Origin of the sequence: Haloarcula sp. CBA1129 (genome assembly GCF_008729015.1) — an archaeon.
Classification (GTDB): domain Archaea; phylum Halobacteriota; class Halobacteria; order Halobacteriales; family Haloarculaceae; genus Haloarcula.
In genome coordinates this window covers 57,672-115,342 of the sequence record NZ_RKSM01000003.1, presented here as the reverse complement: position 1 = coordinate 115,342, position 57,671 = coordinate 57,672, and the positions used below count along the sequence as shown (strand labels likewise).

The 57,671-nt window shown below is 59.1% G+C and carries 49 protein-coding genes and 1 rRNA gene (2 of these 50 cut by a window edge); 21 read left to right on the top strand and 29 right to left on the bottom strand.

Annotated features, from left to right (window positions below; genetic code table 11):
* Positions 1-163 carry the end of a chitin-binding protein gene (locus Har1129_RS18355; protein ID WP_151102279.1) on the top strand. The gene continues 1,373 nt to the left of window position 1, outside the view, so the window shows 163 of its 1,536 coding nt (coding positions 1,374-1,536); its start codon lies beyond the left edge, outside the window; it ends in the stop codon at positions 161-163.
* A gap of 191 nt (positions 164-354) precedes the next feature.
* On the opposite strand, the gene Har1129_RS18350 is transcribed toward Har1129_RS18355, so the two are convergent.
* From Har1129_RS18350 to Har1129_RS18340, 4 genes are all read right to left on the bottom strand, one after another.
* Positions 355-2,160, bottom strand: coding sequence for a hypothetical protein (locus Har1129_RS18350; RefSeq protein WP_151102278.1), 1,806 nt, complete (start codon positions 2,158-2,160; stop codon positions 355-357).
* Positions 2,161-2,430: 270 nt separating this feature from the next.
* A complete protein-coding gene (locus Har1129_RS18345; protein ID WP_151102277.1) occupies positions 2,431-5,298 on the bottom strand; it encodes an Ig-like domain-containing protein in 2,868 nt (955 codons plus the stop codon).
* The gene (locus tag Har1129_RS20775) at positions 5,295-5,432 is read right to left on the bottom strand and encodes a hypothetical protein (RefSeq protein WP_191906206.1); all 138 of its coding nucleotides are present in this window, start codon (positions 5,430-5,432) and stop codon (positions 5,295-5,297) included. Before Har1129_RS20775 ends, Har1129_RS18345 begins: the two co-directional genes overlap by 4 nt.
* 305 nt (positions 5,433-5,737) lie before the next feature.
* Positions 5,738-6,730: a hypothetical protein gene (locus Har1129_RS18340; RefSeq protein ID WP_151102276.1), complete on the bottom strand. Its 993-nt coding sequence runs from the start codon at positions 6,728-6,730 to the stop codon at positions 5,738-5,740.
* Between the two features lie 220 nt (positions 6,731-6,950).
* Here Har1129_RS18340 and Har1129_RS18335 point away from each other — a divergent pair, with 220 nt between their 5' ends.
* On the top strand, positions 6,951-8,168 hold the full coding sequence (locus tag Har1129_RS18335; protein ID WP_151102275.1) for a glycosyltransferase family 4 protein: 1,218 nt from the start codon (positions 6,951-6,953) through the stop codon (positions 8,166-8,168).
* Here Har1129_RS18335 and Har1129_RS18330 read toward each other — a convergent pair.
* Entirely contained in the window at positions 8,165-9,391 is a 1,227-nt protein-coding gene (locus Har1129_RS18330; RefSeq protein ID WP_151102274.1) for a glycosyltransferase, read from the bottom strand. The genes Har1129_RS18335 and Har1129_RS18330 overlap by 4 nt on opposite strands.
* A 301-nt stretch (positions 9,392-9,692) precedes the next feature.
* The gene (locus Har1129_RS18325; RefSeq protein ID WP_151102273.1) at positions 9,693-10,658 is read right to left on the bottom strand and encodes a glycosyltransferase family A protein; all 966 of its coding nucleotides are present in this window, start codon (positions 10,656-10,658) and stop codon (positions 9,693-9,695) included.
* A 268-nt stretch (positions 10,659-10,926) separates the two neighbouring features.
* Between Har1129_RS18325 and Har1129_RS18320 the strand changes: the two genes are divergently transcribed.
* Complete coding sequence (locus Har1129_RS18320; protein ID WP_151102272.1) at positions 10,927-11,229, top strand: hypothetical protein; 303 nt, start codon at positions 10,927-10,929, stop codon at positions 11,227-11,229.
* Between the two features lie 632 nt (positions 11,230-11,861).
* On the opposite strand, the gene Har1129_RS18315 is transcribed toward Har1129_RS18320, so the two are convergent.
* From Har1129_RS18315 to Har1129_RS18300, 4 genes are all read right to left on the bottom strand, one after another.
* Positions 11,862-12,836, bottom strand: coding sequence for a DUF1616 domain-containing protein (locus Har1129_RS18315; RefSeq protein ID WP_151102271.1), 975 nt, complete (start codon positions 12,834-12,836; stop codon positions 11,862-11,864).
* Between the two features lie 236 nt (positions 12,837-13,072).
* On the bottom strand, positions 13,073-14,188 hold the full coding sequence (wecB, locus tag Har1129_RS18310) for a non-hydrolyzing UDP-N-acetylglucosamine 2-epimerase (RefSeq protein ID WP_151102270.1): 1,116 nt from the start codon (positions 14,186-14,188) through the stop codon (positions 13,073-13,075).
* 159 nt (positions 14,189-14,347) lie between these two features.
* On the bottom strand, positions 14,348-15,628 hold the full coding sequence (locus Har1129_RS18305; protein WP_151102269.1) for a nucleotide sugar dehydrogenase: 1,281 nt from the start codon (positions 15,626-15,628) through the stop codon (positions 14,348-14,350).
* A 219-nt stretch (positions 15,629-15,847) separates the two neighbouring features.
* A complete protein-coding gene (locus tag Har1129_RS18300; protein WP_225307856.1) occupies positions 15,848-17,089 on the bottom strand; it encodes a glycosyltransferase family 2 protein in 1,242 nt (413 codons plus the stop codon).
* Positions 17,090-17,518: 429 nt separating this feature from the next.
* Between Har1129_RS18300 and Har1129_RS18295 the strand changes: the two genes are divergently transcribed.
* From Har1129_RS18295 to Har1129_RS18285, 3 genes are all read left to right on the top strand, one after another.
* Positions 17,519-18,448 carry an NAD-dependent epimerase/dehydratase family protein gene (locus Har1129_RS18295; protein ID WP_151102267.1) on the top strand — a complete coding sequence of 310 codons (930 nt, stop codon included), beginning with the start codon at positions 17,519-17,521 and terminating at the stop codon, positions 18,446-18,448.
* A 164-nt stretch (positions 18,449-18,612) separates the two neighbouring features.
* A complete protein-coding gene (locus tag Har1129_RS18290) occupies positions 18,613-19,947 on the top strand; it encodes a glycerate kinase (RefSeq protein ID WP_151102266.1) in 1,335 nt (444 codons plus the stop codon).
* Between the two features lie 118 nt (positions 19,948-20,065).
* Positions 20,066-21,415, top strand: coding sequence for a DUF362 domain-containing protein (locus Har1129_RS18285; protein ID WP_151102265.1), 1,350 nt, complete (start codon positions 20,066-20,068; stop codon positions 21,413-21,415).
* A 208-nt stretch (positions 21,416-21,623) separates the two neighbouring features.
* On the opposite strand, the gene Har1129_RS18280 is transcribed toward Har1129_RS18285, so the two are convergent.
* Positions 21,624-23,804 carry an LUD domain-containing protein gene (locus tag Har1129_RS18280; protein WP_151102264.1) on the bottom strand — a complete coding sequence of 727 codons (2,181 nt, stop codon included), beginning with the start codon at positions 23,802-23,804 and terminating at the stop codon, positions 21,624-21,626.
* Positions 23,805-23,806: 2 nt separating this feature from the next.
* The gene (locus Har1129_RS18275; protein ID WP_151102263.1) at positions 23,807-24,328 is read right to left on the bottom strand and encodes an LUD domain-containing protein; all 522 of its coding nucleotides are present in this window, start codon (positions 24,326-24,328) and stop codon (positions 23,807-23,809) included.
* Positions 24,329-24,781: 453 nt separating this feature from the next.
* Between Har1129_RS18275 and Har1129_RS18270 the strand changes: the two genes are divergently transcribed.
* The 3 genes from Har1129_RS18270 (at position 24,782) to Har1129_RS18260 (ending at position 28,257) form a co-directional block, all read left to right on the top strand.
* Positions 24,782-25,786: a HEAT repeat domain-containing protein gene (locus Har1129_RS18270; RefSeq protein ID WP_151102262.1), complete on the top strand. Its 1,005-nt coding sequence runs from the start codon at positions 24,782-24,784 to the stop codon at positions 25,784-25,786.
* 128 nt (positions 25,787-25,914) lie between these two features.
* Positions 25,915-26,943 (top strand): LLM class flavin-dependent oxidoreductase, encoded by a 1,029-nt coding sequence (locus Har1129_RS18265; protein WP_151102261.1) that lies wholly within the window; start codon positions 25,915-25,917, stop codon positions 26,941-26,943.
* A gap of 423 nt (positions 26,944-27,366) precedes the next feature.
* Positions 27,367-28,257, top strand: a complete 891-nt coding sequence (locus Har1129_RS18260; protein WP_151102260.1) for a universal stress protein — start codon at positions 27,367-27,369, stop codon at positions 28,255-28,257.
* 33 nt (positions 28,258-28,290) lie between these two features.
* On the opposite strand, the gene Har1129_RS18255 is transcribed toward Har1129_RS18260, so the two are convergent.
* The 3 genes from Har1129_RS18255 to Har1129_RS18245 form a co-directional block, all read right to left on the bottom strand.
* Complete coding sequence (locus Har1129_RS18255; RefSeq protein WP_151102259.1) at positions 28,291-30,696, bottom strand: DUF2309 domain-containing protein; 2,406 nt, start codon at positions 30,694-30,696, stop codon at positions 28,291-28,293.
* Entirely contained in the window at positions 30,686-32,173 is a 1,488-nt protein-coding gene (locus tag Har1129_RS18250) for a proton-conducting transporter membrane subunit (RefSeq protein ID WP_151102258.1), read from the bottom strand. The genes Har1129_RS18255 and Har1129_RS18250 overlap by 11 nt, the downstream gene beginning before the upstream one ends.
* Positions 32,174-32,609: 436 nt before the next feature.
* A complete protein-coding gene (locus Har1129_RS18245) occupies positions 32,610-33,083 on the bottom strand; it encodes an Lrp/AsnC family transcriptional regulator (RefSeq protein ID WP_151102257.1) in 474 nt (157 codons plus the stop codon).
* A gap of 375 nt (positions 33,084-33,458) precedes the next feature.
* On the opposite strand from Har1129_RS18245, the gene Har1129_RS18240 reads away from it, so the two are divergent.
* The 4 genes from Har1129_RS18240 (at position 33,459) to Har1129_RS18225 (ending at position 38,621) form a co-directional block, all read left to right on the top strand.
* Positions 33,459-34,703, top strand: a complete 1,245-nt coding sequence (locus tag Har1129_RS18240) for an ABC transporter substrate-binding protein (RefSeq protein WP_370455452.1) — start codon at positions 33,459-33,461, stop codon at positions 34,701-34,703.
* Positions 34,700-35,890, top strand: a complete 1,191-nt coding sequence (locus Har1129_RS18235) for an ABC transporter substrate-binding protein (protein WP_151102256.1) — start codon at positions 34,700-34,702, stop codon at positions 35,888-35,890. Before Har1129_RS18240 ends, Har1129_RS18235 begins: the two co-directional genes overlap by 4 nt.
* Positions 35,887-37,095 (top strand): ABC transporter substrate-binding protein, encoded by a 1,209-nt coding sequence (locus tag Har1129_RS18230; protein WP_151102255.1) that lies wholly within the window; start codon positions 35,887-35,889, stop codon positions 37,093-37,095. The genes Har1129_RS18235 and Har1129_RS18230 overlap by 4 nt, the downstream gene beginning before the upstream one ends.
* A 146-nt stretch (positions 37,096-37,241) precedes the next feature.
* The gene (locus tag Har1129_RS18225; RefSeq protein ID WP_151102254.1) at positions 37,242-38,621 is read left to right on the top strand and encodes a sugar porter family MFS transporter; all 1,380 of its coding nucleotides are present in this window, start codon (positions 37,242-37,244) and stop codon (positions 38,619-38,621) included.
* Between the two features lie 41 nt (positions 38,622-38,662).
* On the opposite strand, the gene Har1129_RS18220 is transcribed toward Har1129_RS18225, so the two are convergent.
* Both Har1129_RS18220 and Har1129_RS18215 read right to left on the bottom strand, forming a co-directional pair.
* On the bottom strand, positions 38,663-39,538 hold the full coding sequence (locus Har1129_RS18220; protein ID WP_151102253.1) for a fructosamine kinase family protein: 876 nt from the start codon (positions 39,536-39,538) through the stop codon (positions 38,663-38,665).
* Between the two features lie 97 nt (positions 39,539-39,635).
* Complete coding sequence (locus tag Har1129_RS18215; RefSeq protein ID WP_151102252.1) at positions 39,636-39,989, bottom strand: transcriptional regulator; 354 nt, start codon at positions 39,987-39,989, stop codon at positions 39,636-39,638.
* Between the two features lie 143 nt (positions 39,990-40,132).
* Between Har1129_RS18215 and Har1129_RS18210 the strand changes: the two genes are divergently transcribed.
* Complete coding sequence (locus Har1129_RS18210) at positions 40,133-40,636, top strand: GbsR/MarR family transcriptional regulator (RefSeq protein ID WP_151102251.1); 504 nt, start codon at positions 40,133-40,135, stop codon at positions 40,634-40,636.
* Positions 40,637-40,644: 8 nt separating this feature from the next.
* Here the strand turns inward: Har1129_RS18210 and Har1129_RS18205 are convergent, their stop codons facing one another.
* The 5 genes from Har1129_RS18205 to Har1129_RS18185 all read right to left on the bottom strand — a co-directional run bounded on the left by Har1129_RS18205 (position 40,645) and on the right by Har1129_RS18185 (position 44,812).
* Positions 40,645-41,196 (bottom strand): hypothetical protein, encoded by a 552-nt coding sequence (locus Har1129_RS18205; RefSeq protein ID WP_151102250.1) that lies wholly within the window; start codon positions 41,194-41,196, stop codon positions 40,645-40,647.
* Positions 41,197-41,363: 167 nt separating this feature from the next.
* Positions 41,364-42,173, bottom strand: coding sequence for a hypothetical protein (locus Har1129_RS18200; RefSeq protein ID WP_151102249.1), 810 nt, complete (start codon positions 42,171-42,173; stop codon positions 41,364-41,366).
* A gap of 61 nt (positions 42,174-42,234) precedes the next feature.
* The gene (locus Har1129_RS18195; RefSeq protein WP_151102248.1) at positions 42,235-42,468 is read right to left on the bottom strand and encodes a DUF2249 domain-containing protein; all 234 of its coding nucleotides are present in this window, start codon (positions 42,466-42,468) and stop codon (positions 42,235-42,237) included.
* 168 nt (positions 42,469-42,636) lie between these two features.
* Positions 42,637-44,070 carry a hypothetical protein gene (locus Har1129_RS18190; protein WP_151102247.1) on the bottom strand — a complete coding sequence of 478 codons (1,434 nt, stop codon included), beginning with the start codon at positions 44,068-44,070 and terminating at the stop codon, positions 42,637-42,639.
* Complete coding sequence (locus Har1129_RS18185) at positions 44,063-44,812, bottom strand: ABC transporter ATP-binding protein (RefSeq protein WP_151102246.1); 750 nt, start codon at positions 44,810-44,812, stop codon at positions 44,063-44,065. Before Har1129_RS18185 ends, Har1129_RS18190 begins: the two co-directional genes overlap by 8 nt.
* 165 nt (positions 44,813-44,977) lie before the next feature.
* On the opposite strand from Har1129_RS18185, the gene Har1129_RS18180 reads away from it, so the two are divergent.
* The 5 genes from Har1129_RS18180 to Har1129_RS18155 all read left to right on the top strand — a co-directional run bounded on the left by Har1129_RS18180 (position 44,978) and on the right by Har1129_RS18155 (position 48,953).
* Positions 44,978-45,847, top strand: coding sequence for a winged helix-turn-helix domain-containing protein (locus Har1129_RS18180; protein ID WP_151102245.1), 870 nt, complete (start codon positions 44,978-44,980; stop codon positions 45,845-45,847).
* A gap of 145 nt (positions 45,848-45,992) precedes the next feature.
* On the top strand, positions 45,993-47,312 hold the full coding sequence (locus tag Har1129_RS18175) for a hypothetical protein (RefSeq protein WP_151102244.1): 1,320 nt from the start codon (positions 45,993-45,995) through the stop codon (positions 47,310-47,312).
* A gap of 15 nt (positions 47,313-47,327) precedes the next feature.
* The gene (locus tag Har1129_RS18170) at positions 47,328-47,492 is read left to right on the top strand and encodes a hypothetical protein (RefSeq protein WP_225307854.1); all 165 of its coding nucleotides are present in this window, start codon (positions 47,328-47,330) and stop codon (positions 47,490-47,492) included.
* 213 nt (positions 47,493-47,705) lie between these two features.
* Positions 47,706-47,828, top strand: a 5S ribosomal RNA gene (rrf, locus tag Har1129_RS18165).
* A 297-nt stretch (positions 47,829-48,125) separates the two neighbouring features.
* On the top strand, positions 48,126-48,953 hold the full coding sequence (locus tag Har1129_RS18155; protein WP_151102243.1) for a hypothetical protein: 828 nt from the start codon (positions 48,126-48,128) through the stop codon (positions 48,951-48,953).
* Between the two features lie 72 nt (positions 48,954-49,025).
* On the opposite strand, the gene Har1129_RS18150 is transcribed toward Har1129_RS18155, so the two are convergent.
* The 5 genes from Har1129_RS18150 to Har1129_RS18130 all read right to left on the bottom strand — a co-directional run bounded on the left by Har1129_RS18150 (position 49,026) and on the right by Har1129_RS18130 (position 52,864).
* Positions 49,026-50,036 carry a hypothetical protein gene (locus tag Har1129_RS18150; protein WP_151102242.1) on the bottom strand — a complete coding sequence of 337 codons (1,011 nt, stop codon included), beginning with the start codon at positions 50,034-50,036 and terminating at the stop codon, positions 49,026-49,028.
* A gap of 234 nt (positions 50,037-50,270) precedes the next feature.
* Positions 50,271-50,930, bottom strand: coding sequence for a cytochrome c biogenesis protein CcdA (locus tag Har1129_RS18145; RefSeq protein WP_151102241.1), 660 nt, complete (start codon positions 50,928-50,930; stop codon positions 50,271-50,273).
* Between the two features lies 1 nt (position 50,931).
* The gene (locus Har1129_RS18140) at positions 50,932-51,459 is read right to left on the bottom strand and encodes a TlpA disulfide reductase family protein (protein ID WP_151102240.1); all 528 of its coding nucleotides are present in this window, start codon (positions 51,457-51,459) and stop codon (positions 50,932-50,934) included.
* Entirely contained in the window at positions 51,456-52,133 is a 678-nt protein-coding gene (locus Har1129_RS18135) for an SCO family protein (protein ID WP_151102239.1), read from the bottom strand. Before Har1129_RS18135 ends, Har1129_RS18140 begins: the two co-directional genes overlap by 4 nt.
* Before the next feature lie 296 nt (positions 52,134-52,429).
* Positions 52,430-52,864 carry a hypothetical protein gene (locus Har1129_RS18130; RefSeq protein WP_151102238.1) on the bottom strand — a complete coding sequence of 145 codons (435 nt, stop codon included), beginning with the start codon at positions 52,862-52,864 and terminating at the stop codon, positions 52,430-52,432.
* 413 nt (positions 52,865-53,277) lie between these two features.
* Here Har1129_RS18130 and fmdA point away from each other — a divergent pair, with 413 nt between their 5' ends.
* Together fmdA and Har1129_RS18120 are read left to right on the top strand one after the other, a co-directional pair.
* Positions 53,278-54,552: a formamidase gene (gene fmdA, locus Har1129_RS18125; RefSeq protein WP_151102237.1), complete on the top strand. Its 1,275-nt coding sequence runs from the start codon at positions 53,278-53,280 to the stop codon at positions 54,550-54,552.
* 31 nt (positions 54,553-54,583) lie between these two features.
* Entirely contained in the window at positions 54,584-56,191 is a 1,608-nt protein-coding gene (locus tag Har1129_RS18120) for a TCP-1/cpn60 chaperonin family protein (RefSeq protein ID WP_151102236.1), read from the top strand.
* Between the two features lie 63 nt (positions 56,192-56,254).
* On the opposite strand, the gene Har1129_RS18115 is transcribed toward Har1129_RS18120, so the two are convergent.
* Both Har1129_RS18115 and Har1129_RS18110 read right to left on the bottom strand, forming a co-directional pair.
* On the bottom strand, positions 56,255-56,980 hold the full coding sequence (locus Har1129_RS18115; protein ID WP_151102235.1) for a universal stress protein: 726 nt from the start codon (positions 56,978-56,980) through the stop codon (positions 56,255-56,257).
* 2 nt (positions 56,981-56,982) lie between these two features.
* Positions 56,983-57,671, bottom strand: partial view of an APC family permease gene (locus Har1129_RS18110; protein ID WP_151102234.1) — the end only. Its footprint extends 742 nt past the window's final position; 689 of the gene's 1,431 nt are visible here — the last part of the coding sequence; its start codon lies off the right edge, out of view; it ends in the stop codon at positions 56,983-56,985.

The following is a 57,671-nucleotide window of genomic DNA, read 5'->3' as shown; positions in this document are numbered from 1 at the left end:
TTACACCAACACCGGCGGACTCGGGAACGCAGGAGGGGTCTCGATCAATGTGAGCAAACCGGGGCAAGACCGGATCCATCCAACGGTACCCACCATCGAAGAGGTCGGTGTGGGCTCGCTCGTCCCGAATGAGAACACAACTGTGGGCCTCGACAGCAAATAACAGTGGCCCTTCGTCAATTGGCTGATTACGAGTCCACTGCTCTACAGTTGATTACCAACTAGGTTATGCACGCGGGCCGACCGCCGACGCACAGCCCGGGTCAAACGCTCTACAGTAACGAGTGAGCGTGGACTCACTGACTGTACGACGTGATATGATCCGTTTGCGGCGGCTTTCGCTTACTACTACAGTTACGCTCCTTGCGCTCTGGTTCCGTTGGCCAAGTAAATCCTGATATCGCCGTTGTCGTAGGAGCGGTCAACGGTTCTGTCCCGGTTAAACCGTTGGAAGTCCTGCGAGGTGTACTTCCATCTTTCCGGGTAATCCGGGTACGTCTTCTGGTAGAAGATGCGCCCTTTTCTATTGATCATTACGTACTTCTCGGTGTCGTAGTTCTGACCGAAGTATCGGTTGGTAGTGTAATTGAAATGTGGCGGGAGGAACTGTTCCCAGAACGGCAACTCCCCGCTGACGCCGTGCTCTGCGTGGTGGAATCGCCGGTACTCTATATCAAAGTGATAGAGTTCCCTATCCCCGGTCTCGCGTTCGGTCAGCCACTGGCTCCCCTCGACCTCCATCGCCGTGACTTGGTCGTTGGTCATCCCCGACAGAGGTGACGGGTACAGGGTGAGCGTAGACAGCACGACGAGTACCAGTATTGTGACGGTGACGGCCGACTTCGCACCGCGGGCAATCGATTGACTACGCTGCTTGTGCCGACTCCAGAAGATGCGAAATAAGGGGCCAAGCAGGAGCACCGCACCGATCTTGGCCACTTGCCAAGGTCGTTCCTGTGTGACGATCAAGTCGAGAAGGAGGAACAAAAGCCCAACAATTCCGAACACACCCATGACCGCACCCATCACGGTCGTCCGCGTATTCAGTCCGTACCGTTTCCTGACGCTAAGAAGGAGCGCGACCCCGAACAGTCCCCCTCCGAGGAAAAACAGTACCAACTCGGTCCCGAACCGGAACGTAATGAACCAAACAATGTCGATCAGGGCAGGCGTCGCTTCAGTTGCGGTCTGGGCGTACGCTTGGACGGGTGCATCGCTGTTTCCGGTTCCGAACAGGACCCGATAGATGGTGTCGAACCGCAATATGACCCCGGGGAAGTTGGAGTACCAACTCACGATTATTGCAAGCGATAGCCCGAAACTGCTCGTTGGACTCCGATATATTGTCTTTATTTGTGGTACGTACTGCACGACGTAGTACAGCAGGAATATTCCCGTGACGAACACGGCGGTCAGCGGGTGATACAGGAGGAGGCTCAAGAGCGTGAGTACAAGCATCGCTCTGATTGCAGGAGTTGGATGTCGCTGGCTCTTGAAAAACAGATACAGGACGACCGGTATGAGCAGGATGCTGAAGTCGAATGGGCGAAACAGCAGATGGCTGTATCCGAGTATCGGGAGCAAAACGAAGGGGAGGCCCAAGAGGAACCCCTGTCGGGAATCCGTCACCTGAAACAGAAGGTAAATCATCCCACCGAAATACACTGCGGAAAAAAACACCGGTGTCAGCATCGCCAGTGTCATAGCCTCCAGTCCGGTCGCGTCGGCGGTGGCGAACACGAGCAGATGGGCGAGCGGATAGATGTTCGCCCCGGTGGTTCCGGTGTTGACGATGTCCTGTACGTACCCTAGGTGTGTCAGGGGGTCGGCGTCACCGTACATGACGTAGCCCCGTATGAGAGGCATCAGTAGCAACAACGCATCGGTCGCCAACATCAGCAAGGTGCCGAAGACCCACGACCGTTCGTCCGGGTTCCCGATGCTCCCGAATATCAGCAGCGAACCGGCGAACAGCGACCCGATGACACAGCCCCAGAACGGAGCAGGGTACGATTCATAGAGGGATATCTCGTACTCGGTGGCCGGTGGTGTCGTCAGCACGATTGCCGTCGATACCACGAGTAGCAAGACGCCGATGACTGCGATGGCTCCGGAGGATCGCGAGTGAACGAACCCAGCGTGTTCGGAGTTTTCGTTCATAAATTCTCACCCAAAGACACCGCTCAACCACCTATTATTTGTACAGACCGGTCTGGTAACCGTAGAGAGCGCCCCCATCATTCGTACTATATCCGTAGAATAGTCCATATCATTGTTAGGACGCTCCTAACCCGATCACCGTCTGCGTCACCGTCGCTATCGATCCGTCTGGTCGCTCTATTCCACCTCGCAAATACAAGACCGAAAAGCGAGGTCCGCTCGAACCGTGGTCACTTGCTGATGCCGAAATCGACAGACAGGAAGTCGCTTTCAGACGGTCACGGACTTGGTTGCGGAAACTGATTCTCCGTTACTATTGACCACGGTAAGCGCGATGTCGTAGTTGGTCACGCTCACTTGGTCGATGTTGAACATATCGATGTCCGAGGCCGTATTCCCGCTGACGTTCCACTGAACACCCTCGACTGTGGCATTCGAGTCGGCGACATCGATCGTAACCGACTGAAGGTCGCTATCGTTGCTATACACGTCCCACACGACGGTGATGTCAGCTCTGCCGTCGCCTTGTTGTGACTCCGAAACGCTGAACCGACCGATCTGTGGTTTCGAGTTGTCTCCCGACGCGGACGCCTCCTCGGTAGCGGACGTACCGTTCCCCTTGGTGTCCGTCGCAGTCAGTACGATGGTGTACTCGTTTCCGGAGCCACTGTCTCCGCTCGCCGTCAGTTCGGTTGTACCGGTTGCCGAATTACCGGAGATATCGACACTGTTGACGTCTTCCTGCTCGTTGTCGGTTTCGTCATACAGGCCGACGTCGACGGTCGAGAGGTCTCCGTCCGGGTCGCTGACACCCCAGTCGATTGCGAATCCTGCATCCGCGGTGTCGGTCTCGACCTCCGAAACCGAGAGACTGTCGACAGCAGGGCCGGCCCCACCGTTATCAGTGGTGACTGTAATGCTGCTCGAATCAGTATTCCCGACTGAGTCGGTCACTCTGGCGTCAAGCGTATGAGTACCATCCGACAGCGCAGCGGTGTCCCAAGAGTCCTCGTAGTGCCCCGTGTTAGAGTTGTACGACGCAGTCGACCAAGCGTTCCCGTCAACGCGGTACTCCACATCGAGGGAGCCGGCAGCGTCTTCGGCGTCGGTCGCAGCGATTTTCAGGGTGACTGTGCCGTCGACTGTCTCCTCAGAGAGCGGTTGTCGCCACGTTATCTCCGGTCTGGCGTTATCGAGCCTCGCCGGTTCACCGTTTGTACCGACGCTGAAGAAGTCAAACAGTTGTACATCGCCCGACCAAGACCCGATCCCGGTCCATCCAGGGTCAGTGACATCCCTATCGGTTACCTCGATATCCCACGAGTCCGGCTCTGTGGTTCCATAGCTCCAGTTCTTGGCTTTCACGGACGAGCCCTCGATGCGAAGCCGGAGATAGCTCCATTCGTCAAGGGGGTTGGCAGTGGCCGCGGTTTCGGCGAGTGTGGTCTGTGACCCGCCGACATCCTTCTCGACTCGGAGCTTGATGTCGCCATCGTGTCGAACGAACCACGCCGAATAGCCGAGCATGTTTCCGTTGGTGTCGACGCCTCCACGTCCGATTAGGCGGCCCCAACCATCATTGCCGCTGTTTTCCGACCCGACGCGAACCAGCCCGAGAACCTCAGTGTCAGTGTGCTCGCTGACGGCGTCCCAAGACAGTGCGTGTGAGTCAGCCGAACTGGCACTGAATTCGACGTACGCGTTGCCGGTGTTCGAATCGCCAGAAACGACCGACCACTCTGATGGGTCGCCATCCCACCGGGCTGTCCAGTCTGGAAGACTGCTCTGTGACTCTTCCTCGGTTTCGGTCTGGGTCGTCTCTTCTTCGGTGCTGCGCTGACCCTGTGCTCCTACCTCGTCCTCGGCTGGAACGTCTACGTTCAATGGACTTCCGCCCGACAGATGGCTGCCGATATCGATACCTCCCGTGTTTCCGAGGTCATCGACATTGCCCGTCGAAAGCGTGGCAATAGACCCATCCGAGTCCTCAGTTTCGAACACCTTCGCATCGCTGTCGTGAACCGACATTTCGCCCACGTCAACGTTCCGGAACGCCACACCCTGTCGATCGCGGATGACCTCGTCGTCGGTGTACATATTCGAGCCGGCGAATGCGATCCTGTCGCCGACCCAGGTGAGATCCGATGGACCACCCACCGTATCACGAACTTGGAACGCGTAGGACGTGTGGTTCTTCGTCGATATCTGCTCCATATCCAGAGTCACGTTGGCGTCTCCGCGATCACCCAGACTCTGGATGAAGTGGCGTCCGAGGAACCCGTCGTTCGGTTCATCCGGGAGCAGTGATTCCAGTTCCGACGTGTACGCTGTGTGGTTGATGCGGCGCAGCTCAACCGTCTCCCCTGCAGAGAGTTTGAGGAACTGACTACCCGTGCCAGCGGCGTACACATTTCTGATCCGATACGTTCCGTCGTTGTAGCGGATATTTATTGCGCTTCCCGGACAGTTCTTTATTTTACAGTTTTCGATGACGGTGGTGTTGCCTTTCGGCGTCTGTAGCGAGTCAAACGGATGAGTGTTCGAACCGCTGTCCTTGTGATATTCGATCCCGATTTGCTCGAGGGTACAGTATCTCGCCGATGAGAGGAACTGCCGACATCTAATACCTCGTGTATAAGTGTCCGTAATCCGAACATTGTACAGCGAGAACGACAGGGGATCACCGGCAAGCGAGAACCCGTCTGCTCCGCCACTGTGCTGATTCAAATTGCCCAGATTCGGGGCATTTACATCCAGTGTAAACCCGCGGACTTCGACGTCCCCGTGGTCTGCGTCCCCATCGTAGATGAACGCCGTCTGGTTCGAGATGACCGCAGGGTCCATGTGTTCGGTCACTGCAAGTGTGGACGTATCGGGCCCCTCACCGTACACTGAGATACCACGCGGTTGGCTGCCACCCAGTTCGATGAGGCTGTAGACGTCCTCACTGCCGAAGTAGTAGGTTCCTGCCGGAACGAATATCGACCCGTTGGGCCCAGCAGCCTCCATTGCGCTGTGAATCGCGTTTAAAACCTCCCGTGCAGACGAGAGGTCCGGATCGCTGGGATTGTGGTCGCTACCAATTCCGTGACTGGTAATGTCCTCAGCACTGTCGGGCACGTAGTCTGGTCTGGTCATTGGAAACCTCCCTGACGCGACTCGTCGAACGTGTCCATCCCAGTCTTCCGAGCGGCCCACGTTCCGGCGACGGTGGGTGCGTTCTCTTCGAGGATAGCAGCCGAAACCGTGTCTGCCGTTATTTGTTTACACACGGTAAACTGCTTCCTAATTACCGTTATAGTCCCAGTTTCCCCGCCTTTCCGTGACTCTGTCTCGTGCGTTGCAACCTTTCTTCTCGCCCCAGTAGCAGCTTCCTTCGAAAAGTAATTCGGTCTTAACATACTCTACCGAATTCGACCCGAGTACGGTATTATAAATTGTTACTTTATATAGGTATTTGATTGTTCGATGTAGCTTCTTGAAAGCAATATACGTACCAGTTCATCTTCTCTACTGCCGACTAGCCACTGAGAGTGGCTTGCAGTAGGTGCCACTACAGTCGGAGGCGATGAGAACACTATATGTAACCGAGATGCTCCAGTCGGTCCTCTACATCCGCCTTCGAAGGCTTCTCCTGTTCTGTGACGGCTACACGTGGCGTACTCGTTTCTCGATCTGTGGCAGACGTAACGGCCCACGGGACTTTCTTGAGATTGGGATGTGGTATTCCCTCGGGATGTCCGTACTGTTTCATCTCTCCGAATAGCTCGCCGTGATCGGCAGTGATGGCGACCCGCTCCGCGTCGATGTTCTCGAGCAGCCGACGGATCGAACCGAGAACCAGTCGCAGATTATCCAAATAGTTCTCCCAAGCGTCCTGTTTAGATATCTCCCCGCGCTGGATAGCTTCCCACGGATGATCTTCAGCGTCGGATATATCCCGCTGGTCCCTATACGCAGACGCTACATGCGGACGATGGGGCTGATAGTAATGGAGTATCATTCGCTCGTATTCGAGGTCCCGTCCCGCTGAAATCGCCTGATCGGTCACGACGTTCGGCGGAATTGTATCGAAGTGATCCTCATACCGATGGTGCCGAGAGAGCTGTTTCAGGAGCTTGAACTGGCTTTCGTCCACCACACTCCAGTCTGCCCACGTAACCGGCGTGATATACTTTCGGGGCGGCCGTTTGCCTTCTTCGAACGTCGGCTGTGTATGTGGGTTCGTGGAGATGTATGCCGTCTCGGATATCTCGTTGGCATACTCCTCAGTAAAAGTCTTACACAGCCACTCGTGTGAAGAGCTCCCCAAGGACCAGATGCTATCGACCCCGTTGATGAACTCGAACTCGGGCGCGACTTCCCGCAAAGCGTCTACCCGGCAGGCGTCCAACACAATAAGCAAGTCCCACTCCTTTTCGTAGATGTTCGTGCCGAGCGGGTGCTGCGTAGTCAGCGAAAAATAAATGCCGTTGTAACCTCCGCCTAAAAAATACCGGAGCCCTTCCTCGCTCCCGTCGACTTGGCCCCCCGTCAGAGTTCGCAGCCAATCGCGTATATTAGTCTTCACGGCACGGACATTTGGAGTCAATAGTATAGTTATATATCTTCTACTTGGAACCCCCCTGAACGGACCATCCGAACATCAGCTATGCAGTGTCTCGTCTCTCTTCTCTCTCAGAGACGCGTACAAAGGTATCCTCGGCTGGCTAGTTTCGGCGATGTCGGCAGCAAGCAGGACGGTGAGTATCAGATGCATACTTAATGAGCAACCCTGCCAGCTATCGTTCATGTACCGTGCGGTCGTAAGCGCGATGAACCATCCTGACCCGTTCAATCCCTACATGGGGCTGTTCAATTTCCGTTCCATCAGGGCACTGAGTAGGACAGAAACCGAGGTAGACGTCGTCACACCGCGCCCGAGAGCCCCCCCAGCCGGCCCGTACTCAGAGTTCGGCGAGATTCCGAGTCGACACAACTACGACTCCCACGAAGTCCACTATCCCAGATTTCTCTACCTATTGCCGCAACAACTGTTTAAATACACGCTCTCGTCGCGGTCGTTCGCGGACATGCTCCCGGAGTACATCTCGACGCACTTCGAGACCCCGGATATCTGCCACGCCGGCCACATTCATTACGACGGATACGGGTTAGCGTCGTACTGCCGGAGCAACGACGTACCGCTGACGGTAATGGGACGCGGGAAGATTCTGAACAATTTCTACGACCTCTCGCAGATCAGTCGGAGAAAGATCAGGCGAACGCTCGATTACGCGGACGGGGTTTTCTGTGTCAGCGAGTCACTCGCCCGCATCGCAAACGAAATCACTGACACGCCGAAAGCGACTGTACTTCCAAACGGGGCGGATCCATCGCGGTATCCGACGGACAACGAACGGGCGATTCGGCAAGAACTGGGTATCGACCGGGATACCACTGTCGTCATGTTCTGCGGTGGGTACACGGAGCGGAAGGGAATCAACGAGATATGCGAGGCTCTAGACGATATCCGTAGCGACGACGTAGCGTTCGTTTTCGTTGGCCATTACGGTGACCTACGTACGGAGCTTATCGGCGCGCTCAAAGCTAGCAACCACGATAACTATCGGGTCCTCTGGGAAGTCCCTCCCCTAGGACTCCGACGTTGGTTCGCCGCCGCCGACATCTTCATGCTGCCGAGCCACGCTGAGGGTCGACCGAACACGATTTACGAGTCAATGGCCAGCGAGACCGCAGTCGTCGCCTCTGCCGTGTCCGGTATTCCAGAACAGGTTGAGGATGGAGAGACGGGCCTCCTGATTCCGGAGAAAGACCCTGATGCGCTTGTTACCGCCCTGAACAGTCTCATCGATGACCCTGTAAAACGAGAGCAAATGGGCGCAAACGGCAAGACACGGCTGGTGTCGAAAGGATGGACGTGGGAAGCACACGGTCGACGACTCAGAACCCTCCACGAAGCAATCATTGACGGCGGTGAACTTCCGTCGAGTGAAGTCCTGAACTAGTGCACGGTCGCGGCTGACTCGGTTGCAAAGACGTATTCGGTGAGGAACCGCTCGTACTCATCAAACACGGGTTGTGGCGAGAAATCGCCGGCGCGGGACCGTAACCGCTCCGGGTCGGGTGGGGAAGCAAGCGTGTCACAGACTGCATTGGCCAATCCGTCCACGTCACCAACTGGCACCAGTGTTCCGTACTCCCCGTCGGAGAGGATTTCGCGGGGACCGCTCGGACAGTCCGTCGACACGACCGGACAGCCGACCGACAAGCACTCTATCAGCACCGTCGGCAGCCCCTCGTACCGCGAAGAGAGGAGGAAGGTATCGGCCTTGGACATATACCGGTACGGGTTATCGACGTATCCAGGGAGTGAAACCACGTCCGAGAGTCCACGTTGCTCAACTGTTGCCACTACGTCCTCCCGGCACTGCCCCTTGCCTGCGATTATCGCGCGTACGTCTGGGTTCCTGTCGACGACTTGCTCGAACGCACGGACCCATCCGTTTAGGTTCTTTTGGCCTGCATGTCGGCCGACAAACAGGACCACGTCTCGGTCGCTGTTTTCCACCCAGTCGTGGTCAACTGGCTGGCTGGCTCGCTCACGGATGCGCTCAACGTCTACGGGGTTATGGAGAACCGACACGTCACCCCTGTCGACCGGTGTCTGGTTAACGAGGCTGTCGGCGACACCTTCCGAGACACTGATTATTTGATCCGAAGCGGGATAGAGATGTGGAACGACTCGTTCGACGACCCGATCCTTCGGCGTCGATTCGACCCCGTGTCCGAACGCGGAGTGCTGGGTCGGGATCACGGTGGTATCGGTGTCGAGGAGCCTGTTGATAGTGAGACAGACGATACTCGGATGTTCGAGATGGGGGAACAACGCTGCCGGTTTCTCTCTGTGTAAGTATGAAACGAGAGACGGAAGATGTGCGGCCACCCCGACTGCCGGCGTCTTGGACGGTGGCAGTTCAACGACGGAGACCTGTTCAGATAGTTCCGACTGGAGCTCCCCACTCGCGCGTGACAGGAGTAAGTCGATATCGTATCCGCGCTCCGCCAGTCCGTTCACGATTGTGATTGCGACTTGCTCCGCGCCGCCGACGGAGAGGTCCGGTATAAAAAACGCTAGTAGCGGTCGATCGCTACCCGTCGCAACCGAGCTACGTTGTTCCGCCCTCGTCGGGGCGAGACTCTCATCGTCGGAACGCGTCGGCGCATCCATTACCGTCGCAGTGCGGTCCGATAGTCTTTGTTAGTCACTGGATTCGTTCAGTGACAACGCAGATTCTCCTGTTAACTATCATGTGACAGGACCTATCACGGTGATTCTATCCGGAAGGTGTCGGTTCGAGTCAACTGGCGGCGAGCGTTGCTTTTCGCTGTGCAGTGTCTCAATGGGCAACAGGTGATTCTTCAACTGTTTCAGCGCCGTATAAGCCACTTCATTCGGGAGATAAACTCAGAAAGTCAATGATGCCCTGTTGAGAGAGGCGTTCGACAATTGAATGCCACACCGCTTCCCGCTACAAAGGTGCTGTCTCAGCGAACCTCCGGCGCAGGGATGCAATCGATTCGTAGGTCCATTTCCCGCCAAGCGAAGGTAGCAGGTGGGGGTAGACAGGGCGGTGAAGCGGGTTAGCAAAGAAGGCCAGTAGAAAGTACTTACGGGCTTCGCCGTACTGCCCGGCACGTATCGCTGACCGTGCGAGTGAGCGTCGCATGGACGCGAGGAAGGTTCGCTTGTAGTATCGACCGTACTCCGCTGCGAGGCTGCCATGCTTCTCGACGAACAGCGGATAGGCCACATCGCGTTTCTGTTGAAATTTCGACGTGATGCTGTCATCTTGCCCAGTTTGTCGATACGTAAGCGACTCCTCGACTGGCTGGAACTCGCAGGACTGGGCGAGGCGGAAGAACCACTCACGGTCCTGCCACGCGGGAAATCGCTCGTCAGGTAGTCCGGCCTCAGCAATCACATCAGTGTCGACCAGCACCGAAGAGAACTGTCCGAAGTTCGATCCCGTCAACAGGTCGGTGACCGCGTCGCCCGCCGCGGTCGGGGTCGAAACCGTCGTTCCGGACGGGTGCTCCCGTTTGACCCACGTGTAGACGACTCCTGTCTCGGCCGGAGACCGCGAAAAAGTATCGACCTGCTTTCGGAGTTTCGTCTCGTCCCACCGGTCATCGTCGTCAAGAAACGCAATGTAATCTCCGTTTGCGGTCCGGATACCCGTATTACGGGCAACGTTCGCCCCCTTGTTCCTCTCGTGTCGGATGACCGTCATTCGTTCGTCGCTCAGCAACCGCTCCGGTAGCGTCGTCGCTACAGGCGTCGGCGAGCCGTCGTCGACGACGAGAAGTTCGACACGCTCGTACTGCTGGTCGAACACGCTCTGAATGGCGGACGGCAAGTCTTCGTCTCGCCCGTACGTAGGAATAATCACACTCACGAGCGGGGTTCCATCATCGGTGTTTCCTGCCTCCGGCATATCGATCTTAATTTACACTTTGTGGCTACTACATTTAAGTACAACATCACTACTGGATGCAGTGGGGAGCGCCTCGTGGCCGGATACGAAACCTCGATTCGGTATGTTCGGGAAGAAATGCTACAACAGATGAAACACCCGGATTACAGGACAGATAACACGCAGCCACCCGAATTGATATGCGTTAGTCGGGTATTATCGACGATAGGGACAGGTATACAGGGTCATTACTATTGACCCGCTTCCACGATACTCTGGCACGTAATCCATGTCGATGAACGAGTGGGTCTCATCTATGTCGATGCCAGTACCTACACAGAGTCGATTCCAGTGGTTTCTCGTCTCGTTCGTCACCCTTGGTATATGCTCGTCAGTGGCCCTCTGGGTCGTTGGTATCACTAGCGGTCAGATATACCTCGTTGCGATGTTTCTGGTCTTGCTCGTAACCAGCGAACTCTTCCCTCCGCTGGCGGACAAGCAGTGGTGGCGCTGGCTGCAACTGTTTAAACTCGCCGGCTGGCTCGTCACTCTTTACCTCCTCTTTGAGAGGGTCAGTAGCGTTATTCAGTAGTTGCAATGACTGGCAGTCGTTGACTCGGACAGCACTCTCGATTACATCTCCTTTGTCTGCTGTCTAACAGTCGACTGAATCAATCGATGAAACACTTGAAGTAGTAAGTGCTCAGGCCCAATGCGGTCGCGGCGACGACCTATTTTATATCCCAGACGCCATGACTTTTACCGAACAATTTGGGTGGACTGATTTAGGACCGATACGAAACACATAGTCCATGAGTTCTTTTCGGTCTTCGGGGAGAGAAATGGTACTGGTGAGGATGTCCTACGCACTTTATTTTCTCAACTACAATTTTTGGAGGGGAAAACGTATTACTTTTGGATAGAAGTATATCTTTTGCCTTCAGTACCTTCGAATTTCTGTCTAAAACAGCTCATGGGATGGTGTCCTGATCGATAATGCAACAATTGTGACTGCATCAATCGAACTATTCGCGAAAGGTAGCGATTCATAACTCATTAGAAACCTGAGTAGCAGTTCTTCTCCGCTTGGTGTGCTTTGTGCCACTGGCTTTCCGATGTTATAAGTGCTATAAATATAGCTGTGTTCGGTGTGGGACAGACCACACACGCCGCGCGGTAGCGGGCCCGGAATAACCTTGTCCTTATCCAGCGTGAACCCTCGCGTCAGCCACGAGTGACATTGATCCAGATGTGAGTGCGTCGGTACGCGCTCTCGGGACGAGGGTTCGACCCAACCGGTGCTTCACCGCGATAGAGAAGGTATGACACTCGAACATGTTCCCCGACCAACGGGGGCGTCATTTCGTGGGGGCGCGTGAGCGTCTCGCCTGCTGTGACACGGGTCCTGAACCGATCGATCCGTGCAGTGCTCAGAACAGTGCCGTTGTCGATTCGCTGAGCGATAACGACTACCGTGTAGTTCAAGCCCTGTCCCTCGTGGTTGCCGATAGTGACCTGTATCGTCGCAGAACTTCCGAGTGGAATCTGTGACGGGTACTCCGATGCGACGAGCTCTCCGTTGTCGGATTCAGCTACCAGCGCGAACTCCGTGAACTGTTCGCCTCGTTCCGCCGACATGGCCGCGTAACCGATTCCGGTTCCGGAGAGGAGAAGCCCGAGTACGAGCAGAACGTGAAGCACCGGGACGCCGTCGGGTGGCCGCAGAGACGCTTGGGACCATGCGGTCGTTACCCACCGCATGGGACTGAACCGCTCGGCTGGTGGCACGCGCAGCCGTCGGCCCGCTGCAACAACCGAGAGAAGTACGGTCGTGACTCCGATAGAGAACTGGAACAGCCCAGTTGTCGCACCGAACGACAGCAGGACCAACCCAAGTCCCAGCAGCGGAACTAAACAGATACTGACTCCAATCGCGAGAACGAGTCGCTCACCGGGAGCGATCCGTCCCCCGCAGTCATCAAACAGTCCCGTTTCGGGGGCACAACGTGGGAACAGAAGGGAAACCAGAGCGTACCCCGGCGCGATGAGTACCGCTCCCAGCCCCAGAACGGCCTGCACGGACGGCTGTCCGGCATGGCTCTGAACAGCGGAGGTCTGCCAGAGACCGAGGAATCCGACCAGTAGCAGATCGACCGGGAGCGTATCCACCTCGATACCCGTATCTGCATCAGATGCCATTACCGGCTGATGCGGGTGTAGTAATAAAATAAGACAGTTGCTACTGGTGTATGCGCTCACTTTGTAACGGGGGGCCGACATATTTCGAGCCTGTCGGACAGACTTATTTTCCGTCGATGGACTGCCACTGAGCAAAAACAGACTTCCGGTCGTACTCGACGGCCTCTAAGCCACTGAAACACTGTTCACACAGAGGTTCGGGTGAACTGCTCTCGAAAACCCGCGTCGAAATTCGGTCACTCGGTCGGTTTGATTGGTTCCTCGACGGCGAGTGCCGGAATCGCATCGAGGATATGAACGGCAGCTCTCCCATCGCCGAACGGTGTCGTCCAATCGTCGGACTTTCCCCGCATTTTCATCGCTGCTGTGATGATGTCAACTGGGTCTCGACCGGCGACACAGTTCGCACCGGCAAAGGCCGTTTCGGGCCGTTCAGTTCCGTACCTCAGTGTCACACACGGAGTCCCGAGGATGCTCGTCTCTTCCTGAACGCCGCCGGAATCGGTGAATACCACGTCCGCTGTGCTTTCCAGTCGGAGGAAATCGAAGAACCCCAGCGGCTCGATAGGGCGGATTTGATCGGGGACCGCGATACCGAACTCTTCGAGTCGGTCCTCCGCCCGGGGGTGTATCGGGTAGATGACCTCTCGGTCCGCCTGAGCGCTCGCCTGCGAAACGCCGCTGAGAATCCGTTCGAATGCGTTCTGATCATCAACTGTCTCTGCCCGGTGAGCAGTCAAGAGATCGAACTGCCCTTCAGCGACGCCGAGTTCACTCAGGATCCGGCTCTCGCTCGCGGCTTTGTCGTCGTAGGTCTCGACTGCATCCACAACCGTGTTTCCGGTGACTGTGATGCGGTCCTCAGAGATCCCTTCGTCTCGAAGTAGTGCCGCTGTCTCCTCGGTCGGTGGGAAGAGGTGATCGGAAATATGGTCGATGATCACCCGGTTCGTCTCCTCGGGCATGTCGTCATCGAAGCTCCGGAGTCCAGCCTCGACGTGAGCCACGTCGACATCCATCTTACTCCCCGCCAGTGCGCCTGCAAGCGTCGAGTTTGTATCACCCTGAACAAACACGACCGCCGGCTCGGCATCGTGGAGTTCTTCCTCGATACCAGCGAGCATCGCACCGGTCTGGGCCCCATGGTCGTCAGAGCCGACTTCGAGGTTCGTGTCCGGCGGTGATAGCCCGAGCTGTCGGAAGAAGACCGTATCCAGCGAGTCCGAGTAGTGCTGCCCAGTGTGGATTACGTGCGTGTCGAGGCCACGCCGGTGGCACTCTTGGATTACCGGTGCTAGCTTGATTATCTCAGGACGCGTTCCGAGAACGAAGCCAGCGGTACTGACAGTCATTGTCGTCCCCGATTTCGCAAGTCAAACGTCCCATACCGGTCGAACCCAGTCGATTCCATACCCGGTCCGTGTGCGACCAACGGGATTTGTTATAAACTTCCTACGCTGTTGGCGTTGGTCCCGCTCGTCGCTGCATTGATCAGCGGAGAACTATCCGACTCAGATTGTCCGGACATCGAACCCATGGTCGGCCCATTGCTCCACGTCAATAACGTCGACCGGATCAACCACGGTTCGGCCTGACATTTTCGAACCGATAGCCTCCGGGTCGAGGTCCGCGAACTCGTCGTGTGCCGCCCCGAATATCACTGCATCGGCATCGTCAACTGCGGTATCGAGCGAAACGAGCTGCAGCCTCGCATCCGTCGCTCGCGGGTCGTGGATGGTAACTGAACTCTCGCCCCAGCCGCCGTCCATGGCCGTGCGTGCCTCTGTTGTGACATCTCCGAGCAGTTTCGCGACCTCTAGGCCGGGACTGTTCCGAGTGTCGCTGACATTACCTTTGTACGTGATTCCGAGGACTGCCACGGTCTTACCGTGCAGTGACCCGACAGCGTCCTCGAGCATTCTGACGACGTGCTCCGGCATCCGGTCGTTGACTTGGCTCGCTACGTCGAGTAGCTCCGTCGCACCCGTCCCGTCGCTCAGGAAATGTGGGTCTACGGGGAGACAGTGCCCGCCGACGCCGGCGCCCGGGTTCAGAATGTCGACCCGGGGATGGTTGTTTGCGAGACTGATGGCGGACCGCACGTCGACGCCGTAGTTCTCTGCCAGTAGTGCCAGCGTGTTAGCGTATGCAATACTGACATTTCGCTCTGCGTTTTGCGCGAGTTTCACGAACTCGGCGGTCGTCGGGTCTGCGGCGACGTGGATATCCCCGGAGGTGAGTGGCTTGTAGAGGGATTTGATTGCTCTGAGCGACGCCTCGTCGACACCGCCGACGATTCGGTCGTTGGTCCGGAGTTCGGCGAGTGTATTCCCCGGCATCACCGTTTCCGGCGTATACCCCAACTCCACGTCGTCTCCGACATCGAGACCCTCGTCGGATAGAATCGGGGCTAGGATTCCGGTGGTCGTCCCCGGTGGGACTGTCGATTCCAGAATTACGGTGTCGCCCGGCCTGAGAACAGTAGCTACGTTCCGTCCGGCGTCTTTCACGTAGGTGAGGTCTGCTTCGCCGTTCACCTCGTCGTAGGGTGTTGGAACACAGATTATGTGTACATCGGCCGGTCGCGGCTGGCGGCTTAGCGTCAGATTCCCTTCTAGTGCGTTCTGGACGTACGATTCGAAGTCGGGTTCGCTGACCTTTGGCTCCCCCTCGCGAAGCCGCTCGATCACGTCTTCGTCGACATCGAAACCGATGACTTCGGTGCCATCGTTGGCAAACAACGATGCCGTCGCAAGCCCGATGTATCCGAGTCCGTGGACGCAGATAGTCATGCTTCCCACGCACCCAGCGGTTCTCCGAGTGATTCACGGCGCTGTCCACGTTCCCAAGAGTTCGATTTGGGTTCGTCTCTCATTAGCCTCCAAATGAGATACGGTACTCTTTGTTATGCAGCAGTTGTGTATAGTCAGCAACCACAGAAATAGGGTAAACCCTACCTGACCGAAAGTGATGCACACGGTAATACAACTGGTGCGCTTTTATGATCCCGGCTACTGGCGGTACAGTTCAAGCGAGTGGAGAATAATTCCGGTGAAAGACGCGAGGATACCGGTGATCGTGAAGGTAGTGCTTGCCAACGCGTGGCCTAGCGGGAAGCTCCCAGTCTGTAGATAGTTGAACATCGTGAGGTAGGTGAACACAAACCCGACGAGAACGAAGAAGACTCCGGGAACGCCGAGCAACATGATCGGATGTTCCCGCTCGACTGTTCGAATAATGTTCCCAACGAGCGTCAGTCCGTGCTCGACCGGACCGAGGTTGTTGGACGTTTCCACGTCGTAATCTATCGTGGTTGGCACCTCCGCGATCTGGTAGTCGTTCGAGTGCGCGTGGTACAGAATGTTCGTGCTTGCGTCCATCCGGTCACCGATTGAGTTGTCCGTCGCGAGCGAGCTTATCGCCGCTTGACTGTACGCCCGGAAGCCGCTCTGCGTGTCGCTGATCCGTTTGGTCGGCGTGAGGACTCCAAGGCTGAGGTTGGTCATGAGATTGACTGTAAACAGCCCGAATCGTCTGTATAGCGGCATCTCGGTCTCGGCACCGTCATCGAAGCGGTTCCCGATGACGATTTCCGCGTCTGACTCCCGTTGCTGTTCGATCAACTCCGGGATATCGCTCGGGTCGTGTTGCCCGTCCGCGTCAAGCACCACCAAGTAGTCGGTATCGCTCCGGTCGGCCTGCTCGAAGATACTGTTGAGCGCACCGCCGTACCCGACGTTGCGGTCGTGTTCGTACACTGTTGCCCCGGCCGCCTCCGCGACCTCGACAGTGTCGTCAGTGCTCCCGTCGTCGACTACCAAGACGGTGTCGGCGTACTCCATGGCCGACTCCACCACGCTCCCAATTGTCCCTGCCTCGTTGTACGCCGGGATTCCGACCATAACAGTCGGCTCTGGGTCAGTGACCGGTTCGATACGGGCGTCGATGGCGAACTTCTCGGCAGTCTTCAACGCTTCGCGGCTTGCCGGGAGATTGACCGACCCTTCCTCCCCGCCGTGGTACACAAGTCCCGGATAGCCGGACTGCTTGGCGTGCAGCCGCAACCGCTCGCGGGGGGTATCGGTTTCGATCTGACTCCCGGACGGGTCGACCACCTCTGCATCGAGCCAGCGGGCGAAAGCGAGTGCCTGCGGGTCCGCGTCGACAGCAGCGGTAACGATTGCCTGATGTGCCCGCGAGTGTATGCGGAGAATCTCGGCCGCGATCCACTCGGCGTTTGACTCGGTTGCCACGAGTCCCACTGCAGGCAAGTTCTTTGAGACCTCACGGATACCGTCATTCGCGGGCGATTGCTGTACTCTATCCGACATTTCAGTCCCACTCCGGAACCGCTCTCGATAGCGGTCGTTCGGTGTGGTCGTCCACACGCTCCAGTACGTATAGTGGTATCATTGTGGCAAGTGGTGGACTCCGTTGTGCTCTGCTGTGAACGAGTTATCATATTGTTATTCCCAGCTTTCCGAGATCGCCCCAATCCTGTATTATCCGCAAAAAGTAGGTAACAAAGTATAATCTGACGCGTGAGGATACAACGCGTCATAGCTATGATCCCTGATAGATTTAATCCGGCCAATACCCTGCGATACAAATGTTATGCGCTCCGAAAACGCGACGTATGTCTACGAATAACTTAAAAGATGAAAACCCCGTCTCCGAATGACATGTCGACGAATGATGTCCGCAATTGTCGGGTGCTAGTTACCGGCGGTGCTGGGTTCATTGGAAGCCATCTAACGTCAGCGCTAGCGGAGGAAAACCATGTGCGAGTCCTTGATGACTTCTCAACGGGACAGCAGGCAAACCTCCCAGAGAATGTAACGGTCATTGAGGGAGATATACGAGAAAGGGATACAGTCAGTGAGGCGATGGACGACGTTGACATAGTCTTTCATGAGGCTGCGATGGTTAGTGTCCCCGAGTCAATTGAGCAGCCAGTCAACTGTCACGAAGTTAATGGATCTGCGACCGTCACCGTCTTTGACTGCGCTCGACAGCAGGATGCACGGGTAGTCCTCGCCTCCAGTGCCGCCGTATACGGCAATCCCGATACAGTCCCAATTAAAGAAGCGGAACCAACCGATCCACGCACACCATATGGAATCGAGAAGCATCTCGGTGAACAGTATGCACGGTTTTATACAGAGCGATACGGCCTGCCAACAGTCCCGTTGCGTTACTTCAACGTCTATGGGCCGCGTGGGCTTGACGGGGAGTACGCCGGCGTAATCGGAACCTTCATTCGTCAGGCACAAGCCGGCAACCCCCTCACAATCGAAGGTGACGGGAAACAGACACGGGATTTCGTCTACGTCGATGATGTCGTACGTGCAAACCTGCTTGCAGCTACAACAGATACCATCGGCAGGCCGTTCAACGTCGGAACTGGACGAAGTGTCAGTATCAACGAACTCGCCAAAACCGTCCGTGATGTCGTGGGTGCGGATGTAGCGATAAAGCACGTTCCCGAGCGTACGAATGATATCAGAGAGAGCGAAGCAGATCTCAGTGACGCACGCACACTGCTTGGATATGAACCAACGGTACCCCTCCGAAGAGGGCTGGAATCAACGCTCAGTGTTGAAGGGAAATAAGCATCTCCAGTTGCTGATAGAACAGCAAAGCCACATTGAGACCGGTTATTTGCGCCTGATAGTAAAGGGACAAATACTCACCTGAGCCATCGCTTCAGTGATAGTTCCTCTGAGGTGCCACTGTTCTGAGGGAGATTTTTACCGATTCGGATGGAAGCAGTGGTATGATTCATAACCGGGCCGCACTGGCTGGCAGCGCTGCACGCGAGATAGCACTCAATTGCATCGAAGCCGCCGTGGACGCGGCTGCGCCAGAGGCCGCAACCATGTCAACCGTCAGCCGTGACGGCGAGACGCTGACGGTCGGTGAGACAACGTACGACCTCGGCACCTACACCGATGTCGTCATTGTCGGCGGCGGGAAAGCCGCTGGCGGCGTGACACGCGTACTCGAATCCGTTCTCGGTGACAGCATCAGCGGCGGCCACGTTGTCGTCAAGCAAGCTATCGACACCGAAACCGTCCGGAGTACGGTAGGCGACCACCCACTACCGTCGGAGCGAAACGTCGAAGCGACGGCCGATATTCTCGACACGGTCGATGCTGCCGACGCGGACACGCTCGTCCTGTTTGTCCTGACTGGCGGAGCCAGCGCGCTTCTGTCGGCTCCGATCGGAGACCTGACACTGGAGGACCTCCAGACGACGACCGATAGGCTCCTCAGTGGCGGCGTTCCGATTGCGGAGATCAACGCGGTCCGGAAGCACCTCTCGGAGCTGAAAGGTGGGCGGATAGCGCGGCGTGCGGCTCCCGCTACTGTCGCCGGGTTACTGATCAGCGACGTCGTCGGAAACGACCTCTCGACCATCGGTAGCGGTCCCTCAGTTCCGGACGAAACCACATACGAGGACGCCCTTCGTGTGTTTGACCAGTACGATCTCACCCCGCCGCCAGCCGTTCGTGACCACCTCAAAGTTGGACGAGACGGCCAACTAGCGGAGACACCGTTTCCCGATGATTCAGTCTTTGACCGGGTCACGAACCATCTCATCAGTGACAACGCGACCGCACTCGACGCTGCCGCTGCTGTCGCGCGAGAAGCCGGATACGAACCACTCGTGCTCACGTCTCGCCTGCGCGGGGAAGCCCGGGAGGTTGCGAAGCCGCTCGTCGCTATTGCCGAGGAATCTGCGGCGACGGGAACGCCGGTCGAGCCACCGGCTGTCCTCCTTGCCGGCGGCGAGACGACCGTGACCGTAACAGGGGACGGAGGGCGAGGCGGCCCCAATCAGGAGTTCGTCCTCTCCGGCGCACTGTCCCACGACGGCAACGCAGTCATCGCTGCTGTCGACACTGACGGCGAAGACGGGAGCTCCGACGTGGCCGGGGCTATCGCTGACGCGAGCGCCATCGACGACCGCAAACGGGCCCACGAGGCACTTCTCGCAAACGATGCCGGCTCGTACCTCTCTGAGATAGAGGCGACAGTCGAGACTGGATCGACCGGCACCAACGTCAACGATGTGGCCGTACTCGTTATCCCGGACACGAGCGAGTGATTTTACACGCGACTGTTCTCAGGCACGGCTGCCGGATTGCTGGACTGTGACGGGAGGCGGAGACAGTTCAGCCGAGCCGTGGGTCACGTTTATGAACAGATGGGTTGATATGCCGCATATGAACACAAGCGATCAACAGATCGCGGCGGACGCACTCTCCGTTCCCGAAGAGACAATCGTCGACGCCTGCGGCGACCCGCCACTCCCCGAACTCGGTGTCATCGAACAGAACTGGGAGACGGACCCGATAGCGCCGGATGATGTCGCAACACACGCGGCCCGCGCAATTGAGTCGCTTTCCTTCGCCGACGTCCCCGACGGCGGTGAGGTTGCACTCGGGGTCGGAAGCCGCGGTATCGCGAACCTTCCAACGATTGTCGCCGGCGTCGTCGACGCGGTCTCGGACGCTGGCTACGAGCCGTTCGTCTTCCCGGCGATGGGGAGCCACGGTGGCGCTACCGGCGAGGGCCAGCGAACGATGCTGAACGAACTCGGCGTCACCGAGTCAGCCATCGGCTGTGAAATCCGGTCGACTATGGACGTGGTTGAAGTCGGGCGAACGCCTGACCGTGACGTGCCCGTCGTCGCCGACGACAACGCTGTGGCGGCTGATGCAATCATCCCCATCAACCGCGTCAAGCCACACACGGACTTCGACGGACCCGTCGAGAGCGGGCTCTCGAAGATGCTCGTCATCGGCATGGGCAAGCAGCGCGGCGCACAGATCGCTCACAAGTGGGCCGTCGACTGGTCGTTCCGGCGGATGATCCCAGAGATTACCGGCCAGTTGCTCGAAGAACTGCCCATCGTCGGCGGCGTCGCAATCGTCGAGGACCAACACGACGAGACAACGCTGATAGAGGGCGTGCCGCCGAGTGGCTTCCTCGACCGTGAGGCAGAACTGTTAGAGACCGCCTACGAACGGATGCCGACGCTCCCGTTCGAAGATATCGATCTCGTGATATTCGACCGCCAAGGAAAGGAAATCAGCGGTCAGGGACTCGATACCAACGTCATCGGTCGCCGACCGTTCTCGATTAACGAGCCGGCTCCCGAGACGCCGGATATTAAGCGTATCTTCACACGCGGGCTGACAGAGAAGACCCACGGGAACGCGATGGGCGTCGGCTCGGCGGATGTCATCCACGAGGACATCGTCGCAGACCTCGACGCACAGACGTCGCTTATCAATGCGCTCACTGCGAGCACGATTCGCGGGGTGAAACTACCGCCAGTGGTCGAAACTGACCGGGCTGGCATCGTCGCCACGCTGTCGACGATAGGGGTCGTCGACACCGACACCGTTCGTGTGCTCCGTGCGGCCGACACGATGCATCTCCACCGACTCTACGCGTCGCCGGCGCTGGTCGAGGAGGCGCGCGGCCGCGAGGACCTGCGCGTCGTCGAGGAGCCATCTCCGATCGAGTTCGACAACGGACAGTTTGTTGCCCCGTCGCTGCGCGAGTAGCTGTCGGTAGGAGGCGTATTCTCATTGCAGACCGCTGACAGGACAAGGCACAATGTGCACGTGTCAGGTGGCACCCGCGACATCTCGGACCGGGGGTGTCACCGCAATGCGCGGCCGCAACACATGTGGCGGATATAAAAGCGGTATAAATAACGGACGTACACGCGTTAGATGATTCCTCATCGCGCGAACGCGTATCGCGGCTCGGTTATGTCGCTAGGAGCTCTATGGGGTGGCGTGGCTGTCGCTCCAGCAAGGCGTCGATCTGCTCCAGACAGGAGGTCCCGCTAGCGACGACGGGTCGATTTTGTACGCCGTCGTCACGCAACTGCGTCCGGAGTCGGTCGCCAACGTCCATGCTCAGCTCGTAGTAGTCGGACTTGTAGCCGAAGCTCCCGGCCATGCCACAACACTCAACGTCAGAGGTGACGACGTCGTAGCCACACTCTTCGAGCACAGCGACAGTGTGGGCTTCAAGCCCGAGTGTCCGTTGCTGGCAGTGGCTGTGGTAGGCGATTTCAGCGCCAGCGACAGTCGAGAGTGCTTCGATGGACGCTCCGTTATCGAGCAATCCGAAGACGTATTCGAACACCTCGTAACTGTTCTCCGCAATGTCAGTAAACGCCGACTCGTCAAGGAGACGCTCGTACTCCCGTGTGAACATCGCGTGGTCGCTCGGTTCGATAACGACCACGTCGCGACCGTCTGCCGTGTATGGTTCGAGGGCTTCGGTGACCCGTTCGGCATGGTCTGTCGCCGTCGCAACCATTCCCTGAGACAGCGGCGCGCGGCCGCTGGACGGGGCCGGCGGAACCACCACGTCGACGCCCAGCGATTCGAGCACCTTCACGGCGGCTTTGCCACGCTCGACCTGCACATGGTTCGTGTACAGGTCCGGATAGAGCACCGCCCGGCGTTCGGGGTCGTCCACCTGTGAGTCACGGGCAGCGGCCCAATCGACGAGCGTCTCTCGCTCGAACGCCGGCAGGTCCCGTCGTGGGTCGATGCCAAGCACTCGCTCCATGACCTGCCGCGAGACGCCGGTGTCGGCAAGCCAGTTCGACACGGGCGCAGTGGCGCTCCCGAGCTTTGCGACGGTCTCGAAGTTGCCGAAAAAGCGTTTTTGCAGGGGCGCACCATCGTCTTCTTCGTCGGGCGTGAGGCCGTCGACGAGCCAGTCCCCGGGCGTGTCTTTGCCGCGGTTGATGCGGTCGCGGACGACCGTGTTGATCCAAGGGATGTCGATGCCGACCGGGCAGGCGTTTACACAGCGCGTACACCCGGTACAGAGGTCGTTGAACTCCTCGGCCACGTCTAGCCCTTCGATGCCGGCTTCCCACCCGGTCGCAATGCCACCCGAATACGTCTCTCCGCCGAACGCGTGGCCGCCGACGCTCTGGAAGTTCGCACAGGAGTTCGAACAGGCAGAACACCGGATGCAGTAAAGCGTCTCCCGGAGGTGTTCGTCGTCCCGCATGTCCAGCCGACCGTTGTCGATGAGTACGAGGTGGAAGTCACGGTCGGAATCGAATTCCGACAGCGGCGTTTCGTCGTCGGTGAAATCGACGACCGGCGTGTCAACCGGTGGCGTCAATAGCGAGACGTACGACGTGATATCCTGCCCAGTGCCCGACCGACCGATAAGTTCGATGAACGGATGGAGGTCTGCGACCGTCGGAATGACCTTCTCGACGCCAGCGACGGCGACGTGCGTGTCTGTCGCGGCCACCGTCTTGCGGGCGTTGCCCTCGCTAGTGACTAGTGCCATCGTCCCGGTATCGGCCGCGATGAAGTTCGCGCCGGTGAGGCCGACCTCCGCGTTGATGATCTGCTCGCCCAGTTTCTCGCGGGCGAAGTGGGTGAGTTCTTCGGCCGTCTCCAACGGCTCGTCGGGATCGAACCGTTCGTTGAATAGCTCTGCGATGCTCTCGCGGGACTTGTGGATCGCCGGCGCGACGATGTGGGAGGGGGCTTCGTCGGCGACCTGCAACACCCACTCGCCCAGATCCGTCTCGACCACGTCAACGCCGTCCGCTTCGAGCGCGTCGTTGACCTCGATCTCCTCGCTCGTCATCGACTTGCTCTTGACGACCCGGTCAGCCGCTCGGTCATCGACGACGTTGCGGATGTACTCGTTCGCGTCAGCGGCGTCATCGGCGATGTACACCGTCCCCCCGTTCGCTTCGATGGTTTCCGTTAGTTGGTCGAGGAGATCCGGAAGCTCCGCGATGGCGTCCTCCTTGATACTGCGTGCGGCTTGTTTGAGCGCTTCGTAGTCTTCTAGGTCCCCAACAGAGTCGTAGCGCCCCGCGTTGAACCCCTGCGTGTTCTCCGCGATTGCCGCTCCTTCGGTTCGCATCAGTTCACGGAGTTCGTCGGCCGTCGCCATCGTCACGCCCCCTCCTCCACGATGATGACGTGGACCTCTTTGGCTCCGTGTGCCCCTTTGACGAGTGCCCCCATGTCGGCCGTTGCACTCGGTCCTGTTGCGATAATCGCACTCCCGTTAGTTTCGGTGAACCGCTCGTCAAGTTCTGCCACCGCTGCGTCCATGTCGGGCTTGATATCGTCCTCGTGAAGAATGGCGACATGCCGCTCGACAAACAGGCTCACGAGTTCGCTGGCCGTTTCAGTCATCGAAAGGACGAGTGAACCGTAGTCGCCGACACCGAGTTCGGCACCGGTGACGCCGGTGGCCGCCTCGCGAAGCGCGACCGGGGTGGGGTCGACCGTTACCGGCGTCTCCGTCAGTGAAACCGCCTCGTCCCCAACCGTCTCGTCGAGCGCGATCCCGACTGCAGGCTCCGTGACCGCCTCCGTAACAGCGGCTTCGAGTTCGGACTTGGTAGTGGTGGAAACTGTCACACCCAATGCTTCGAGAGCCCCCTCGAACGACGCGCGTTTGCTTTCCATCTATATGCGAATCGAAAACCTACATCATCATTTAGTTTTTGTCTGCAGCGGCTGTAAGTTCGACAGGTCCAGTGGACCGATGCGCATACCCGTTACGCTGAGCATTATTTTACCAGATGCACAGAGATGTACGGTGTTTACTCATATTTCGACCCTCCCGATGTGAGCGGATTATACTAAAATGCGACGCGACAGATGGACCGACCGGCTTCGATGTTAACGGCTAGAGTCGAATGCCGTGTTTAATGTCTCATATAGCTCCAAGATAAGTCCAAACCACACCATTATCTAACCATAAATCAATATATGGGTTCATTAGTAGCATATTAATACCCAAATGTTGAGCCAGCAATGCTATAATCGCTTCAACAGTTGGCGATTGTGTTCGATCCGAGCAATAGCCGGGAGGCAAGGGGTTTTATGGGTTCTCTAGGAACCACCGGCAACGAACCGATGGACGACCAACCCAGTGCCCCTCCAGAGACAGAGATTGCGACACTACTCGAACAGGGACAGAAAGCTGCTGCACTGACAGCACTTGAGCGGCTTTCGACAGCCGGACCAGCTGACCAACAGGCGTGCTTGCGGTCACTCAAAGCGGCTGCTGACGAACAGCCGGAACTGTTCGACGGCGTACTGCCGTCGCTCACCGAGTTTGTAGAGAACAGCGAGCGGCCAACACGACTCACAGCGGCGAAATTGTTCGTCACAGTCAGCGAGGATGCGCCGGACAGTGTCGTTCCGGTCGTCTCGACGCTTGCTGAGCGACTGGCGGATGAGTCAGAGTTCTACTACGTTCGCGCCCGGTGTGCAGAGGCGCTGGGCTACGTCGCCGTCGACCACCCCGATGCTGTCACGTCGCCTGAAGTCGTAGCGGATCTGCGCATTGGCTTGGAGTTCGACAAGCCAGAAGTAAAAGAGAAATTAGCGAAGGCTCTGGCACACGTCGCCTTGGGAAGTCCCGAGAGACTCCGCTATCAAGTCGACTCGCTCGCCGACCACCTTCGAGCAGATAGCGAACTGATCCGCTATCACCTGAGCACAGCTCTCGTCGTTGTTGGCTGTGCGTGTCCCGAACAGCTTACAGACGCGATGGAGGCGCTCGTCTCATGTCTCGAAGACGAAAGCAGATACGTCCGTGGCCGGGCGGCCGAAGCGCTGGGTTTGCTTGCAGGTGTTGATTCCGTTGAGTCGGTCCCGCGAGCACGGCTCGACGCTCTCACCGCAGACGAGGAGTTTGTTGCAGAGCGGGCCCAGTTCGCCCTGTCTCAGTATCGTGGGGAGGACCCGTCTGATGCGGTCACAGGAATAGCCACGAAAAATGCAATCCGTACCCAGACAGCCGACATTGTCTCGGAAATCCGGACGCCAGAAGGCGAGGGCGAGTGCCCACACTGCGGGCTTTCACTCCCCGACGCCAGCCCCCCGCTGTGTCCGGGCTGTGGCACACCGCTGTAAGTACACAGTCGGTCGGGTAGTGGTGGCAAACAACAGGGCCGCCGCGGATCAGAGTGATCGCTCCGTATGAGATACTCTCACACTGTTAGTAGCCGAACGGTTATAGCTCACAACCGTTGTGGGCGGATATGGACCTCTCAATCGTTGATCTCTCTCCGGTCCCGGATGACGGAACTGCGACTGACGCGTATGCAAACACCATCGATGCCGCCCAGCAGGCCGAACGTCTCGGCTATTCCCGATTCTGGGTGGCGGAACATCACGGGATGGGGAACACGCTCGCAGGAACAACACCCGAGGTACTGCTCGGCAACCTCGCCGCCGAAACCGACTCAATTCGGCTCGGATCGGGGGCGGTCCTGCTCAATCACTACAGCCCGTTCAAAGTTGCAGAACTGTTCGGCTCTCTCGACGCGCTCGCTCCGGGACGCATCGACGCGGGGCTTGGACGGGCCAACGGTTCGCCGGCTGTCGACCGCGCACTCGGGACAGATCGCCGTGTCCGGAACCCCGACGAAGACCACGCCGAAAAAATCGAGGCTGTCGTCTCGCACCTCTATGACAGCTACCCGGACGGTCATGCCTACAGTGATCTCGAAATCCCTCGTTCAGATGCGGAAACACCTGTCCCATGGGTTCTGGGGTCAAGCCCGTCAAGCGCGGCGCTGGCCGGCGAACTCGGACTGCGCTACTGTTTCGCCGCGTTCATTCGACCGAACTTGGCTACCCGTTCGTTCGAGGAATACCGGGACCACTTCGAATCGTCGCAGTTGGCCGGCGGCGTCGGCGAGCCACAGGGAATGGTCGCGGTGAACGCGGTCTGTGCCGAGACCGACGAGAAAGCGGCACGGCTCCGTGCCGTGGCCGAAGCATCGTTCAAGCGGATGGAGCGAGGGGTCATTGGAACGACTCCATCTGTCGAGGAAGCTATCGACGAGCTTGGGGCCGTGCCCGAACCGACGCCTGCCACGCTGGATGTCGGTGAGTGGCCGCGGGCAATCTCCGGCAGCCCGGACACGCTCAGCGACCTTCTCGAACAACTGTCTGATCGTGTCGGGGTCGATGAGGTGATGATTCAGCACGTCGTCGGCGACCACGCTGACGCACTCCGGTCACACGAGTTACTGGCAGAGGATATTGGGCTCAAACCACGCTAAACGGCACCCCTCCGAAAACACGGAGTGTGGCGCGACGACGGCGCAGTTACTGCTGGGCTGATGCTGGCCCGTCGGGTGGAGTATGGCGACTTCTATGTGTGTTCTCGCTGCACCGTGATGTACTCGAACTGGCTCTATGGGCGTTTTGCAACGATTCACGTCGCGTTTTACTAACGGTTGTGAGCCGTCCCGGAAAGGGGGTAAGCATTGAATTTGCCGTCAATTTGAGACCGCGCTCGAAATGATCCGAGGGAAACGAAGCGCGTCGACAGTAGAGATGCAGTGGTTCTCAGGTTGGATTGTACGTAGACGCTCTCTCAGAGGTCAATACGGACGGGTGGCACAATAAAACCGAGTTCACTGTGCGACAGTGTGGTGAGAATCGAACGTAACGTTATATCAATGGTGTGCCAAACTGCGCCCATGAGCCGGACAATTAATTCGATTCTCGTGCCGACCGACGGCAGTGATGGGGCACGGATAGGAGCACTGCGAGGTATCGATCTCGCCGCTACAGTCGGGGCGGACCTCCATGTATTGTCAGTAATTGACTCCCGTGACATCGAACCCGATCTGGACTCGCGTGCTCAGACCGAACGAGAGCGTCTTTTCGAGGAAGAGGCACAACAGGCGGTCGATTCCATTGCGGGACTCGGCCGTTCCCACCTCTCTGGTCCGATCACTACTGCTGTTGAATCTGGGATCCCGTTCCAGACGATCAACGACTACGTCGAGACCCATGACATCGATCTCATCTTTATGGGGACACAAGGGCGGACAGGGTTCGAACGGGCTGTTCTCGGGAGTGTTGCAGAAAAGACGCTCCGGACCGCAGACGTTCCAATCGTCACGGTAACTCCGGACGGGGACATCGTCGAAATCGGCGACCAGCGGTATGAAAACATTCTCGTCCCGACTGACGGCAGTCAGGGAGCAGAACTGGCGATCGAATGGGGCGTGACGATAGCTGAGTTGTATGACGCAACGGTACACACGGTCTATTCTGTCGATACGGGTCGGTTCGACAGTGTTGAGGGCACAGCTGAGATTCACGACTCACTCGAACAAACCGGACAGGAGGCACTTGGGAGAGTCCGTGAACGTGCCCGAGCAGCGGATGTCAGCGTCGCAGGCAGTCTCGCAAGCGGGCCGGCTGCGCGCACGATTCTCTCTTACATCGAGGAGCACGATATCGACCTCGTCGTGATGGGAACACACGGCCGATCCGGCCTCAGACGCTACCTTATCGGAAGTGTCACCGAGACAGTTGTGCGTAATGCGGCTGTTCCGGTCTGTTGTGTCCCGTTGCAGTGATACGCTTTTCACGATGGCCCTGTTCGGACCGGTTCAGTCGTCTGCGACCGCCGGAGCGGTCGATTCCGCAAGGTCGGCTTCGGATAGCCCCGACAGAGGCGACCACTCCAAGTCCTGTTCGTACTCGAAGGCACGGTGGTCCTGCGTTGGATCGACGACTGTCAGCGAGAGCCAGTTGTTGTCGAGCAGGTCCGTTAGCTCCGCGTGGTCAGCGAGAGCGCCGTTGACGCGGTCGACCGGAGCATGGACGACTGTCGAGAGGCGAAGCGGCTGGTGGTGCGGTTCGTCGTCAGCGGCCATCAGCGACTGCAGCGGGAGGCCGGTCATCAGATCGCCGCCGTTGCCCTGATAGACGCCGACGTTGCCGACGGGGTTGTGTGTCACCTTCGACCCGCTGCCGTAGACAGCGTTGTCGACCGTCGAGAAGTAGTACTGGGTGTTGATCCACTGCGTGACGACCATCGGCCCGGTGAGTATCGCCTCCAGCGCCTCGCCGTCAGGGTCGGTCGACCAGTCGTAGGAATGGAGGAACGCGCGGCCGTCGAGGTCGACATCGCTCGTCAGTTCGCGGGGGCCGACGACGAACCCGGCGTTACCGGCCAGCCCCCATTCGGGGCGGGTCTCGGCCCAGTCGGCGGCGCGGCGCTCCGTCTCACTGACCCCCGACGATACGTCGGCACCCATCGACCCGACGCGCTCGGCAGCCGCGTTGTCGCGGGCGGTAGCGAGGTCGGCGCGCAACTGCTCGATATCGGCGGCGTGGGTCTCTGGAACGTCGCTGTCGTACAGTTCCACCTCGTCGGTCGTCGTGTTGTGTTCGCCGGCGAGGAAGACAGTGTCTTCGGGGATGTCGAAGCCGCGGTCGCGGAGCGCGGTCCTGACTTCTGTGTCGTTGCAGATCGCCGCCAGCACGCGAGCGTTCGGACCGCCGGGGTTGCCGGCACAGGCACCACAGTCCAGACTCGAATCGTAGGGGTTGTTGGTCGTTTCGCTGGCGTGGCCGGTGAAGACGACGAGGCGACTGAACGTCTCCCAGCCCATCAGGTCGAATGCAGTGGCGGCATACTCGACTTTCTCATCAGTGGTCAGCCCCACCGGCAGATCACCGGCGTAGGTGTGCTGGTGGTGAACGAGCGGGTCACAGAACTCGTGTTCGTCGGGCACCGAGCCGTCAGCTGCGTCAAATAAGTCATGCACGCGTCCGGGGACAAGCGTGCGGGCCGCGAGCGCGAGGCCGTACCCGCTTCCAGCAGTCTCGACAAAGCCGTAGGCCGTGGCGGCGTTGGCCTCCAACGTCTCGATAATTTCGTCAGCGGTTTCACGGATTCCCGATAAGCGGTCGTGGCTCTCCTTGGTGTCGTCGTCGGTCGGAACGTCGGTGATGCGGTGCTGCGGTTCGAGAATCGGCGGGCAGGCGTCGACCGACACGTCGGCGTCGTAGCCCTGATACTCCATCGGAATGCCGAAGAAACCGGCATACCCGTGGGTCTCGTAGTCGCCCGCGGCCTCGATGTGGCGACGGATGATCTCCGAGCGGGTGTCGATACAGAAGACCATCTGCGCGTCCGGGCGGCCCGAACTGCTGCCGTCCGCGAGTGACTGGCTCTCCGCGGCGACGGTTTCGACCAGATCACTGCGGTAGCTCGCTTCCCAAGCACGCAAGAACGCTCCGGCGAGTTCGGCGGCTGGATGCGGGTCGAGACTGTCATCCGAGGGAGCGATGTCAGCACCGACGGCATCCAGCAGGGCCAGACGCGCAGCGAGGTACCCGGCCAGCGAAATCGGGTGCGCCGACTGCCACGCGCCGTCGTCGTCGGCACGCTGCTTGATGAGTCCTGTCCAGCCCGGGAGAGCGGCCAGTTCTGCCTCGAAAATAGGCTCCCACTGGCTCTCCGGGAACGGCTCAAGCACGTCCCTGATGGCTTCACTCGGCGTTTCAGGCAGATCGGCAATGATCCCCTCGTCGGGGATTTCGCCGTCGTGCTCAGCGACCCCGCGGAAGGCAGTGTAGAACCCTGCTTCGCGGTTCGGCATCGACCAGTGAGCACTGCCCTCGTCGAGAAACGCCGACAGCCATTTCGTCAACACTTGGTCGACGTGGTCGGTGGCGGTGTCGGAATCGCTGTCCGTTGTCTCGGCCGCGTTGGCCATGTGATCGAGCAGTATCTCGGGGTCATCCTCGTAGCCGATCTCAGAGAGTTCGGTGTCGAGAACCGCCGGGTCTATCTGGCCGCGCTGCAGCGCCGCACGGAACGTCTCCTCGCTGGGGTAGCCGCGGCCGCCCAACAAGTCGGCTGCCTGCGTGACCGCCTCACTGAAAGGCTGGTTCTCGAACCCCGAGAGTGGGTTTGCCGTCACGAACGAGTGGATGGGCCAGAGGGAGCCGACGGTGGTCGCTGCGGTCTCGATACTGTCGTGGACGGTGGGTTCAGTACTCATTGTACTCCTCCGTCGTGGTCAGGACAGTGTCGGCTGCCGGTTGGCCGGCGTTCAGCAGCGCCACGTAGAGGCGCTGGCTGCGCTCATGGACACCAGTCTCGATGCCGGTGTAGATACCGGCGAAAACGACGGCGATGATGCCGTGTAGTAGCGTCAGTTCGGTCGTTGCCGGGCCGACAGGCATGAGCCCCGCAACGCCTGTATAGACCGCGGCGTAGATGACGATAGCCGGGAAAAAGACCACCGGGACAGCCCCGTAGCGGGCCGCTGCCGGAAGCGAGGTGTGCTGGACAGCGTCCCGGGCCGCGTGGAGCGTCGTGAACACCACGAAGAAGGTCAACAGGAGGCCGCCATCGACCTTCGCCCCCTTCCCTGTCAGGACCGCGAACAGCGCGCCACCGGCAAGACCGGTCAGCAGCGTCACGACGATACCGAGGATGGTCGTCGTCGTTCCTATCGTGTGTGGTGTCTCCTCACTCGGGCTCATGTGTTCGACCTGTCCGCCTGCGCTGAGGAACTGGTAGGCTTTGTAGAAGCCGTGCAGGATGAGGTGGGTGATAGCGGCCCCGAAGAAGCCGAGACCGACCTGCATGATCATGAAACCCATCTGGCCGACGGTCGAACAGCCGAGCTTGCCCTTGATGTCCGTCTGAACTGATTTCAGGAGCTTCCCGCCGATAGCACTGGCACCGCCGATAGCGACGATTGTGAGCATGAGCGTGGGGTCAACGGTGATAACCGGCGCGAAGCGGGTCAGCAGAATGCCGCCCGCGTTGACGAACCCGGCGTGCATCAGCGCGGAGGCAGGCGTCGGCGCTGTCATCGAGGAGAGGAGCCAGCCGTGGAACGGGATCAGGGCGGACTGAATCATCGCCGCGAGCACGAGCGCGCCAGCGGCGACCAGCCACATCGGGCCAGCAAGTGTGTCGGCAGCCGCCGTAATTCCGGAAACCGTGGTCGCACCGGTCGTCCACCACAGTGTCGTCAGCGCGACGGCGAGAAGTCCGCTGCTGGCGATGAAGTACTTGCGGGCGACCGCCGCAGCCGCCTGTGCCTGCTCCCAGCCGCTGACGATACCGATGAGTTTCGCCATCAGCAGCCCCATCGCGAGCCACAGCGCCCCGAACAGCGCGAGGTGGTCAGCCGCGACCAGCCCCATCACAGTCACCGTGAATCCGAATACAGCACCGAAAAAGGACGTTTTGAGACGACTGCCAGCCATGTAGCGGCGCGAGTAGCTGTGAACGATCCCGCTGAAGAAGGTGACGACCACCCATAGCAGAACTGTCAGCCCGTCGACAGCGACAACGCCGGGTATCTCCCACGTGAACCCAGCTCGGACCCGGGCGGCAAGCACAGCGATGCTCGCGGCGAACATCGACCACACGAGCCATGTGAGTGCGACGGGCACGAGCGGCGATTCAACCGTCGTGTCCGGGAGTGATCCAACCGTCGTCGTTGAGTTGCGTCCTGACATCGTTTTCGTAACCGGTCACGGTAACCACAGACTGTGATTGGCCGATCTGGTTGTCTTCACACCTAGTGCGAACGGACTGGTTATTAAATCCTTCTATACTACCAATTTGTTCCTAAAATAGTGAATGGTAGAACATTATGATCCTACGATTGACCTTCCAGCGAAAACACTGTCAGGGGATCAGACAGGTGTTTCGCGACCTCTGCCGGCAAAACTCTTCGAAGACGAATCTCTACTCACATGGACACTGGCTCGAGTATTGGGGACGAAGTGGCTGTTGAGATGGGACGGTATTACCAAACTGTTCGGTAGGATTGCTCAGAGAATCACATCGTTGCTGCACATGGATCAGCCACACCGATGACTTGTCCAGCCGTGTAGTCCCGCACACGCAGTTATCCAGACTACAACTCTGGGGCAGCGACTCTGTGGTCAGCTATGTCCCGTTTCCGGAATCAAACTTACCGAAAGGCGTCGTCTCGTGGCTCCGAACGAGCACTTCGTCGGCAACCGTCAGCCCCATATCGAGAAGTGCCTGCGCGACGGGCGTGATATCGCTATCCGATTCGCCAACAACCGTCACGAGAAGATTCTCCTCGCCGGTGACCAGTTCCTGTACCGATACCACACCGTCTATATCGAGAATTTCGGGGATTAAATCACCTCGCTCGGGAATCGACGCAGTGCAGTAGAGCAACATCCGGAGCGGATAGCCCGCCTGCTGATAGTCGACATCAGCACTGTACCCTTTGATAATCTCGCTGGATTCGAGATGGTTGATGCGCTTGCGGACGGTGCTGTCGGACGTATCCGTTCGCGCTGCGATGTCACCGGACGACATGTTTCGAGCATCCTCCTGTAACGCGTACAGAATCGCTCTGTCCACGTCGTCGATCTCCTCGTCAGCCATACTAGTGTGTCCACAGCAAGGACACTTTACTGTTGTACGTTACCCGGTTCCGCTGTTGGAGTTGTCAGCGGTACCGGAGCGGTTTCGACCGCTCCCGAGACAGTTGTGAATCGCTGGTACAAATCTGGCTCTGATAGGACAGCACAGAGATATCACTTCCCATGAACAGGTCTGGAATGAAAACTCAGCACTCGAACAGCAAACGGGTGACTGAGCTAATACTGTCGGCTGTACCTATTGTAAGATATTTGCTACCCCGAGATGGTATCGTTCTTGACAGACGTATAGCCGACACTGTATGGATGTTTCAAGATCCTGTTTTCAGGTGCGCCTAAAGTCGAAGCAGTTATATAATTTTAGGCTGGCCTAACAATTATGTCGAGAGATGACACGAGCCGAGAGGCCCCAACGAGACGGGACTACATGAAGTACGGCGGCGCGGTGGTGGGCGGAAGCTTATTCGCGGGCTGTGTCGGGCAGTCCGAATTACCCCCGACTGAAACAAGCACAGGAGACGAGTCACCCACAAGGGCTGAACCGACGGCGGCTGACAGCGGCTACTCGGTTACACTGTCGCCGATGGGACCCGTCGAGTTCGAATCGGTTCCACAGGACGTGTTCACAATACTGGGCCACCACGTCGACATGCTGGTCGCGCTTGGGCGAGGTGACGCGATCAACGCGATGCACGCGCCCGAATACCACCAGTCGTTGTATCGGAAGTTCCTCCAGCGACTCGAGGGAGTCGCAGTCGACTGGGACGGTCTGTACTCTTCGTGGCCGCCGTCAAAAGAGAAACTGTACGAACTCGATAGCGATGTCCATATAGCGGACCCAGCGAAGGTTGCCACAGCTGAGGGATGGGACGACAACAGCCTCGAAGAAATAGCGTCGCACGTGGGTCCGTGGTTCGGGAACACGCTCAGCGGCACTCACCAGAAACCACCGTCGGGCTGGGCCGATACGTACGAATACTACACGCTCTGGGACCTCTTCGGAAAGGTCGCGCGGGTGTTTCGGGAGGCCGACCGGTACGAGGCACTCAGAGCCGTCCGCGAGTCGATGCTGCAGACGATCAGGGCGGGCCTGCCGTCGAAAAGTGAGCGGCCGAGCGCGGCTCTGGTCCTGTTTTCCACCTCCGACGAGACAATCTGGGGCTATAAGATGAACTACCCGGGCTACTACGCTGCCCACACCCGTCCGCTGGGTGCGACCGATGCGTTAGCCGATGCCGTCGGTGACGGGTACGGCGACGACGGGCGGAACATCACACTCGACTCCGAATTGCTTCTCGAAGCTGATCCGGACGTATTGCTCGTTCTGGGCCCAATGACGGGATCTCACAATCTCGACGATATTCGGTCACAATTGGAGCACAACGAGGTGACAAGAGACATCACTGCTGTCCAAGAAGGGCAGATATACGCGCAAGGTGCTCGTCGACAGGGTCCGATCCTGAACCTGTTCCAGACTGAGATGACCGCGAAGCAATTGTATCCCGAGCAGTTCGGTACGTGGCCGGGCTACGTCGACGGCGACCCATGCCCCGAAATCCCCGCCGAGGAACAGCTCTTTGACCGCCAGCGGGTCGCTGACATAATCACGGGTGAGACACAGTGACTGATACCGAAGGAACGCCGCTCGAACGGCCGACGCGCAGGGAGTACATTAAAGCTGGAGGGGTTATTGTGGGCAGCAGTTTACTCGCTGGGTGTTCAGGCGATACTGCTACAGAAACCACTGCTACCGAGAATAGAGAGCCGACTGAGACAGCCACAGCGACCGAAACGGAGTCATATACCGTCTCCATGGAGCCAGTGGGCGAAGTTACGTTCCAGACGGTTCCCGAGCGATGGCTTCCCTACGGTGGCGCCTACGCCGACATGGGTGTGGCCCTCGGGCAGGCCGATAGCCTCACAGGTATCGGCGGGGCGGACCGCTACTACACGTACGTCTACGACGAGCTCCCCGGTGTTTCCGTCGATCAGGAGACGATCAACGCGAATCCAGAGGTCCGAACGAAAGAGGAGTTCTACGAACTCGACAGCGACGTACACCTCTATGATCCACAGATGCTCGTCAACTGGTTCGACTGGTCCCAGTCAGACGTCGACGAAATCACCGAGAACGTCGCTCCGTTCGTCGGAAACATGATCTTCCGTCGCTCCGATGAATGGCACGACTACCGGTATTACACACTCTATCAGGCCTTTGAGAAGGTCGCGGAGGTCTTTCAGGAACGGGAGCGGTACGAGGCGTTCAAGCAGCTACACGACGAGTATATCGCCGACCTGCAGAATCAACTCCCGCCGGCTGCGGAGCGTCCGAACGTCCTCCTTACGTTTGAGGGCACTGACGAACCGGAGTCGTTCTCGCCCTATCGACTGAACGACAAGGGCACGAGCAAGAAACAATGGCGTGACCTCGGCGTTACTGATGCGCTTGCCGGAACCGATATTGACAATCTCAGTACGACCAATCGGGGCGAATACGACTACGAAACCCTTCTGTCGGTCGATCCAGACGTTATCCTCGTCCGCGGCCACGAACGAAAATCAGCGACCGAGTTCCGGGAGACCGTCCTGCAGTTCATGCAGGACCACAGCGTCGGCAGTCAATTGACCGCCGTACAGAACGGACGCGTGTATCGCGGCGGCTACCTCCGCCAAGGTCCGATCCACAACTTCTTCTTGACCGAACGGGCGGCCCAACAGCTCTATCCCGATATCTTCGGCGACGTGACTTCCGACGCCGAACTCTTCGACCGGCAGCAAATCGCCGATATCGTCACGGGTGAGTTCGAATGACGGACTCGGATACCGCACCGTTCGAGCGACTGACACGGAGAGACGTTGTGAAAGGTAGTGGGGCACTCGTCGGTGGCGGAGTGTTCGCCGGATGCTTGGGCGACAGCGGTCAGGAGTCTTCAGTGACTGCGGCCAGCGACACTGCTACGGATGCCGAAACGAGCGCTACTGCGACCGCCCCAGCGACTTCCGACGAATCGTACTCCGTGACGATGGAACCGGTCGGGACCGTCGAGTTCGACTCTGTTCCCGAGACAATCGCCCCGTTCACCGCGGACTACATCGATATGCTGGTCGCGCTCGGTCACGGCGACGCAGTGCAGTCGATCTGGTACCGTGGGCGGTACAAGACGCTCCATTACGAGGACCTTGAGGGAGTCTCTATCGACCTCGACGCGCTCACACAGCTCTGGAACGACGGCGTCTCCAAGGAGCCGTTCTACGAGATGGACGCGGACCTGCACCTCATTGACCCGTATGCGTTGACAGACTGGCTCAAAGCATGGGACCAGTCTGACCTCACAGAGATTCGGGAGAACGTCGCACCGTTTCTCGGGAATCTCATTTTCCGACAGACTGACGACTGGCACGACTACCGGTACTACAGCCTGTACGGGGCTTTCGAGAAGGTGGCTGAAATGGTTCAGGAACGGGCACGCTTCGAGGCAATCCGCTCAATCCACGACGAACTTGTTGCAACGGTTCAGGCTCGGCTCCCGGCTCCGGAAGAGCGACCGAACGCCGCGCTCATGTTCGCCGGCGAGGAACCAGAGGAGTTCACGCCGTATCGAATAAGTGGAAACGGGACCAACAAGGAACACTTCCACACACTCGGAATTTCCGACGCCTTTGCCGATACCGGAGTCGAGGGGTATTCGGGCTCGGAGTCGCTCGATTACGAGATGTTACTGGAGGTGGATCCGGATTCACTCCTTTTGCGATACCATCGCGAAGGGAAGACCCGCGAAGAGTTCGAGAACTCAGTACTCGCGTACATGAAAGACCACGAAGTGGGCAGTCAGTTGCGGGCCGTCCAGAATGACAGAGTGTTTCGTGGCGGCCCGATCTACACCGGCCCGCTGCACAATCTATTCATGATCGAACGATACGCGAAGCGCTACTTCCCTGAAAAGTTTACAGAGACGAATCTGTTCGATCGGGAGCACCTCGCGAAAATCATCACAGAAGGTGCAGTTGCGGAATAGGAATGCTCACTCATCGCAGACCCGTGCGCTGACGGCTGTAGCTGAATATCAGTACCGCACTGAAAGCAGGTCACTCCCGAGGCTCCGCCGTCGTGCGAAGAGACTTGGAAAGACTTTTACACAGATTCGAGTTCAATTTTATACGGATGTCCACAGCCACCATACGTAACGTCCTCCGCGGTGACGGCGACCGATTCGTCTACGTCGTCTCCGCGTTAGCCGCGCTGAACGGACTGTTGTTCGGGTTCGACACCGGGATCATCTCGGGCGCGTTCCTGTTCATTCAGGACTCGTTCGTCATGTCGCCGCTCGTCGAGGGGATCATCGTCAGTGGCGCGATGGCCGGGGCCGCGGCCGGTGCGGCCGTGGGTGGCCAGTTAGCCGACCGCCTCGGTCGCCGTCGCCTCATCCTCATTGCGGCCATCGTGTTCTTCATCGGGTCGTTCACGATGGCCGTCGCGCCGAACGTCCCCGTCCTCGTCGCCGGTCGGCTTATCGACGGCGTCGCCATCGGCTTCGCCTCGATCGTTGGGCCGCTGTACATCTCCGAAATCGCGCCGCCCAGCATTCGCGGCGGACTCACCTCGCTCAATCAGCTCATGGTGACTACCGGAATCCTGCTCTCGTATTTCGTCAATTACGCGTTCGCCGATGCGGGCGCATGGCGGTGGATGCTCGGTGCCGGGATGGTCCCAGCTGTCATCCTCGCCATTGGCATCCTGAAGATGCCCGAAAGCCCGCGCTGGCTCTTCGAACACGGGCGGAAAGACGAGGCCAGAGCGGTCCTCAAACGGACGCGTTCCGGCGGTGTCGATGAGGAGCTCAGCGAAATCGAGGAGACTGTCGAGACGCAGTCCGAAACCGGCGTTCGTGATCTGCTGGCATCGTGGCTCCGCCCGGCGCTCGTCGTCGGTCTAGGGCTCGCCGTCTTCCAGCAGATCACTGGTATCAACGCGGTCATCTACTACGCCCCGACAATTCTCGAATCCACTGGCTTAGGAAACGTCGCCTCGATCCTTGCGACAGTTGGTATCGGGACAATCAACGTGGTGATGACCGTCGTGGCGATTATGCTCGTCGACCGCGTTGGTCGTCGCCGACTCCTGCTTGTCGGGGTCGGTGGGATGGTTGCGACGCTCGCCGTCCTCGGTACCGTGTTCTACCTCCCCGGTCTTGGTGGGGGCCTCGGCGTCATCGCCACAATCAGTCTGATGCTATTCGTGTCCTTCTTCGCAATCGGTCTCGGGCCGGTCTTCTGGCTCCTGATCTCAGAGATATACCCGCTTTCCGTTCGCGGGTCCGCGATGGGCGTCGTCACCGTCGCTAACTGGGGTGCGAATCTCCTCGTGTCGCTGACGTTCCCCATCCTGACTGACGGCGTCGGAACCTCTGCGACGTTCTGGCTGTTCGGCCTCTGCAGTCTCGTGGGACTGGTGTTTGTCTACCGCTACGTCCCCGAAACAAAGGGTCGGACGCTGGAGGCAATCGAAGACGACCTCCGGCAGAACATCTCGTTGGCTGACTGAACCGGTTCTTCGAACGGCAGGCGAATCCACCGCCTTCGGTTCTAGACTCCGAGACGGTCTAATGCACTGTCGAGTCTCGGAAGTCCGTCGTCGCCGAAAAACCGGACGTTCTCTAGCGCGTGGAAAGCAACGTACACGTCGCGTCGTTCTTCGAAGTATCCCGCAGAAATGTCACGGTGCCGGCAGTATTCATCGAAGAAGGCGTCACCGATTGACTCCAGCCGGCTGACGTACGCTAAGTCCACTTCAGCGTGGCCGAAATATATCGCTGGGTCGAGAACGGCTCGAACGGTTCCGTCAGCCACGACAGCGTTTCCGGGATGGATGTCGCCGTGTAGCAGCGACGGCGTGGCCGGTTCGACGAGTCGGGTGTCGAGCGTGTCCGCCAGTCGCTGCACCCGGTCGAACTCAGTGGCTGGCAGGACTCCATCGTTCCGTGCAGCCGTTGCGAACGGGAGTAGCCGTCGCTCGCGGAAGAAGTCGATCCATGAATCGGTCCACGGGTTCGACTGGCTGAACGGGCCCGAAAGAGTATCGAACGGAAAACCGAACGCGTCAGCCGAGATATCGTGGAGAGACGCGACGTGGCGCGCGAGGTCGCGTTCAGCCCGCTCGTCGAACCGGTCGTCGCCACCGATGAACGACATCACGAGCAGTTCCGGTTCGACGTGGAGGACTTTCGGCACGGGCAGCGGCGTGTTACGGTCGAGGTACTGAAGCATTGCCGCCTCGATTCCGAGTGGCGAGTCATCGACCTTCGCCGCTACGTCAGAACGGTCGCGAAACGACACGCGGTAGACCGACCCGACTTCCCCGCCGTCGAGTTCCAGTGCATCGCGAGCATCGGCGCTTAGTACGCTCGAAACCCGCTGTAGCACTGTCGCCGTCTCCTGTTCCGCGCTCGCTCCCTCGTCCATATTCGACGTACGAGAGGGGTTCCAATAGGTCTGTTCGTCGCTGCCAGAACCCGACTGCAAACACGGATTACAGGCAGTGCTCGAAGCAGTTGGTTCCCTACACGGAGCGGTCAGCGCTGTCACCTAACTGCACCACGAGTCGTTCTGTGGCGAGGGCGTACACCGTCATCTCCGTCCCCTTTTCAGAGTACCACGTTTCGGCAGGTTCGATAAGGTCAGCTTCACAGAGGCGGTCAAGGTGATAGGAGACGCTCTGGAGCGAGCGGTCGACTGCGTCCGCGATGTCCGAGGCGGTCTTCGGTTCGTCTCTGACCGTCCCCAGTATCTCTTGTGCGGCCTCGGACGAGAGGATCTGAAGCACGTCAGTTGGTTCGGTACCGTTGACTACGACGTTCGTCTGCTCTCGGGGTGCATAGTCAACCGGCGGCTGGTGGGGGAAGACACTTGCCATGGATTGTAGGGGGTATCGACGACTGTTTCTGTTTGTTCGGCTCAATCCGAACAAATCAATCAAACAATTTAATACTTACGGATTAATAGCCAGAGGTATGACGCAGCAGGGCACGCGGCAAACAGGGCAGCCAGTTCGGATGTATGAGTGATGACGACAGCGCGGTCGCACGCGAACGCGTCATCGAGTCGATGGAACAATCGGCTGAGGTGTACGGTCTCAGTCGAAGTGCCGGGCGCATCTACGGCGTGCTGTACTTCGCAGCAGACCCGCTCTCCATCCCAGAGCTCGTCGAAGAAACGGGGTACGCAAAATCAACCGTGAGTAACGTCACGCGGACGCTGTCGCGTGTCGGGCTCATCCACCGTCGGTCATCTACAGGAGGTGGCAGGCGAGTCCGGTTCAAGGCCGAACGCGAGGTCTGGTTCATCCTGCAGGACGTGTTCCAGCAATACATCCAGCGGGAAGTCCAGACGACGCTCAGGACCATCCGCCGGGCGGAAGAGCAGGTGCGAGCAGATACTCGCGAGCAAGAGCGCGTTCGAGACCTCCGCGAGACGTACGAAGACCTCGAGGAGATCGTACAGCTTGCGTCGGAGTACTCGGCCGCCGAACTCCGCGAGGCGCTTGAGACCTACGAACGGTAGTTCCCGCACTACCAGTAGACCGTATATGTACACGCGTCGTCCCCGTTCCGGCGACACGCCTCGCCCGTCTCCTCGATGAACACGAACGCGTCGACCGGCGCGTACTGCTGGGCAACCCCACGGATGAGGCCACGGTCGAACGGACACGGATACGGGTTCTCACACGTCACCTCGCCGGTCTGGTTCCCCAAAGGTTCGAAGCGGTAGTACCCGATGTCTCCGCCACGGTGATTTCGCTGGTAGGCCTCATCTATCGACTGGAGACCCTCCGGAACAGTATCAAAATCGTTCGGCCAGTCCGCGACGCGGGGAATCTGTTCGCCGAGTCGGTCGAGGACATGCGGTTGCAGGTCATCGGCAATCGTCTCGAACGCGTTCAGCCAAGCTTGTTGTGGGTACCACTCGTCGGCCGCCGGGTCGGTGATCCCCTCCGCAGCGAGCGCCGTTAGCGCCCGTTCCCGGTACTCGTCTGAGAACTTCCCCATCGCCGCCTCGACTATCGTGAGTACCGTTTGCCCGTTGATTTCGACAGCCGGGTCAAACGCGTCGTAGGATGCCATTCTGTCCGAACGTTCACGGGGACGGAAATAAAACCGACCATACACTCGCCACACATGGCACTTACAGCCTGTGGTGGATGTGCCGAAACGAAGTTCGCGGGGGCTGCCGGCTCCACACGGACCCTACACGACCGCCCTCCGGTGCGACGCGTTCCGTGACTGGCTGGCTACGCTCCAGTACGGACGTCGGTGACCCACGCCGGCCGGTTCACTGTCGTCTCGCCCGACTCGAACTCGAAGGAGAGGTCGTACGTTTTCGGCCCATCACCTGTCAGTCTGACCAAGGCGAATTCTGCATACGTCCCTGCAGGCCTCGTCTGGTCCCACGTAACTGTCGCGGAGCGAACGGCAGTCGTCTCACCGACTGTTCGCACGGTCCCTGTAGCCCCGGTGACGTGGTACGCCTCCCGTCCCTCGTACCAGCCGTTTTTCGGCGTGTAGACGGTCGCTGCCTGAGAGGAGGTGGCTTCCTGTTCGTATCCGACGAGATACAAGTTCATGACGACTACCGACGCCGTTCCGGAAACATCGCCAGCCAGATCGTCTGAATCCTGCTTGCTGATGAACGTGACGGCCCCATCAGTCCGGTTCGTCCGAAGAAGTTCCAAATCGGAATCGCTCTGAATCTGGTCCCGTCGCCGGTCGGTACTGCTGTCGTCCTCGACAACGAGACGCCTGTAGACCGGGTCGCCCGGCGACGCCTGATACCGTTCAGTTCGGACATCACCTTCGTCAACGGACAGGTAACGCCCGCCGCCAGCGGTCACAGCGCCTTCGAACTCGAGCGCGGTCTCATTATCTGCGACAATCACTCCCGTCGCCCGGTATTCATCGGCGTCCGGCACCGTGAACCGTTCATCGACGGGCTTCTTCGAATGCGGGTCGACAGTTGTGAACGGGAACACGGCTGCGAAGACAAGCGCGAGGCAGCACAGCGCCAACACACCGTTGAGTAGCCTCGCGGTACGGCGGTCCATATCGGTGTGCTGATACCGACCAGCAAAAGCTATTCGGAAAGCTCGATACGAGCACTGGTGGCTACTTCTTCGGCAGTGTCGCGATGAACTCGTTCGGACCGATGCGGTCGACAGTGTACCCCTCGGCATCGAACGATTGTCGCTCCGCGGCCATCTGGTGGTAGAGTGGCGTCGGTTCGTGGTCGTTGACTATCGTCAGTGCCTCTCCGCGGTCCAGTTTTTCGAACGCGTCGAAGATCTTCGGATGTCGCTTCGGCGGTGGGATCTCTCGAAGATCGAGTTGCTGTTCTGCCATGCACCTATCGATTAATAGCTGCCGTAGAGAGGCTTTGGGCGAATATATTCAGAGCCGGAGTTCAACAACCCGGTGTGGTGCCACGGAGCCCGCATTCGGTTGCGTCGACGGCGTTACCGGTAGGGTAATCGTGTTCGGTTCGTCGTTACGGACGGCTGAGGTGACCGCTCACGCTCGTTGGTACCGCCTCGACCACTTCGGTAAGGACCGGCGGTAGAGGCCGACGCCGACAGCGCCGAGGACGCCACCAAACCCACCGAGGGCGGCAAGCAGGGACCCAGTCAGCGGTGAGATAGCGAATCCGACGATGAGGACCGGGACCAGCGGGAGGACCATTGCCGCGCCGAAAACAGCGAACAGGGCCGTATCGAAGAGGAACTCGTTCGGAGAGAGGCCGGTGAGATAGACGGTAGTCCCGAAGATGTAGCAGGCGACGCCGACGAGCAGGACGGCCCCGACGACCGCCTCAGCGACTGGCCCGCCACGCCAGACCAGCGCGAGTCCGTAGAAGGCGAGGCCCACCAGTGGACCAAGCAGGAGAAATGCCCGGAATTTCCCCGCGAAAACAGCGTTCACAGAGATCGGGTGGGCAAAATACAGGGACACGTCGTCGGATTGCGTGAGCCAGTTATAGGTCGTAAACCCCGAGAGACCGAGAATCGCACCGAATGAGATACCAGTGGACGGCTTCACACCCGTAATCTGCCCGGCAAAGTCGACGAGGGCAGCGGTAACACCGAACAGCACTGCCGCCGAGAAGAGGACTTTCCCGAACCCGCCAGCGCTTCGGTGGATATCGAGGAGGCTCTTCGTTGCAACCGGGTCTCCGATCTGCTGCCACCACCGGCGAAAGGTTGGTTCGACCGTCCGAGCGGGCCGGGGGGCGGTCCCATCGAAGGTGCTAGCGCCCAGCACAAAGACACCGACGAGACTGGCAGCCGTCGTTCCGGCTCGCAAGGGGGTCTGTACAAGGAATAGACCGTAAGGAGTGTACGACACGACATCGATGCCGCCGGCCACCGCGGTACCGACTGCGACGAGTGGGACCGCGAGTAGCGCCAGTCCGGGTACGCCACGGCCGGCGAGACCGAGGGCCGCAATCGTCGTTCCCATCCCGAGGACGAACATCATCGTCAGAGTCGCCCATAGAAGAGAGACAGTCTCAGCTACGAGGATGGGTCCGGTGGCTCCTCGGACTGCCAGCACCGTTCCGAGAGAAAGTGGCAGCAGAAACAGCACCGCGTAGTAGACGCTGTCCTTGATGACGAAAAGCCCCAGTAGCTTGTTCTGCGATAGCGGGAGCGTGCGGGCAGAGAACACCAGCAGCGTCACATCACCGAGGAGATTCCGGAGGGCATCCCGTCCCACAAAGCCGATAGACCCCGTGTGGAGACCGAAGACGAACACCAGTGCGTGGAGGCCAGCGAACACGGTCTTCGGTTCGGTCCCGGTAACAGCGAGAAGCTTGGCTGCCCCTCCAGCGAGGAGACAGATGAACACCGGAAACAGGGAGAAGTGGCTGCCCCGGAAGAGCCGGCTGTGGAGTCGCCACTCCTCGCGGAGCATCTCGACAAACACCCTGCGCGCCCGGCCATCACTCATGTGTCAGCGGTCTGTTTCCCTGAGTCACTGTTGGGTCGACGTTATCCAGAAACACGTCGAGGAGCGTCACATCAGCGTCGAGTTCTGCCGGCCGGACATCGGCGACGAGGTCGCCTTCGTACATGATTCCGACCCGCGAACAGAGTTCGGCCGCGACATCTACGTCGTGTGTCGTGACGACGATTGTGTTGCCGGCGTCCTGATACGAACGAAGGAAGCGCTTGACCCGCTCCTGAACGATCGGGTCGAGGTTCGCCAGCGGTTCGTCGATGAACACGACGTCCGGCTCGTGGAAGAACGCTCCGGCGATCATCACTTTCTGCTGTTGACCCCGTGAAAGGTCCGAGGACAGCGTGTCGAGCTTCGCGGTAAAGCCGAGGCGGTCGGCCCACGACTCGGTCTGCTCGGTCACCGATTGGTCGGGCATATCCCGGATCGCACCGACGAAATCGAAGTACTCACGCGGCGTCATGAAACTCGGCGGGGACTCCTTCTCGGGGAGAATCCCAGCCCGTTCACGGACCGCTGTCGGCTCCGTCGCCGGGTCGACACCGAGTACCGTTGCCTGCCCGCTATCCGGACTGAGCTGTCCGGTGAGTATCTCCATCGTGGTGGTCTTGCCGGCCCCGTTCGGACCGAGCAATCCGAAGAACTCACCATCGTCGATACTCAGCGAGAGGTTCGCTATCGCGGTCACGTCGCCGTATGACTTCCTGAGCGACTCGATCTCGATTGCTGTCACAGCGTTCTGCCGACCATCGTGGTTCTGTCGGTATAAGTTGTTATACTGAAGCAGAACACCTCAGGGGGACAGAGACCGGTTTCGACGAACTATCTCTCAAAACTCGGGCGAAAACCCGAGAGAGAAACTGTTTTGGGCCGGCCTAAACTATCGCTAGATACCCAAATGACGACCGCAAATCTGGAGAACGGAACGGCGGCTCGGTCCACCGGGGGCCTCTCGAGCGATGCCATCGAAGCGGTGGCGTTCCTCGCTCGCTCGGAACACCGCCTTCGCGTCCTCGAACTCTTGTCTGAAGGGGCCTGTAGCCGTGACGAGCTGAGCGACCGGACGGGGGTGACGCGCGTGACGCTCAGTCGGATTCTCGGCGACCTGAAAGACCGTGACTGGATCACGCGGCAAAACGGGGAGAGGGTGTACACGCTAACCGGGCTGGGAAAGCTTGTCTACGACGATTTCACGCAGTTACTCGGGACCGTTTCTATCGGACAGGAGTATCCCGATGTCGTCCAGCGACTGCCGACAGACTGGTTCGACTTCGACCTTCGGTGTCTCGCTGAGGGGCGACTCGTGGCCGACCAGAGCGCCGACCCGCTCGCCGCGGCTCGCATCGTCGCTAACGCCATTCAGGACGCGTCGTCGTTCCGTTCGCTCCTCGGAACGTTCATCGCGCTCCCGATGTACACGTACGAAGAGGCAGTCCGGGCAGGCAACGAAGCGGATGGAACCGTCGTGTTCGACATCGACCTGACCGAGACGATGCTTTCAGACGCTGACCTCCGTGGCCGCTGGCAGACAATCGAGGCGGCGACGTCATCGGTGACATACTACAGTCTCGACGAACCTGTTCCCTGCAGTATCGATCTCATCGACGGTGAAACCGTGTTTCTGACCATCGACCGCGAACGCGACACCGGATTCGAGATTATCCGCTGCACGCACCCCGAGGTTGTCGAGTGGGCGTCAGAGGTAATTGACGATGCCCAAACGGCGGCCGCTCCGCTTAGTCACCACGTTGACACCGCCGATAATTGAATACAGCCGGCGTAGCGGACGCTATGTATTGCGCGGCATAATTGTCAGGGATATATTGCCAGAAGTGTCTCCCGCCGCCAGTGTTGGTATAACCGTTGTTTGAGTAATCGATAGCTCTTAAGACATGACAAGGGAGATATATTACATGGTCCCGCATCGACTCCACCACCTCGCCCTCCTCTGTCTAGTCTGTGTGATGCTCCTTGGCACTGTCATGCCCGCTGGGGCAGCGCCGCCGCCGCGGCCGCTGTGTGATGCGTGCGGCGACTCGTTCGAATCGACAGTCGACTCCCGCGGTGTGTCGGTCACTGTCACTCAAAGCAACGCAACTGTCGCCGTCCACAACAACGGAAGCGCAACGTGGGTTGTCCATAACCGCCTTTCTGACACGGCTGGGGCCGCACGCCTTGAGGCGAACGAGAGTCTTCGGACCGCTATCGCCGACAGAGCGATGTGGGACACGGAACTCCTGAGTGCGAACGTGTCAGACGGCGTCATAACGCTACGCTACCGCGAGGCCGACTTCGCCCAGCAGTCCGTCGGTGGGACGGTCCGTACTGGGGAGTTTACTGAAGCCTACGGCTATCGAAACCTCGATGGCCTCGGTGCTGATCAGTTGGTCGTCGTTGCTCCCGACGGGATGAGAGTCGGGAGGACCATCGACGGCGCGACTATCTCAGACGACAGACAACGGATGACGCTGACTGAACTCACCGACGGACGAGTCGTGACGTTTGTCCCCCGTGATACGGCGTTTGGGCCGCTTTTGAGCCTCCTCGCGGTCGGATTACTTCTCGGCCCCGTGATGGCGGTGAAGGCGCTCGCATACATCACGCTCCCCACAGCGGTGTTTACCCTCTTGATCGGCGCTGCCGCCGGGGGCGTCGGCTGGCTGAATTGGAATCTCAAACGAGTACGGGACTCCGCTGGCATCGTATTCGCCGGCTTCGGCGCGTTAGCGACTGCCCTGTCGCTTCTCGGAGCGACGGGCGTTTTGCGATTGGGTGGCATAGCAGCGCCCCTGTTCGGTGGTGGCTCTGCACTGTTCGTGTGTGGGATCGAACTTTCGCAACGGCGTGTCCGTGAGCGCGCAAGCTATCGGACAGTCGCTGGTGGTGCAGTCGTCGGAGCAGGTCTCGCCCTCGGAGCGACAATAGCGGCGGCTCCGATGGTCGTCAGTGACGGAGTCACGCTCCCCGTGTCAACTCTATTGGTTCTTGGACCCGGGTTTGTGCTTCTCCCGGCCGGGTACGCAGTCGGCCACGGGAACCGTTGGCTAGCGATGAAAACGGCCGCTATCGGGTTCGTGCTATCGATGCTTCCGGTACTCCCGGTACTGCCTGCGCCGTTCGGACTGGGCGTGCTCTTCATCCCCGTCACCGCGGCCATCGCCGCCGCCGTTGCTATCGCTGGCCTGCCGATTTTCCTCGCCGGTGTCTCCCTCGGGACGCCATCGTCTGGCTAGTGACCAATTGTGCCTGTGTGGCCAGTCCACGGAGCGCTGGGCGTCCCAGAAGACGACTTCGATGCCAAGGCGATGGGCGCTGTCGGCGAACGCACCGATCCCGAGACGCTGCCTGCGGAACTCAAAGCGCGCGAAAAGCCGAGCGGTCGGAAGCCGCTTGCCAAAATAGTCTGCATTTGATGGTTTAATTGACATCTTCTTCGGCCCGACTCGCGGGGCTTTCTCCTCAATTCTCCGTACCAAGCAGTAGACAGAGATCAGAACGCGATTGCGACCCGAATGTAGTGGCATCGTGCGCTGGTTAGAGCTGTTCCACTGAGCGACGGGACGATATTCAGACAGGTCTCGTCTCCAAGTAGCTACTCTTATAAGTGTGGCTGCCAGAGGAAGTGTATAGGCGGCCACAGCGGTGGGGTTGCCTCCCGTACCCATCCCGAACACGGAAGATAAGCCCACCAGCGTTCCGGGGAGTACTGGAGTGCGCGAGCCTCTGGGAAACGCGGTTCGCCGCCACCATTCATACCTGACTTGAGTTCCAGTGAGCCACGCGACTTTGCTGTAGTTCGGCGTAGAACCGTTGTAACTGCCACCAGACAGCCTTGCCGTTGCGTATCGAAGTGTCCGCATCCACGTCGTTGGTGTGTCATCGTCGATGGTGCGAACCAACAAACGGCCAGTCGTTCGCGGGGTAATGCGAGCAGGCACAGTAGTCGTATCGTTCACAGATTGCGGAACATCTGTGGTCCTACGTAACGCACAAGTTCTGTTTTGGGTCTTGGGCACTTACTTACTGATGCTGTGATTTGACGTGGTATGGACCGCCGCTACGTCATTGGACTCGTCGCGCTCGTCGCAGTCGGTATCGGACTGGTCGCTTTCACAGCGGTCTGGTCTCCGCAAACAACCGCTCCTATATCTGAACAGACATATCCTACAGGGGCAGGACCGGACCATATCAACTTCACGGCGCTGGAAACAGACGATACGAACGTTTCACACACTCCACGGTCGTACTGGGATTCCTACGCTCTCGTGTACACCGCACCGCCCGAACGCCGACTCGTGGAGGGCGATTACTACATCAATTCCGCCACGGGCGAGATACTCGCCAAACGGTGGCACAACGCCTCTGTCTATCGGAACGGGACGACGTATGCGTCTGTCCAGCCGGCCGACAGTCTCCCGAGCGAGCACCAGCGAGAGCAACTGGAAGCGGACGACAGCTACGTCTACGACAGCGCCACCGACGCGTATTACCGGTACGACCCATACTACGGACAGATCGCGCCCACGAACATCGGTCGACACCCAGACCTCCTCGACGGGTACACGTGGACGGCCACCAACACGACGACCCACCACGGTGTCCCCGTCATCACGTATCGCGCCACCGGCAAACGGGCGACCGCCGCCGCCGACGCCCCACCGCTTCGCAACGGCACGCTCAAACTCGGGGCTGAGGATGGCATCGTCTATGCGTTCGACATCACGTTTGACAGAGGCGAGCGCGTAGACCGGTACACCTACGAGGTCCGTCCCGCGCCCTTCCCGGACCACAGTTGGGTCGACACTGCCCGAGAGATCGCTTCCGAGAACGCGACCGAGACCACCGCCCGGCGACAACCGTCCCAGTCGCCGTAGCTTCACGCCCTGTCTTTCCCAGCACAACAGCGACTAGCGTTCTCTCGCGGAGTTCCAGCGACTGGCCACCAATCAAGGCGTCACAATCAGGCTAAACCGATACACTGTGCCCTGATATTTGGCCACGACACCCCGGAAGTCGACTCGAGTATCGTAGCTGTCTATGGACTGAAGGTCATCCGCGATACCGAACGCGTCTAGGACTTCGGCGAGTTCGTCAGAGGGCGGTGCGCCCTCTTCGTAGCGACGAGGGTCCTCGCTGATAGCGTCATCTATCACGCCACGAGCGGACTCCGAGAGGTCGCGCGAACTGAGGTCCAGTTCCAGAATCGCCGCTCGTGCGTGCTCCTCGAACTCCTCCCGACTGGTCGTGATCTCGTCGATAGTGTATGTCCACTCCGGCACAGTCACCGTCCGTTGCTCCGTGACAGGCCGAAAGTACTCGTCTCCGGACTCGACGTACGAGAACGGTGGTGATGGGACGAGTTCGCTGGCTCCGGCGTCGAGGTGCCGGTGATACTCGACGGTCTGTAGCTGCTCGAACTGAGGGTCGCCGAGGAACCCATCGTTGCCCGCATACACCGCGTCGAGCGCTGCCTCGAGGACGCGACTGTCCTGTGCCGAGCGGTCGAACGGTGGCCTCTCGACCGTCGCGCCCTCCGGCGGTGTCTCGTCAGTCCGCGTGACCGCAAAGTGCCAGCGTTTCCGTTCGAGTTGCCGTTCTGCGCCGATCTGGACCTGATAAAAGACGCCGTCCTGCCGGAGGAACGACGGGCGCGGCCGCGTGTCCCGGCCCCACTGGTCCCGTCCGACGAGCGGCCACTGTTGGACAGTAACACTGCCGGCGTCGTACAGTTCGGAGAGATACCGCTGCTTCGTCTCGGGAGTGAAGTCGACCCGGGTGGTCGCCGCAATAGCGGTCGGGTCTGGCCAGAGATACGGCCGGCCTACTGTCGAGAGGTCCAGTTCGCTGGCGATGAGCGCGTAGTCGTCGAGACTGCCGGGGTTTAGACAGCCGGCGCTTGCGGTGAGGACCCCGGATGCGCCGATGAGTCGGAGGGCATGGCGGCGGGAGCAACGCATTTCTGTCCCGAAGTAATCAATAATCCGATAAATTGCTTGTGGTGTCGTGCCCTGTCCACCATGTGAGCGACAGCGCGAGCTGTTCGTGCCTCCGTCACCCAAGTACGTCGCTGGCTCTGTGCATTTTCTGTTGAGTGGGGAGACAGATGTCGCGATATTCACCGTCGCGACAATCGGCTGTCTCGATACGCTCGCTCGGCCCCCAATATGAAACCGGCCACCACTCGAATGACACTACAACACGCCGAGTTCGAACACTGCGAGGTAAATCTGCCCACCACCGGCTACTATCATCACGATGGCTGCAATCTGGTTCATTCGTTGCAGGTGCCTGCCGAAGGTGCGCCAGAGTTCGATGCCAGCGCCCGCAAGCAGTGTCACGCCGATAAGCGGAAGCGCTACCCCGAGGGCGTACACTGTCAGGACAAGAATGCTTGCGTGGACCGACAATGCGAGTGCCTGAGTGACCACGCCAACGAACAGTGGCACGACACAACCCGCTGCGGCGACCGCGTACACAGCACCGAACACACCGAATCCGGTTACAGACGCCGGTCGCTGTGGCAGCGGGACCCGAAGTTCAGGCTCCCTGTTGCGGAGCATCACGACGCCGAGCACGATCAGACCGAGTCCGATGATCGGTTCGAGCATTGGGAGCGCGGTCTTGAGCGGTCGCCCGAGTGCAAGGACGAGCAGAGCGACGAGGGTAAGCGCGACAAGCGCCCCGCCAGCAGCGGCAGTGGCAGGTGGCAGCATACCGACATCCCCATCGCTCTCGCGCAGATAGTACCCGAGATACCCCGGGAGAAGCGGGAACGCACACGGAGCGAAGAAGGTCGCGACGCCGGCGCTTGCGGCGAACGCGAGTGTCCCAAGCACGGCAACTCCAGCCATCTTACACCAGTGCGTCGAGTTCGTTTCGAAGCGCCTCTTCCCCGGCGAGTCCGCTGTGACTGAACTGGATGGTTCCGCTTGCATCAGCAATCGCGATGTACGGAAGCCCATCCGCCCCGAACGCCGCCAGCAACTCACTGCCGGGGTCCAGTCCGACGGTCCAAGCACCGCCATTGCGGTTCCACCACTCGCTGATCTCTGTCCGGGTCAGTGTCTCGCTTGGCCGCTCGTTCGTCACTGAGACGAACTCAGCCTCCGGGTACTCGGGGCGAATCGTGTCTAGTATCTTGAGCTGGTCGTCACAGGGCGCACACCATGTGGCGAAGAGGTCGACTACCGTGACGGTTCCCGGGCTTGGCACGGCCGTCTCGCCTGCTGACGAGCCGCGTGCATCTAGGGTTTCCACGCGAACCGGAAGCTGGTCTGTGTCCCGGGGCTGGATGCCCGACAGCCCGTTCTGGGCAACCCACAGACTCCCCCCAGTGAGGCCGAGTCCTGTAACCGCCGTAACGACCTGCCGGCGGTTCACGCGTTTCTCACCGTTTGTAGGTCGGAAATAATGGTTTCTTCGTCCGGCGACTTCGACCGATAGGCACGCTCGACGTATCCATCGGCGTTGACGAGTAGCGTCAGTGCTGTGTGCGTGAACATGTACATATCCATGTTTTCAGGCTCGGTACGCTGGAACACAACCCCGAACTGGTCCTGTATGACATCCGTCGCTCGCTGCTTCGACGCTGGCCGAAGGAACTGCCAGTTGTCGCTATCGGCGTCGACGTTCATCTCGTCGGCATACGCCCCGAGCCGGTCTGCAGTGTCACGGTCGGGGTCGAAGGTTATCGGGAGAAACCGGACCGCATCAGCGTAACCGTTGTTCTGTGCGTGGCTCTGGATATTTCGTTGCGTTGAGATGAGAACGGGACACACGGTCTGACAGTGACTATAGAAGAACGTGAGGAGGGCTGGCGTTTCAACATCTCGCAATCGAATGTCCTCCGAGTCGGCCGGCACAGAGATACTCACGTCCGGAATCTGTTCGCCCCATGCGGGGTACGGAACGTCGCTGCTCTCGAACTCCCGGTCGGGCTCTTCGAGAACGACATCGGGGTTCGAATCCCCGGACCTGCCACCACCGAGACAGCCGGCGACTCCAACAATCGTTCCAACCGCACCAGTCGATTTGAGGACCGTCCGTCGGCGCATACACGGTACTTGTACCCTCGAATATTTGGAGAATCTGGTGTGACTCTCGTAAACCGCCTTTGGCACGATCTCGGGCTGTAAGTGTGTACCAACACTCCAGAGTCCCCAGTCCGAGACTGCTTCTGCGATCTGGCTGGGTGCCGGTGAGTCTGCGTACCACAGACTCTCGGACATCAGCAATATCAGTTGTTGTGAATACGTTTTCTTTATTTATCCAACTGGCTGAAAAAACCGGTCAGTGGGCGTGCATATTGACCGTCTACTTCAGGGCCAAAATATCAATCAAATTGCGTTAATTACAATTCTACTATAGATTCAGAGACGTTGCCATCTGGACCAACCCGAAGAGACAGAGAAACGTAATCTTGGATATTACGGTCAAACACTGTCTGACCATCGACAGAGATCGTAATATCGCAGGTCTCGCCGTCAACCTGCCGTATAATCGTGACCGAGTCGCCTGATTGGAGTTCGTAGCTTCTCTGACGACATGCCGCTTCTAGTACAGCCGTACCTGAAAAACTAGCGTCCACGTCTACTTCAGCTATAATTGACCCTTCACAAAACTCCGGGTAGCAAGTATCCGTGGATGTAGTGGTTGTGCTTGTGTTGGTCGGGGTAGTTGATTCAGTGCTTGTGTTGGTCGGGGTAGTTGAACCGGTCCCGTCTTTCATACATCCAGAAAGGAATCCCACTGAAAACACAGACACGGGTACCTCACGGCGTTCCATGTTCTCATGCTAAATTGATATGATAAATATCTTGTGAGAATCGGTTCTGTAGTGGCGAATCCTCCGAATATCCCGTGAAAATGTCGGTTGGTAGCTACGCACTCTGTACTGACCAACTGCTTGCTACAAATCCCGTGAGTAGAATTGCCGTATTCACGACGACTGACATAGTATGTAGTATAATCCGATAGGGGCTTCCAGAATCGGCGAGCAGGTGTCATAAATAAAATGAACCGACCTCAAGTGAGACTCTTTCAGGAAGTCTGTGTACACTTATACAGACAATACGTATATACATGATTCTTCTACCGAGCATACTCTTTTAAATACTGTAGTATATGTGCTAAAACTGTAATTTCTAAACGTCAACCAGCCGAACACTTATGTGTAACCTATCCGATATAGTGGCCGTAATGCCCGAGACAAAGTTTGAGGTTGATGTCGATAGTGCGCCAGACGAACAACCGGGTGCGAACCCGTTCAATCGGTGGCACCCGGACATCCCAGCGGTCGTCGAAGCGGACCCGGGCGAGAGCATGCGACTGGAGGCTCTAGACTGGACCGGTGGACAGATAACTGATAACGACAACGCCAACGAGGTCCGCGACGTGGACCTCTCGCAAGTCCACTATCTCGCGGGTCCCGTGCACGTCAACGGTGCCGAACCGGGCGACCTGCTGAAAGTCGAGTTCCACGACATGGGGCCGCTCAACGACCGCTCAGAGTTCGGGTTCACTGGCACGTTCTCCCAGCAAAACGGTGGCGGCTTCCTGACCGACCACTTCCCTAAGGCGGCGAAATCCATCTGGGACATCGACGGCTACACAGTCTCGTCTCGTCACATCCCCGATGTCGAGTACGAGGGGAAGATCCACCCCGGGCTTGCGGGGTGTGCCCCCAGCGAAGAACTGCTGGAAGCGTGGAACGAACGCGAACAGGAACTTATCGACAAACACGCCGAGGACCCCGAGTCGATACCGAACCATCCGACCGGAGAGGCGGAACCCGGCGTAGCGAACCCGCCGACGCCCGACGGGGCGCTCATGGGGGAGATGGACCCCGACGAGGCCGAGGAGGCAGCGGAAGTCGCGGCCCGCACCGTTCCACCCCGGGAACACGGCGGGAACCACGACATCAAGGACCTCTCTATCGGCTCGACGGTGTATTTCCCGGTCTACGTCGAGGGCGCGAAGTTCGGCATCGGTGACTTCCACGCTTCACAGGGCGACGGCGAGATATCCTTCTGTGGCGCAATCGAGATGGCCGCCTACGTCGACCTCGAATTCGACCTCGTGAAAGACGGGATGGAGAAATTCGGCGTCGATCACCCGATCTTTGAACCGGGCCACCGCGGGCCGAACTTCGAGGACTACGTCACCTTCTGTGGCTACTCGGTGACCGAGGACGGCGAGCAGAAGTACATCGATTCACACACGGCCTACCGCCGGGCCTGTCTTCAGGCTATCGACTATCTCAAGCAGTTCGGCTACACCGGCCAGCAGGCGCTGCACATTCTCGGGACCGTCCCGGTCGAGGGGCGACAGAGCGGCGTCGTGGACGTGCCAAACGCCTGTTCGACGCTCGCGCTGCCGACCGGCGCGTTCGACTTCGACGCGTCTCCGACGGGTATCGAACACAATAGCGCGGACCGCGGTGACCTCTGTGTCACCGACGACCCACTGGAATGAGGGATAGAGACAACGCTGGCTGGCAACGCTAATGTTGGGAGATGATGGCGACACTGACGAGCCGAAACCGCCACAGACTGCCACAGGACAACTCGCCGATGCAATCCGGACGACGCTCGGGCCCAACGGACTGGACAAGATGGTCGTCGGCGAGAACGGAACGGTCATCGTCACCAACGACGGGTCAAGCATCATCGAGTGGATGGATATCACGCATCCAATCGGTCGGCTGGTCGAACAGGCCGCGGCTGCACAGGACAGTGCCATCGGGGACGGAACGACAACGGCGGTCGTATTGGTCGGCGCACTGCTTGAGGAAGCCGCAACGCTCCGCTCGAATGGGCTTCATCCGACGACAATCATCGACGGCTACGTCAGGGCTTCCGAGGTCGCCGTTGACCGGCTTGAGCAGTACAAACGTGGCCTGCGCAGTCACCACGACGACCGACTCGCAGACATCGCGAAAACCGCCGTTACGGGACGGTGGGACGACGCTTCGACTGACCGGTTCGCCGAACTAACCCTCAGTGCACTGCAAGCTGTCGAGTTCGACATGTCGAAGCTTACACTCACGTCATATCCCGGCGGAGAACTCCGTGAATCAGCATGTCTCGACGGTGTGCTGGTCGATTTGGAGACGTCGTCGACATCCCTCGAAGCTCTCAATCTCCCACGTATCCGGACGCACGACGAGCCGGCTATCGCGATGGTCGACGCCGAAATCGGCATCGAGGATCCCGACCGCGTCGAGTCAGTGGAGCTTCAGGACGCGACACAGCGGAGCGCGTTTCAGGACCACGAAAAGGGCCGCAGAACGGCGCTCGTGACACAGGTGACGCAGTCGGGCGCGGCTGTCCTCCTCTGCCAGAAATCCATCGACGAGGCAGTCAGAACTGCGCTTGCACAGCGCGGCGTGCTCCCCGTCGAGCGGACCCGGCAGGACGAGTTCGACGTCATTGCCCGAGCGACAGGGAGTACGCCAGTCATGTCCATCGACAACCTTACTGCAGACGACACCGGGACTGTCGGATCTGTCACGCAGCGTACGGTCGGGACGACTCAGACACTCGTGCTGCAGGGCTGTCCCGAGGAGCAACGAGCATCACTTCTCCTCCGTGGCGGCACGCCTCACGTCGCGGAAGAGGTCCGCCGTATCGTCGCTGACTGTATCGACGTGACCCGTGCCGCAGTTGCTGACGGAACGTTTGTTCCGGGCGGCGGTGCGGTGCCGACCGCACTGGCAATGGACCTCTCCGCGCTATCCTGTGAGAGACCGGACCGGACACAGCTCGTCTTCGATGGGTTCGGAGCCGCGCTGGAAGCGATTCCGCGCACACTGGCTACGAACGCGGGCACTGATCCACTGGCCACGCTGACGACGCTCAAACAGCGACACGACAGCGGGTCAGAAGCGGTCGGCGTCGGCCCCGATGGCCGTCCCTGCAATATGACTGACGCGGGTGTCATAGAGCCACCCATAGTGTTCAAAAGTGCGCTACATCGAGCAGTTGCCGTTGTGACACAGATCCTTCGAGTCGACGACGTCGTGCAGACCAGCACTGGCGAGCGCACAACCGACAGTGACCACGACCACGCACATACTGCTGCGGGTGGCTATCCGTGGGCAGTGGGGCACTGAGGACGTGACAAGCTGCCATACGTCGATGACTATCCAGCCGACCGGACGCTGGACTTGTCCGGGTTACTCGTCCGCTGGAGGTTCGCGCTGCACCACGAATACCGGCCCGAGGAACCGGTTAGCGACCTGCTCGGCTGGCATCCCGAACACGAACGTCACAAGAGACGGGTCGGTTTCACCCATGACGACCGTATCGAACGACTCAGCCACGTCCGCAATCGCGTCCAGAGGGTTCCGGTCGCGGTCGATCCGTGTCTCGATAGTCGACGGGTCCATCCCGAACTGCGCTAATCGGTCCGCCATCCCGTTGAGAAGTGTCTGAATATCATCGTCCGTTGTGTCCTCGTCCACGACGTGATACAACGTCACGTCGGCATCCGTGTTCCCGAACACGCTGGCGACGACACGGGCCAGACGGTCAACTCCGATGGCCCCACGAACTGGAACCAGTACGTCTTCGACCGGTCCTGTGGCGTTCGGAACGAGAACGGCCAGACAGTCGTGTTCAGCAATCATGCGGTCAATCGTCTTCTGGCCGTTATGGGTGAACACGAGCCGCCGCTCGACAGTGGCTCCGGCCTCCTCGAACATCTCTTCGTACTCATCGAGCCGTCCCATGGCCCGGTCCTCGAACTGCATCCGGGCCTGTCCGGGGGCAGTCTGTTCTGGGATGACGTGATACCCCAGCAGGACGACGTGGGTATGCGCAAGTAGCTCAGGGATACCCTCAGGGACCGATTCTCCTTCGAGCACGCGGATCGGGACGAGTATCGATGGTCGGTCCGTCATAATTAGATATCTCCTTTGAGTGTCACGTCCCCAGCGTAATAACGGTACCAGAGGTACGAGGCGAGCATGACCACGATGCCGATACCGATAGATGCGGGCTGCATGAAGACAATTAGTCCGAAGCTCGCGAGCGCACCCATACCCGGGACCACCGGATAGCCCGGCACCCGATAGCTGGGCGAGTACCACTCGGGGTTCCGACGGCGCAACACGATCAGGGCGATACACATCAGCCCGTACATGATCAGGTGAAGAAACGAGGCAACCTCAGCCAGCAGTTCGACCCGGCCAGTCGCGACGAGGACGAGAATCGGTCCGCCAGCGGAGAGCAACGCAACGTGCGGAGTGCCGTACCGAAGGTTGACCTCGCTCGCCTTTCTGGGGAGCAGGGCATCACGGCTCAGAGCGTAGACCGCCCGCGAGGCGCTGAGAATCGACGCGTTCGCGCTCGAAAACGTCGCCAGCAGCCCGGCACCCAGAATCGCGACCGCACCGGGCAACCCGAGGAAGTCACGGGCGACTTCGACCATCGCTGTCTCCCCGAACGCTCCCAGTCGTGCAGCGCCGAACGCGCTGGTCGCGACGAAAATTGTGACAACATAAAAGACGGTGACAGTCAGGACCGACCCCACCATCGCCAGTGGGAGATTCCGACCCGGCTGTTTGATTTCACCCGCGACAGTAGCGACCT

Coding starts and splice junctions, on each gene's coding strand:
- Har1129_RS18225 (WP_151102254.1), top strand. CDS start 37,242: ATGTCCACAGCCACCATACGTAACGTCCTCCGCGGTGACGGCGACCGA.
- Har1129_RS18240 (WP_370455452.1), top strand. CDS start 33,459: ATGTCGAGAGATGACACGAGCCGAGAGGCCCCAACGAGACGGGACTAC.
- Har1129_RS18205 (WP_151102250.1), bottom strand. CDS start 41,196: ATGGCATCCTACGACGCGTTTGACCCGGCTGTCGAAATCAACGGGCAA.
- wecB (WP_151102270.1), bottom strand. CDS start 14,188: ATGACTGTCAGTACCGCTGGCTTCGTTCTCGGAACGCGTCCTGAGATA.
- Har1129_RS18210 (WP_151102251.1), top strand. CDS start 40,133: ATGAGTGATGACGACAGCGCGGTCGCACGCGAACGCGTCATCGAGTCG.
- Har1129_RS18350 (WP_151102278.1), bottom strand. CDS start 2,160: ATGAACGAAAACTCCGAACACGCTGGGTTCGTTCACTCGCGATCCTCC.
- Har1129_RS18215 (WP_151102252.1), bottom strand. CDS start 39,989: ATGGCAAGTGTCTTCCCCCACCAGCCGCCGGTTGACTATGCACCCCGA.
- Har1129_RS18115 (WP_151102235.1), bottom strand. CDS start 56,980: ATGACGGACCGACCATCGATACTCGTCCCGATCCGCGTGCTCGAAGGA.
- Har1129_RS18285 (WP_151102265.1), top strand. CDS start 20,066: ATGAACACAAGCGATCAACAGATCGCGGCGGACGCACTCTCCGTTCCC.
- Har1129_RS18290 (WP_151102266.1), top strand. CDS start 18,613: ATGATTCATAACCGGGCCGCACTGGCTGGCAGCGCTGCACGCGAGATA.
- Har1129_RS18275 (WP_151102263.1), bottom strand. CDS start 24,328: ATGGAAAGCAAACGCGCGTCGTTCGAGGGGGCTCTCGAAGCATTGGGT.
- Har1129_RS18155 (WP_151102243.1), top strand. CDS start 48,126: ATGGACCGCCGCTACGTCATTGGACTCGTCGCGCTCGTCGCAGTCGGT.
- Har1129_RS18330 (WP_151102274.1), bottom strand. CDS start 9,391: ATGGATGCGCCGACGCGTTCCGACGATGAGAGTCTCGCCCCGACGAGG.
- Har1129_RS18345 (WP_151102277.1), bottom strand. CDS start 5,298: ATGACCAGACCAGACTACGTGCCCGACAGTGCTGAGGACATTACCAGT.
- Har1129_RS18230 (WP_151102255.1), top strand. CDS start 35,887: ATGACGGACTCGGATACCGCACCGTTCGAGCGACTGACACGGAGAGAC.
- Har1129_RS18195 (WP_151102248.1), bottom strand. CDS start 42,468: ATGGCAGAACAGCAACTCGATCTTCGAGAGATCCCACCGCCGAAGCGA.
- Har1129_RS18130 (WP_151102238.1), bottom strand. CDS start 52,864: ATGGAACGCCGTGAGGTACCCGTGTCTGTGTTTTCAGTGGGATTCCTT.
- Har1129_RS18250 (WP_151102258.1), bottom strand. CDS start 32,173: ATGTCAGGACGCAACTCAACGACGACGGTTGGATCACTCCCGGACACG.
- Har1129_RS18220 (WP_151102253.1), bottom strand. CDS start 39,538: ATGGACGAGGGAGCGAGCGCGGAACAGGAGACGGCGACAGTGCTACAG.
- Har1129_RS18255 (WP_151102259.1), bottom strand. CDS start 30,696: ATGAGTACTGAACCCACCGTCCACGACAGTATCGAGACCGCAGCGACC.
- Har1129_RS18150 (WP_151102242.1), bottom strand. CDS start 50,036: ATGCGTTGCTCCCGCCGCCATGCCCTCCGACTCATCGGCGCATCCGGG.
- Har1129_RS18190 (WP_151102247.1), bottom strand. CDS start 44,070: ATGAGTGATGGCCGGGCGCGCAGGGTGTTTGTCGAGATGCTCCGCGAG.
- Har1129_RS18135 (WP_151102239.1), bottom strand. CDS start 52,133: ATGCGCCGACGGACGGTCCTCAAATCGACTGGTGCGGTTGGAACGATT.
- fmdA (WP_151102237.1), top strand. CDS start 53,278: ATGCCCGAGACAAAGTTTGAGGTTGATGTCGATAGTGCGCCAGACGAA.
- Har1129_RS18325 (WP_151102273.1), bottom strand. CDS start 10,658: ATGCCGGAGGCAGGAAACACCGATGATGGAACCCCGCTCGTGAGTGTG.
- Har1129_RS18320 (WP_151102272.1), top strand. CDS start 10,927: ATGTCGATGAACGAGTGGGTCTCATCTATGTCGATGCCAGTACCTACA.
- Har1129_RS18175 (WP_151102244.1), top strand. CDS start 45,993: ATGGTCCCGCATCGACTCCACCACCTCGCCCTCCTCTGTCTAGTCTGT.
- Har1129_RS18245 (WP_151102257.1), bottom strand. CDS start 33,083: ATGGCTGACGAGGAGATCGACGACGTGGACAGAGCGATTCTGTACGCG.
- Har1129_RS18180 (WP_151102245.1), top strand. CDS start 44,978: ATGACGACCGCAAATCTGGAGAACGGAACGGCGGCTCGGTCCACCGGG.
- Har1129_RS18335 (WP_151102275.1), top strand. CDS start 6,951: ATGTACCGTGCGGTCGTAAGCGCGATGAACCATCCTGACCCGTTCAAT.
- Har1129_RS18260 (WP_151102260.1), top strand. CDS start 27,367: ATGAGCCGGACAATTAATTCGATTCTCGTGCCGACCGACGGCAGTGAT.
- Har1129_RS18315 (WP_151102271.1), bottom strand. CDS start 12,836: ATGGCATCTGATGCAGATACGGGTATCGAGGTGGATACGCTCCCGGTC.
- Har1129_RS18120 (WP_151102236.1), top strand. CDS start 54,584: ATGTTGGGAGATGATGGCGACACTGACGAGCCGAAACCGCCACAGACT.
- Har1129_RS18145 (WP_151102241.1), bottom strand. CDS start 50,930: ATGGCTGGAGTTGCCGTGCTTGGGACACTCGCGTTCGCCGCAAGCGCC.
- Har1129_RS18265 (WP_151102261.1), top strand. CDS start 25,915: ATGGACCTCTCAATCGTTGATCTCTCTCCGGTCCCGGATGACGGAACT.
- Har1129_RS18200 (WP_151102249.1), bottom strand. CDS start 42,173: ATGGACCGCCGTACCGCGAGGCTACTCAACGGTGTGTTGGCGCTGTGC.
- Har1129_RS18270 (WP_151102262.1), top strand. CDS start 24,782: ATGGACGACCAACCCAGTGCCCCTCCAGAGACAGAGATTGCGACACTA.
- Har1129_RS18280 (WP_151102264.1), bottom strand. CDS start 23,804: ATGGCGACGGCCGACGAACTCCGTGAACTGATGCGAACCGAAGGAGCG.
- Har1129_RS18305 (WP_151102269.1), bottom strand. CDS start 15,628: ATGACTATCTGCGTCCACGGACTCGGATACATCGGGCTTGCGACGGCA.
- Har1129_RS18295 (WP_151102267.1), top strand. CDS start 17,519: ATGTCGACGAATGATGTCCGCAATTGTCGGGTGCTAGTTACCGGCGGT.